Source organism: Pedobacter sp. BG31 (assembly GCF_042464845.1).
GTDB lineage: Bacteria > Bacteroidota > Bacteroidia > Sphingobacteriales > Sphingobacteriaceae > Pedobacter > Pedobacter suwonensis.
Genome location: NZ_JBHNZK010000005.1, coordinates 1 through 57,671, shown reverse-complemented (window position 1 = coordinate 57,671; position 57,671 = coordinate 1). Strand labels below are relative to the sequence as shown.

At 39.6% G+C, this 57,671-nt stretch carries 40 protein-coding genes (1 of these 40 running past the window's edge); 27 read left to right on the top strand and 13 right to left on the bottom strand.

Features of this window, described 5'->3' with window-relative positions; genetic code table 11:
- From ACFE6N_RS08275 to ACFE6N_RS08235, 9 genes are all read left to right on the top strand, one after another.
- Positions 1–2,198, top strand: partial view of a triple tyrosine motif-containing protein gene (locus tag ACFE6N_RS08275; RefSeq protein ID WP_378935488.1) — the 3' portion only. 721 nt of this gene lie to the left of the window's left edge; only the last 2,198 of its 2,919 coding nucleotides appear in the window; the start codon falls outside the window, past its left edge; its stop codon occupies positions 2,196–2,198.
- 260 nt (positions 2,199–2,458) lie between these two features.
- A complete protein-coding gene (locus tag ACFE6N_RS08270) occupies positions 2,459–5,602 on the top strand; it encodes a SusC/RagA family TonB-linked outer membrane protein (RefSeq protein ID WP_378935486.1) in 3,144 nt (1,047 codons plus the stop codon).
- Positions 5,603–5,613: 11 nt separating this feature from the next.
- Positions 5,614–7,140: a RagB/SusD family nutrient uptake outer membrane protein gene (locus ACFE6N_RS08265; RefSeq protein WP_378935484.1), complete on the top strand. Its 1,527-nt coding sequence runs from the start codon at positions 5,614–5,616 to the stop codon at positions 7,138–7,140.
- An 88-nt stretch (positions 7,141–7,228) separates the two neighbouring features.
- A complete protein-coding gene (locus ACFE6N_RS08260) occupies positions 7,229–8,626 on the top strand; it encodes a glycoside hydrolase family 30 beta sandwich domain-containing protein (RefSeq protein WP_378935482.1) in 1,398 nt (465 codons plus the stop codon).
- A 17-nt stretch (positions 8,627–8,643) separates the two neighbouring features.
- The gene (locus ACFE6N_RS08255) at positions 8,644–10,395 is read left to right on the top strand and encodes a cellulase family glycosylhydrolase (protein ID WP_378935480.1); all 1,752 of its coding nucleotides are present in this window, start codon (positions 8,644–8,646) and stop codon (positions 10,393–10,395) included.
- Positions 10,396–10,410: 15 nt separating this feature from the next.
- Positions 10,411–11,598 (top strand): hypothetical protein, encoded by a 1,188-nt coding sequence (locus tag ACFE6N_RS08250; protein WP_378935478.1) that lies wholly within the window; start codon positions 10,411–10,413, stop codon positions 11,596–11,598.
- A gap of 108 nt (positions 11,599–11,706) precedes the next feature.
- Complete coding sequence (locus tag ACFE6N_RS08245) at positions 11,707–14,031, top strand: carboxypeptidase-like regulatory domain-containing protein (protein ID WP_378935476.1); 2,325 nt, start codon at positions 11,707–11,709, stop codon at positions 14,029–14,031.
- Positions 14,032–14,035: 4 nt separating this feature from the next.
- Positions 14,036–14,842 (top strand): DUF4249 domain-containing protein, encoded by an 807-nt coding sequence (locus tag ACFE6N_RS08240; RefSeq protein WP_378935474.1) that lies wholly within the window; start codon positions 14,036–14,038, stop codon positions 14,840–14,842.
- A gap of 42 nt (positions 14,843–14,884) precedes the next feature.
- Positions 14,885–15,844, top strand: a complete 960-nt coding sequence (locus tag ACFE6N_RS08235; RefSeq protein ID WP_378935472.1) for a 2-hydroxyacid dehydrogenase — start codon at positions 14,885–14,887, stop codon at positions 15,842–15,844.
- 79 nt (positions 15,845–15,923) lie between these two features.
- Here ACFE6N_RS08235 and ACFE6N_RS08230 read toward each other — a convergent pair whose 3' ends face one another.
- The 6 genes from ACFE6N_RS08230 to mutL all read right to left on the bottom strand — a co-directional run bounded on the left by ACFE6N_RS08230 (position 15,924) and on the right by mutL (position 25,590).
- Complete coding sequence (locus tag ACFE6N_RS08230) at positions 15,924–18,650, bottom strand: carboxypeptidase regulatory-like domain-containing protein (protein WP_378935470.1); 2,727 nt, start codon at positions 18,648–18,650, stop codon at positions 15,924–15,926.
- Between the two features lie 371 nt (positions 18,651–19,021).
- Positions 19,022–19,654: an NAD(P)H-dependent oxidoreductase gene (locus ACFE6N_RS08225; RefSeq protein WP_378935468.1), complete on the bottom strand. Its 633-nt coding sequence runs from the start codon at positions 19,652–19,654 to the stop codon at positions 19,022–19,024.
- 997 nt (positions 19,655–20,651) lie between these two features.
- The gene (locus tag ACFE6N_RS08220) at positions 20,652–21,764 is read right to left on the bottom strand and encodes an endonuclease/exonuclease/phosphatase family protein (RefSeq protein WP_378935466.1); all 1,113 of its coding nucleotides are present in this window, start codon (positions 21,762–21,764) and stop codon (positions 20,652–20,654) included.
- The gene (locus tag ACFE6N_RS08215) at positions 21,764–22,618 is read right to left on the bottom strand and encodes a rhomboid family intramembrane serine protease (protein WP_378935464.1); all 855 of its coding nucleotides are present in this window, start codon (positions 22,616–22,618) and stop codon (positions 21,764–21,766) included. The genes ACFE6N_RS08220 and ACFE6N_RS08215 overlap by 1 nt, the downstream gene beginning before the upstream one ends.
- Positions 22,611–23,342 (bottom strand): rhomboid family intramembrane serine protease, encoded by a 732-nt coding sequence (locus ACFE6N_RS08210; protein WP_378935462.1) that lies wholly within the window; start codon positions 23,340–23,342, stop codon positions 22,611–22,613. Before ACFE6N_RS08210 ends, ACFE6N_RS08215 begins: the two co-directional genes overlap by 8 nt.
- Before the next feature lie 409 nt (positions 23,343–23,751).
- On the bottom strand, positions 23,752–25,590 hold the full coding sequence (gene mutL / locus ACFE6N_RS08205; RefSeq protein ID WP_378935460.1) for a DNA mismatch repair endonuclease MutL: 1,839 nt from the start codon (positions 25,588–25,590) through the stop codon (positions 23,752–23,754).
- A 591-nt stretch (positions 25,591–26,181) separates the two neighbouring features.
- Between mutL and ACFE6N_RS08200 the strand changes: the two genes are divergently transcribed.
- Both ACFE6N_RS08200 and ACFE6N_RS08195 read left to right on the top strand, forming a co-directional pair.
- Positions 26,182–27,816, top strand: coding sequence for an amidohydrolase (locus ACFE6N_RS08200; protein WP_378935458.1), 1,635 nt, complete (start codon positions 26,182–26,184; stop codon positions 27,814–27,816).
- 10 nt (positions 27,817–27,826) lie between these two features.
- Entirely contained in the window at positions 27,827–29,620 is a 1,794-nt protein-coding gene (locus tag ACFE6N_RS08195) for a serine hydrolase domain-containing protein (RefSeq protein ID WP_378935456.1), read from the top strand.
- A gap of 233 nt (positions 29,621–29,853) precedes the next feature.
- Here the strand turns inward: ACFE6N_RS08195 and ACFE6N_RS08190 are convergent, their stop codons facing one another.
- Positions 29,854–30,816 carry an isopenicillin N synthase family dioxygenase gene (locus tag ACFE6N_RS08190; protein ID WP_378935454.1) on the bottom strand — a complete coding sequence of 321 codons (963 nt, stop codon included), beginning with the start codon at positions 30,814–30,816 and terminating at the stop codon, positions 29,854–29,856.
- A 223-nt stretch (positions 30,817–31,039) separates the two neighbouring features.
- Here ACFE6N_RS08190 and msrA point away from each other — a divergent pair, with 223 nt between their 5' ends.
- The 3 genes from msrA to ACFE6N_RS08175 all read left to right on the top strand — a co-directional run bounded on the left by msrA (position 31,040) and on the right by ACFE6N_RS08175 (position 33,857).
- On the top strand, positions 31,040–31,639 hold the full coding sequence (gene msrA, locus ACFE6N_RS08185) for a peptide-methionine (S)-S-oxide reductase MsrA (RefSeq protein ID WP_145857076.1): 600 nt from the start codon (positions 31,040–31,042) through the stop codon (positions 31,637–31,639).
- Positions 31,640–31,760: 121 nt separating this feature from the next.
- Positions 31,761–32,117: a VOC family protein gene (locus ACFE6N_RS08180; RefSeq protein WP_378935452.1), complete on the top strand. Its 357-nt coding sequence runs from the start codon at positions 31,761–31,763 to the stop codon at positions 32,115–32,117.
- 222 nt (positions 32,118–32,339) lie between these two features.
- Positions 32,340–33,857, top strand: coding sequence for a malate:quinone oxidoreductase (locus ACFE6N_RS08175; protein WP_378935450.1), 1,518 nt, complete (start codon positions 32,340–32,342; stop codon positions 33,855–33,857).
- 686 nt (positions 33,858–34,543) lie between these two features.
- Here the strand turns inward: ACFE6N_RS08175 and ytxJ are convergent.
- The gene (gene ytxJ / locus ACFE6N_RS08170) at positions 34,544–35,002 is read right to left on the bottom strand and encodes a bacillithiol system redox-active protein YtxJ (protein ID WP_378935448.1); all 459 of its coding nucleotides are present in this window, start codon (positions 35,000–35,002) and stop codon (positions 34,544–34,546) included.
- A gap of 198 nt (positions 35,003–35,200) precedes the next feature.
- Positions 35,201–35,692: a 6,7-dimethyl-8-ribityllumazine synthase gene (gene ribH, locus ACFE6N_RS08165; RefSeq protein WP_378935446.1), complete on the bottom strand. Its 492-nt coding sequence runs from the start codon at positions 35,690–35,692 to the stop codon at positions 35,201–35,203.
- A 165-nt stretch (positions 35,693–35,857) separates the two neighbouring features.
- On the opposite strand from ribH, the gene ACFE6N_RS08160 reads away from it, so the two are divergent.
- Positions 35,858–42,250 (top strand): MG2 domain-containing protein, encoded by a 6,393-nt coding sequence (locus ACFE6N_RS08160; protein ID WP_378935444.1) that lies wholly within the window; start codon positions 35,858–35,860, stop codon positions 42,248–42,250.
- Between the two features lie 309 nt (positions 42,251–42,559).
- Here the strand turns inward: ACFE6N_RS08160 and ACFE6N_RS08155 are convergent, their stop codons facing one another.
- From ACFE6N_RS08155 to ACFE6N_RS08145, 3 genes are all read right to left on the bottom strand, one after another.
- Positions 42,560–43,234 carry a LytR/AlgR family response regulator transcription factor gene (locus ACFE6N_RS08155; protein WP_378935442.1) on the bottom strand — a complete coding sequence of 225 codons (675 nt, stop codon included), beginning with the start codon at positions 43,232–43,234 and terminating at the stop codon, positions 42,560–42,562.
- Positions 43,231–43,590, bottom strand: a complete 360-nt coding sequence (locus ACFE6N_RS08150) for a GIY-YIG nuclease family protein (protein ID WP_378935440.1) — start codon at positions 43,588–43,590, stop codon at positions 43,231–43,233. Before ACFE6N_RS08150 ends, ACFE6N_RS08155 begins: the two co-directional genes overlap by 4 nt.
- Positions 43,591–44,332: 742 nt before the next feature.
- A complete protein-coding gene (locus ACFE6N_RS08145) occupies positions 44,333–45,871 on the bottom strand; it encodes a sensor histidine kinase (RefSeq protein ID WP_378935438.1) in 1,539 nt (512 codons plus the stop codon).
- 279 nt (positions 45,872–46,150) lie between these two features.
- On the opposite strand from ACFE6N_RS08145, the gene ACFE6N_RS08140 reads away from it, so the two are divergent.
- The 8 genes from ACFE6N_RS08140 (at position 46,151) to ACFE6N_RS08105 (ending at position 52,964) form a co-directional block, all read left to right on the top strand.
- Positions 46,151–46,498 (top strand): Spx/MgsR family RNA polymerase-binding regulatory protein, encoded by a 348-nt coding sequence (locus ACFE6N_RS08140; RefSeq protein ID WP_378935436.1) that lies wholly within the window; start codon positions 46,151–46,153, stop codon positions 46,496–46,498.
- Positions 46,499–46,566: 68 nt separating this feature from the next.
- Entirely contained in the window at positions 46,567–47,307 is a 741-nt protein-coding gene (locus ACFE6N_RS08135; RefSeq protein ID WP_378935434.1) for a carboxypeptidase-like regulatory domain-containing protein, read from the top strand.
- Between the two features lie 93 nt (positions 47,308–47,400).
- Positions 47,401–49,386, top strand: coding sequence for a M1 family metallopeptidase (locus tag ACFE6N_RS08130; RefSeq protein WP_378935432.1), 1,986 nt, complete (start codon positions 47,401–47,403; stop codon positions 49,384–49,386).
- A gap of 267 nt (positions 49,387–49,653) precedes the next feature.
- Positions 49,654–50,061, top strand: coding sequence for a RidA family protein (locus ACFE6N_RS08125; protein WP_378935430.1), 408 nt, complete (start codon positions 49,654–49,656; stop codon positions 50,059–50,061).
- A 1,280-nt stretch (positions 50,062–51,341) separates the two neighbouring features.
- Positions 51,342–51,950: a class I SAM-dependent methyltransferase gene (locus ACFE6N_RS08120; protein ID WP_378935428.1), complete on the top strand. Its 609-nt coding sequence runs from the start codon at positions 51,342–51,344 to the stop codon at positions 51,948–51,950.
- A gap of 23 nt (positions 51,951–51,973) precedes the next feature.
- Positions 51,974–52,195: a VF530 family DNA-binding protein gene (locus ACFE6N_RS08115; protein ID WP_090984073.1), complete on the top strand. Its 222-nt coding sequence runs from the start codon at positions 51,974–51,976 to the stop codon at positions 52,193–52,195.
- Positions 52,196–52,314: 119 nt separating this feature from the next.
- On the top strand, positions 52,315–52,713 hold the full coding sequence (locus ACFE6N_RS08110; protein ID WP_378935426.1) for a hypothetical protein: 399 nt from the start codon (positions 52,315–52,317) through the stop codon (positions 52,711–52,713).
- A gap of 80 nt (positions 52,714–52,793) precedes the next feature.
- A complete protein-coding gene (locus ACFE6N_RS08105) occupies positions 52,794–52,964 on the top strand; it encodes a hypothetical protein (protein WP_378935424.1) in 171 nt (56 codons plus the stop codon).
- A gap of 118 nt (positions 52,965–53,082) precedes the next feature.
- On the opposite strand, the gene ACFE6N_RS08100 is transcribed toward ACFE6N_RS08105, so the two are convergent.
- Positions 53,083–53,631, bottom strand: a complete 549-nt coding sequence (locus ACFE6N_RS08100; RefSeq protein ID WP_378935422.1) for a rhodanese-like domain-containing protein — start codon at positions 53,629–53,631, stop codon at positions 53,083–53,085.
- A 296-nt stretch (positions 53,632–53,927) separates the two neighbouring features.
- Between ACFE6N_RS08100 and rpsL the strand changes: the two genes are divergently transcribed.
- From rpsL to rpsJ, 4 genes are all read left to right on the top strand, one after another.
- The gene (gene rpsL / locus ACFE6N_RS08095) at positions 53,928–54,341 is read left to right on the top strand and encodes a 30S ribosomal protein S12 (RefSeq protein WP_010599925.1); all 414 of its coding nucleotides are present in this window, start codon (positions 53,928–53,930) and stop codon (positions 54,339–54,341) included.
- Positions 54,342–54,358: 17 nt separating this feature from the next.
- Positions 54,359–54,826 carry a 30S ribosomal protein S7 gene (gene rpsG / locus ACFE6N_RS08090; protein WP_025145241.1) on the top strand — a complete coding sequence of 156 codons (468 nt, stop codon included), beginning with the start codon at positions 54,359–54,361 and terminating at the stop codon, positions 54,824–54,826.
- A 128-nt stretch (positions 54,827–54,954) separates the two neighbouring features.
- Positions 54,955–57,069: an elongation factor G gene (fusA, locus tag ACFE6N_RS08085; RefSeq protein ID WP_090984067.1), complete on the top strand. Its 2,115-nt coding sequence runs from the start codon at positions 54,955–54,957 to the stop codon at positions 57,067–57,069.
- A gap of 133 nt (positions 57,070–57,202) precedes the next feature.
- Positions 57,203–57,508 (top strand): 30S ribosomal protein S10, encoded by a 306-nt coding sequence (rpsJ, locus tag ACFE6N_RS08080; RefSeq protein WP_008244591.1) that lies wholly within the window; start codon positions 57,203–57,205, stop codon positions 57,506–57,508.
- Positions 57,509–57,671 lie beyond the last annotated feature (163 nt).

The following is a 57,671-nucleotide window of genomic DNA, read 5'->3' as shown; positions in this document are numbered from 1 at the left end:
ACCAGGTTTTTTTAAACGAACGGATTTATTTTGCAACGCAGCTCAGTTCAGATTTATATGGGGTAGCCACCACTTCTGGTGGGGTATATATCATGAATAAAAAGGGCAATCTGGTGCAGAAATATAACTATAAAGAAGGCTTACAGAACAACAACGTAAGGGGTATACTGCTGGATAAGGATAAAAACATGTGGCTGGCGTTGGATGATGGGATTGCTTACGTGGCCATTAATAGTGCCGTAAAAAGCATTTCTCCCGATCGGAATAAACAGATTACCAGTTACGCCTTTCGCAAATACGGACAATCAATTTATATTGGTACCTCTAACGGTTTGTACCAGGCCAAAATTAATACGGCAATGCCCGATTTAAGCTATTCGCCGGCTGATTTCGAAGAGGTGAAAAACAGTAAAGGGCAGGTATGGGGATTGGATGAAATTAATAACCAGCTGCTAATGGCACATGAAGACGGAACCCTGCTGGTGAAAGATAATACTGCCACCCCGCTGTATAGCTTAATTGGTACCTGGATGTACCAAACCATAGATAATGTTTATCCAAGCAAAGAGGTCATAGCAGGTACTTATGCCGGATTACAGGAACTCACCTATGATGGAAGCCGCTTTATAAATGGTGGTAAAATTGCAGGCATTAACGAAACACTGCGTTTTATAGTTGCCGATAATAATAATCCCGATCAGATCTGGGCTTCGCATCCTTACCATGGTGTATATAAAATAGAACTCCAGCCCGATCATAAAAGTATTTTGCATACCACCTTGTTCTCCGATCGGGATGGCTTACCAACCAAGCTTTACAATTATGTGTTTCATATTAAAAACAGGGTAGTTATTGCCACAACAAGCGGGATTTTCGAATACAATGCTGCAAGCAAAAAGTTTATACGGTTTAAATTGTTCGGCTCAGCCCTTAATGGTATTCCTATTCAATATCTGAAAGAAGATAATGATGGTAATATCTGGTTTGTAACCAATAAGAAGGTTGGCGTTATCGATTTCCATAGGCCAAACGGCAAAACTCCCTTCAGTGTTTTATACCTGCCCGAGCTGAATGGCAAAGTGGTTGGTGGTTTCGAATCGATATATGCACCCGATAGTCAAAATATATTTATCGGGGCCAACAAAGGCGCTTACCATATCAATTACAAAAAATACATTCAGAATATCACCCGGCCAAACGTAGTATTGAGCACCGTAAAATTAATGGGCAACAAAGATAGTGTGGTTTTTGGCGGCTATTTTGTAAACAAGGGGAATATTGTACCTAAACAGGAGCTGAGTGAAATACCCGAATATGTAAACAGCCTGAATTCGATCCATTTCGAATATGCCTCTACACTGTTTGAGCATGATAAAAACATCAAATTCAGTTATCAGCTTACAGGCTTTGATGGCGAATGGTCTGCCTGGAGTACGAAAAGTGAAAAAGATTATACCAATTTACCGGCCGGAAAATATACGTTTAATGTGAAGGCGACTACCGGCATCAGTAACGAATCTGAGGTGGTAAGTTATACTTTCGTGGTGCTGCCGGCCTGGTACAATACCATTTGGATGCGGATTATTTACCTGATTTTAATTGTAATGGCCATAAGGTTGATGATCAGGTGGCAAAAAACGAAACACATTAAAGAGCAGGAACGCATGAGCTACCTGCACCAGCTGGAGCTTGATCGAAATGAAAAAGAAATTGTGCGGCTGCAGAACGAAAAGCTCGAAGCCGATGTAAATTATAAAAACAAAGAGCTCTCTACCATGACCATGCACCTGGTGCAACGTGGTAAGGTGCTGGCTAAAATTAAGGAAGTGATATCTGCGGTAATTAAAAACCACGACCTTAATGAGAGTTCGCCAAGTTTCAGGCACCTGATCAGGCTGATTAAGGATGTAGAGAAAAAAGACCAGGAACTGGATCACATGAGTGTACACTTCAATCATGTAAATACCGAATTCTTTACCCGTCTTAAAGATCTTTATCCAGACCTGAGCCAGAATGACCTGAAATTCTGCGCCTATTTGTCTATGAACCTTTCTTCAAAAGAAATGGCCCAGCTGATGAACGTGACGATTAAAGCGATTGAAGTAGGCCGTTACCGCCTTCGGAAAAAACTACAGCTAAAGCCGGAAACCAATCTGTATGAGTTTTTGATTGAAATAGCGCGACAGAAAATGCCATAAACGCATGTTTTTGTTACAAAAGCTGCTTTTTTTGATTGAAATATTCAAGTAACTGTTGTACAGATTTTTATGACTTACCTGTAGGGCTTATGTAGGTCTGTTTTTTCTCTTATTTATCCACTTTTAAGGCTGTTGTATGGTTGGTGTAGTAGGGTTAAATTCTGCTGTTGCTATACACGTGTATAGATTTGATCCATGAACAGCAACCAGTAAGACTGTATCATGAACTAACCAAATTAATTCACTTAAAAGTAATTTCTATGAGAGGAAGATTTACATTCGTATTCTTCGTTTACTGTATCCTGGCATTACCGTTGGCCTTATTGGCTCAAGACATTCCGGTTACAGGAAAGGTAACAGAACAAAATGGTAGTCCGTTGCCAGGTGTAACGGTTCGGCTGGAAGGCACCACCAAGGCTGCATCTACTGACGCCAGTGGTGTTTTCAGCATCCAGGCACCTGTTGGTGGAAAATTAAACATCAGTTTAATTGGTATGACCACACAGACGATAACTGTTCCTGCTGATGGCCGTATTAATGTATCGCTGTCTGCTAATTCAAAAGATTTGACCGAGGTGGTCGTTGTGGGTTACGGTACACAGAAAAAAGCACTCGTAACCGGATCCATCTCCAGCGTAAAGGCAAAAGATCTGGAATCGATGCCCATTAACAGAGTAGAACAAGCCTTACAAGGAAGAACATCTGGTTTAACAATTGCCAGTGGCAATGGACAACCTGGATCTGCTTCGACAGTGAGGGTGAGGGGCTTTACCTCTTTTGCTTCTTCGGGTAATAACGATCCGCTCTGGGTTGTTGATGGGGTAATTGTAGATAATGGCGGTATTGGTTATCTAAATCAATCAGACATTGAATCTATTGAGGTTTTAAAAGATGCAGCTTCACAAGCCATTTATGGCGCCAGAGCGGCAAACGGTGTAATTATTGTTTCTACCAAGAAAGGTAGAGAGGGAAGATTATCTATTAATTACAATGGATTTTATGGTACACAGGCACCGGCTAAAAAGTTAAAACTATTAAATGCCACTCAATATGCTACCATCAGAAATGAAGCGTATGCTAACAGTTACAATGCAGCAACCGATGGCACTTTTACACTTCCCTATGCAAATCCATCTGTTTATGGAGAAGGTACCGATTGGCAATCTGTTGTTTTTAATAATGATGCCCGCAGACAGACCCATGAGTTTAGCGTTTCAGGTGGAACCAATAAATCTACCTTTTATACTTCGTTTGGTTACATCGATCAGCAGGGGATTGTATCTACGCCTATTTCCAATTTTAACCGTGCAAACATCCGTCTAAATTCTACATTTAAGCCTGCCAAGTGGATAACATTTGGCGAGAATTTAGGTTACAGCCATTCGGTAAATAAGTCTTTAGGTAATACCAATAGTGAATTTGGTGGTCCATTAAGTTCGGCCATTCATTTAGATCCAATAACCCCGGTTATTCAAACAGATCCAAACATTTTAAGCAAATCTCCTTACACCATTGCCAATATTATAAGAGACCCTGCAACAGGATTTCCTTATGGTATTTCGGGCCCGGTTGGTCAGGAGATGAGTAATCCTTTGGCATACAATCAAACCAGATTGGGTAACTATGGCTGGGATCATAACATTGTTGGTAATGCTTTCTTAGAAATTGAGCCTATTGAAAATTTAAAATTCAGGTCATCATTGGGAACTAAACTTGCTTTTTATGGTTCAGAATCTTATACCCCGCTATATTGGTTGAGTCCTGCTAATACGAATTCGAAGACTAACTTCTATCGCGAGATGAATATGACCCTAAATTACAATTGGGAGAATACCATAAGCTATTCTAAAAGTTTTGGTAAACACCACGCCTATGCTATTTTAGGTCAGGGTTATTATATGGACAACAATAACCGTGGTTTAAATGTAAGGTTTAACAACATCATTGCTCAGGATTTTTATCAGGCCAATTTAAACTATAAGCCGGCAACTGCCGATATCCAGGGTGATGGTAGTGATGCTACCTTGCATGTTGTTAACTCTTTATTTACCCGTGTAACTTATGATTACGATGAAAAATATCTATTTACGGGTATTATCCGTCGTGATGGTTCTTCACGCTTTGGTACAAACAACCGTTTTGGTTACTTTCCTTCGGCATCAATTGGCTGGGTACCTTCAAAAGAGGCTTTCTGGAAAGAAAACAAGGTTGTTAACTTCTTAAAGTTACGTGGTAGTTATGGTATTACCGGAAATGATGCCATTGGCGATTTCAGTTACATATCATTGGTAAATAGCGGGCGTAACTATACTTTTGGTACTACCGATGTAAGTACCATTGGATGGAGTCCGGCTGCTTTATCAAACCCTGATCTGAAATGGGAAGAAACCCACCAAACCGATATCGGTTTAGATGCGACCTTATTTAATGATTTTAGCCTGAGCGCTTCTTACTTCAAAAAGAAAACCATTGGCGTATTGCAAACACCTTCTATTCCGCTTTATTTAGGTGCAGCTGGTGGTGCCGCAGAAAATGTTGGTGATATGCAGAATACCGGTATAGAATTCGAATTGGGTTATCGGAAAAAAATAGGGGAACTTAATTTAGGTATTAATGCCAATATCTCGACCCTGAAAAATAAGGTAACCAAACTATTACCTGGAAGAGAATTTATTGAAGATAATGCTCAAAGTTTTCAAGGAATGGGCAACTTTACCCGTACCGGACTTGGACGTGCATTTAATGAGTTTTACGGGTATGAAGCGCTTGGCATTTTCCAGTCACAAGCAGAGATTGACGCTTACAGAGGACCGGGAGGTACCATATTGCAACCTTCTGCAAAACCAGGAGATGTTAAATTTGCCAACTTAGACGGAAATGAAACTATAAACGGTAGCGACCGTACTTATTTAGGCAGCCCGCTTCCAAAATATACCTATGGTATTACCATTAACCTGGCTTATAAAAACTTTGATTTTGTTGCCTTCGGAAACGGTGTAGGCGGAAACATGATCTTCCAGGGATTAAGACGTTTGGATGTAACTTACGGAAACTGGCAACAATCTATTCTAGACAGGTGGACACCAACCAACACTTCTACTGATGTTCCCCGTGTTGCAGACAAAGATCTTAATGGAAACTATACCAAATTCTCTAAAAATTATTTAGAAAAAGGTGATTACTTCCGTTTAAAAACCCTTCAGGTAGGTTATAATCTTCCAGGTAATGTGATTAAAAAAATTGGCGCACAAAAAGTTAGGGTGTATCTCATGAGTGAAAACCTATGGACCATTACAAAATATACCGGTTACGATCCCGAAATCGGTGGAACTGTATTGGGTGTAGATCGTGGCGTTTATCCACAGGCCCGTTCGTTTATGGTAGGTTTAAATGTTGGATTCTAAAAAAAATAAAAATGAAAAAGAATATTTTAGCTATTGCAGCCTTTTTAACCGCATCTCAGCTTATCGTTTCTTGTCAAAAACAGCTAGATGTAAATCCACGAGAGCGTATACTAGAGTCAAATTATTATCAAACTCAGCAACAGGCATTTACAGGTTTGGTAGCAGTTTATGATCAATTGGGCAATCAATCAAGCGGTTATCTCACCAAACTTAATTTATTCTGCTCCGCATCAGATGATCATTATGCTGGCGCCGATTCTCCGTCAGATTTAGGTGATATGCAGGCCATGAATAATTATACCGTAAACTCATTATCGGGAGCCCCAAGTTATTTATGGAGTAAAGGCTTTACCGGTGTTTACCGCGCAAATGTGCTATTGAAAAAGATAGAAGGCATCAGCATGGATGCATCAACCAAGGCAAGATATATTGCTGAGGCTAAAGCATTACGGGCTATATTTTATTTTGATTTGGTACGCATTTTCAAAAACATACCGCTAATCCTGTCGCCGATAGAGCCTTCTGCTATGTTCGATGTTACGCAGGTTGCTCCGGCTGATGTATATAAACAGATAGAACAAGATCTAAAAGAGTCAATATCGGCTCTTCCGGTAACGATCCCTACTGCAGATGCAGGACGCTTAAACCAAGGTGCAGCACATGCGGTTTTAGGTAAGGTTTATTTATGGCAGGAAAAATGGGCCCTGGCAGCTACAGAGTTTGCCGAGGTTAATGGTACAGCACCCGGCGCAAGTACTTATGGCTATAAATTATTACCAAAATTTGCTGATTTGTGGAACTGGAAAAATAAATTCAATTCAGAGTCTATATTAGAGCTCAGTTACAATACTACCTCTAACATGGGCTGGAGTAACGTTGGTAGCCGTGAAGGTAATGTGATGGGCATTCTGGTAGGGCCACGCAACTATGTACCTGTAATTGCAGCGCAAGCACCAGATTATGTTTCGGGTTGGAGTGTGATGCCAATAACCAAAGAATTGTTTGATTTAATCCATTACGATCCACGTAACAAACCTACGGTTGCCAATTTAGATAGTTTGGAAAAAGCTGGTATTGTAACCTATAAACATGCTAATGATAATACCGGATATTTTGTGGAGAAATATGCGGGTAGGGTTTCTACCAAGGCTGCTGTTGGCCAGTTGGAATTAAACTTTGGTCAGAATATGTATGAAATCCGTTTAGCTGATACCTACTTAATGGAAGCCGAAGCATTGTTGAGAAGCGGTGCGGCTGTTGGCACAGGTTCCAGAGCATATATTTTCTTTAATGCTGTAAGAGCCCGGGTAGGTTTAAATCCTGTTGAGGTAACCATGGATAATATCATGAAGGAAAGACGCCTTGAACTGGTAGCCGAAGGACAAAGATGGTTTGATTTGGTTAGATGGGGACTTGCGCCAACTAAACTGGCCTTTAAAGGATTTCAGGCAAATAAAAATGAGACCTTACCTATCCCTCAAGCGGAGCTAAACAATACTAAAATTGTACAAAGTAAAGAGTGGGGTGGCACTAAATAAACTCAAGTATATATATCCTTAAAGTTTAATTGTTACAGGGAGAAAGCGAAGTCTTTCTTCCTGTTTTTTATCAGATTAATTTCCTTATATGCTATTTACCAAGTCCGTTGGACTCTTAGTAGGTTGTGCTTTTACTTTTTCGGTTATGGCGCAAGGCCAGCCACAAGTGTGGTTAACCAAAGCCGATCGTACAGCCTTATTTACCCGTCAGGCTACAGGTTTAAAGTTGTCTACAGCTACAAACAAAAAACCAGTGATTTTAATCAACGATAAAAAAACTTTTCAGAGTATAGTTGGCTTTGGCTATGCTTTAACCGGGGGTAGTGCGCAGCATATTATAAAAATGTCGGCACAGGCAAGGGCAGCATTGCTTAAAGAACTTTTTGCTATCAATGGTAATAATATTGGTGTAAGTTATATCAGGCTGAGCATTGGTGCATCTGATTTAAATGAAAAAGTATTTTCATATAACGACCTTCCTGAAGGGCAAACCGACTTGGAGCAGGCTAAATTTGATTTAGGCCCTGATCAGGCAGATGTTATTCCGGTAATGAAGGAGATCCTGGCCATTAATCCTAAAATCAAAATAATGGGTTCGCCATGGTCTCCTCCCTTATGGATGAAAACAACATACGATGCCCGCGGAGGGATGCTTAAGCCGGAGTATTATGCCGCTTATGCTAAATATTTTGTGCGTTATGTACAGGAAATGAAAAAGGAGGGGATTTCTATTGATGCCATCACGGTGCAAAACGAACCTTTACATCCGGGCAATAACCCGAGTTTGTTTATGGCAGCACCAGATCAGGTGCTATTTGTAAAGCGGTTTCTAGGCCCCGCTTTTGCAAAAGCCAGCATTAAAACCAAAATTATTGTTTACGATCATAATGCCGATCGGCCCGATTATCCGATCAGTATTTTGGATGATCCGGAAGCTAAAAAATATATCGATGGATCTGCTTTCCATCTTTACGGGGGTAAAATAGAAGCGCTAACCGATGTGCAAAATGCCCATCCCGATAAAAACATTTATTTTTCTGAGCAAATGGTGGTAGAACAGCCTGATGCCACGACTATTGATATCGTAAATCCGGTAGCGCGTTTAATTATCGGTGCCACACGTAACTGGGCCAGAAATGTATTGGAGTGGAACCTCGCTGCCGATCCTGAAAATAAACCTTATACCGATAGGGGAGGTTGCTCGATGTGCCAGGGTGCAGTTACCATTAACGGCGACCATTATAGCCGTAACCTGGCCTACTTTTCCATTGCCCATGCCGCTAAGTTTGTAAGGCCGGGCTCCGTAAGGGTTGCATCTAACGAGCCTGAGGGTTTGGCTAATGTTGCATTTAAAACACCCGAAGGTAAACATGTACTTATTGTGGCCAATACGGGCAAAGCAACTGCAACATTTAACATTAGCCTAAAGGGCAAAAGCTATGCTGCGGCGCTTGATAAGGGTGCAGTAGCTACTTATATCTGGTAATTTTTAATCAATCAACTATGTTTTTTAAAAGATCTATATTATCTGTTTTTCTGTTCAGCAGCATTTCGTTTACCGGTTTTGGTCAGGGTTTTTTAAAAGCATCAGGCACAAAAATTATTGATGGGCAGGGCCAGAACGTATTGTTGCGCGGCATTGGCCTGGGTGGCTGGATGTTGCAGGAAGGCTACATGCTGAAAATTAATAAAGAGTCGCAGCAGTACCGCATCCGCGAAAGGATTACCGACCTGATGGGGCCAAAGCAAACGCAGGAATTTTATGATGCCTGGCTGGCTAACCATACACGTAAAATTGATGTTGATTCGATGAAACGCTGGGGTTTTAACTCTATCCGCTTGCCCATGCACTATAATCTTTATACGCTGCCGGTTGATCAGGAACCTGTAGCGGGTAAAAATACCTGGCTCGAAAAAGGTTTTGCATTAACCGATAGTTTGCTCAACTGGTGCAAAGCCAATAAAATGTACCTCATTTTAGATTTACATGCCGCACCTGGCGGACAGGGTAACGATTTAAACATTGCCGACCGTGATCCGTCAAAACCCTACCTGTGGGATAGTGAGGCCAACCAGGAGAAAACCATAGCCCTGTGGCGGAAACTGGCCGAACGTTATAAAAATGAGCCCCACATCGGCGCCTATGATATTATAAACGAACCCAATTATGGTTTCAGTAATCCTGAGGAAGATAAAAACGGGACCCAGGAGAAAGTGAATGCCCCTTTAAGAAAACTGATGGTTGCGATTACAAAAGCCATCCGTGAGGTAGATCAGCAGCATCTCATTATTATTGAAGGTAACGGTTGGGGCAATAATTACAACGGTATTTTTCCACTCTGGGACAAAAACATGGCCTTAAGCTTTCATAAATATTGGAACTATAACGATCAGGCTTCCATAGCGCACATCATTAAGGCCCGCGATGAGCAAAATGTACCCGTTTGGCTGGGCGAAACAGGCGAAAATTCAAACGTTTGGTTTACCGATGCCATCCGCCTATTAGAAAAAAATAATATCGGCTGGTCATGGTGGCCTTTAAAGAAAATGGGCGTTAATAATCCGATGGAAATTAAATCGAACACCAATTACGATGCGCTTGTTAAATACCTGAACCATGGCGGTAATAAACCTAAAGATAGCAACGTATATAGTGGCCTGATGGAAGTGGCTATTTATTCGAGGTTAGAAAATACCATTATTCACCGTGATGTAATTGATGCGATGATCCGCCAGCCTTTTAGCAATGAAACTAAGCCTTTTAAAGCCAATTTAGTTCAGGATAAAAGCATTATCTACGCAGTTGATTATGATTTGGGAAAAAACGGATTTGCCTATTTCGATCAAGATACGGCCGATTACCATACGGTTACCAATAAGCGGACGGCTGGAAACCGGGGCGGTATTTACCGCAATGATGGTATAGATATTGCCAAAGATTCTCTTCAGTACGAAAAATATTATGTAAACCATATCGAAAAAGGAGAGTGGTTGCAATACACGGTCAAGGTGGCACAAAAAGGTAACTATACGTTAAAAATCAATGCAGCGGCAGATCAGTCCAACGGGCGCATTACCATTTTAATTGATGGTAAAACCATCGCTACTGCTGTAGTGGTTCCCAATACCGGCAATATGAAAAAGTTTGCCACTTTCGAAATCAAAAATGTGCCTTTAAAGGCTGGGTGGCAAAAAATTAGGGTATTCGCCGCTAATGGTGGTTATAATTTTAGTTATATTCAGTTTATAAAATAAAGACAAAAAATTATTTTGAAAGGTATAAAACGGATCCTCATTATTTTGGGCGTGATGGCAGGAGTAGTCATGATCCTTTCAAGATGCATGAATACGGACGATGATTTGCCAAAAGACATTAGGGGTGAGGCTTACACCGGTGCTGCCACTTGTGTAAAGTGCCATCAGGAGATTAAGCAGTCTTTTGCGCATGATGCACATGGTTTAAGCTCTAAACCTGTGTACGACCAGAAACTGTTAAAGGTTTTTGCTCCCGATGCTAATGTATTCAACTTTGATGTACACCAAAAAGTGGTTATTGAAAAAAGAGCTGGTGGCATTTTTCAGGTCGCTTATGTAGATGGAAAAGAAGTTCGTGCCGAAAAATTTGATATGGTATTTGGTTCGGGTGAAAAAGCCTATACCTATGCTTATTGGAAGGGTAAAAAGCTTTACGAGCAACCACTTTCCTATTTCTCCGGGATCCGTAACTGGGCCATTAGTCCGGGTTTCTCCAAACAAACCTTTTATTACGACAGGCCTATCGGTAGTCGATGTTTAGAATGCCATGCTTCGTACGTAGATAAAAAAGTAATCCAAACTTCAGGTGTTTCTACTGATGAGGAGTTGGAGCGTGGTACACTGATTTACGGTATAGATTGTGAACGTTGCCACGGACCGGGCCGTAAACATGCCGTTTTTCACCTCGAAAATCCGGCAGAGAAAACTGCCAAATTCATCACCATTTATAAAACATTAAGCCGTAAACAAAAGATGGATGCCTGCGGGGTATGCCACTCCGGCAATTCCTTGGTTGCCCAAAAATCGGTTTTTGGTTTTACCCCTGGCGATAATATCGATGATTACTACGCACAGGATTTTGTGGGTTTTGGTGGTGGCGATCCGGATGTACATGGCAACCAGACCAGCATGTTAATGGGCAGCAATTGCTATCGGAAAAGCAAAGACATGACTTGTCAATCGTGCCATAATACCCATGAAAATAGTAAGGGTAATTTAAAAGTTTACTCACAACGTTGTATCAGCTGTCACCAAAGTACAAAGCACAGTGAGGTTACTTTGGCAAAAGGATTCATCAGCACAAATTGCATCGATTGCCATATGCCTAAAGAACCTTCTAAATTAATTACCTTTCAGCAGGCCGGTAAAGATCATTTGAGCCCTTACCTGTTGCGTTCACACCATATTGCTATTCATCCCTAGATTTATCCATAAAATCCCAAAATTTATTAAGAAATCCTCCATTATCGAATAATAGGAGTTTGATTTCGTACATTTGGTTTCTAACATAAAAATTCGATAGTAGCCAATATGTCCATAAAATACTGCTTAGCCTTATTTTGCCTCCTTTTTCTATCCACCTCTATTTTTGCTCAAAAGAAATTTACCCTTAGCGGCACGATCCGTGATGCAGGTACCGGCGAAACCTTAATTGGTGCTACGGTAAGGATTTCAGGGGCTTCTACCGCAGCTACTTTAACCAATAATTATGGATATTTCGCTTTAACGCAGCCCGAAGGAAGCTACACGGTGGCAGTAAGTTATACAGGTTATACCGCTGTGGTTAAAACCATCAATTTAACAAAAGATACCAAGTTAAATGAAGAATTACGAAGTGCAAACGATCTGGCTGATGTAACGGTTAGCGCCAATAACCGTAAAAACGAAAATGTTAAAAGTGCGCAGATGGGACTGGAAAGGATTGATATGAAAACGCTTAACTCCATTCCGGTATTACTCGGAGAAAAGGATATTTTAAAAACCATTCAGCTCTTGCCAGGTGTAAAATCTGGCGGTGAAGGAAACACGGGTTTCTATGTGCGCGGTGGTGCCGCCGATCAGAACCTTATTATTTTAGATGAGGCTGTGGTGTACAATTCTTCACATCTTTTAGGCTTTTTCTCCACTTTCAATGCCGATGCGATTAAGGATGTAAGTTTATACAAAGGTGGCATGCCGGCGCAGTATGGCGGCCGTTTATCGTCCGTTTTAGATGTTAAAATGGATGATGGAAACAATAAAGAATATAAATTTCAGGGCGGGATCGGTTTAATTGCTTCACGTTTAAAAGCGGAAGGCCCCATTGTGAAAGATAGGGGCTCATTTATGGTGAGTTTCCGTAGAACCTATATCGATCTGTTTTTAAGGGCTTCGCCAGATTCGTCTGTTAATGGCAGTACCCTAAATTTTTATGATATCAATGCAAAGGCAAATTATAAAATCAACGATAAAAATACCATCTATATTTCGGGCTATTTTGGCAAGGATAATATTGGTGTGAAGGATTTGTTTGAAAACAACTGGGGTAACGTAACTACCACTATCCGTTTAAACCACATTTTTAGCGATCGTTTATTCTCCAATACATCGTTCATTTACAACAATTATAATTATACTGTTCGTTTGCTCAACGATGCGACTAATTTTAAGGCCACTTCGCTGGTGCGCGATTTTAATTTTAAAGAAGATTTTCAGTATTTCAGTAACAAGCATATCCTCAGGTTTGGGCTAAATGCTACCCAGCACCGCATTTCGCCGATTGATATTGATAGTGATGCTTCCTCGCAGGTGAATTCGCTTTCGCAAGAGCGCAGGTATGGAATAGAATCTGCTGCTTATATTGCTGATGAATGGAGTGTAAATGAACACATCAACTTTTTATATGGTGTAAGGCTGGCTGCTTTCTCTTTAATGGGGCCTGGTAATTTTAATACCTACAATGCGGCAGGCGAAATTACCTCTACAGAAAATGTAGCTAAAGGCAAATTCTATAAAAACTATCTCAACCTGGAGCCGCGTTTTTCGGTGAGTTACCTGCTTAATGAACAAAACTCAATTAAAGCATCCTACAATCGTAATACGCAGAATGTTCACATTTTAACTAATGCTACATCCAGTTCGCCAACCGACCAGTATGTGCTGAGCAGCAATAACATCAAGCCCGAAATTGCCGATCAGGTAGCCTTAGGTTATTTTAAAAACCTAAAGGAGAACACCTATGAATTATCTGGCGAAATTTATTATAAATGGCTGCAAAACCAGATCGATTACAAGAATGCTGCCCAATTACTTGCCAATTCGAATGTAGAATCAGAGCTGATTTACGGTATAGGCCGTGCTTATGGAATGGAATTGTTTTTTAAAAAGAAATTTGGTAAGCTGAACGGCTGGGTGGGTTATACCCTATCGCGAACGGAACGTAAATTTACCGAACTGAATAACGGCAAATATTTTCCTGCAAGGCAAGACCGCACGCATGATATTTCATTGGTTGGCATTTACAACATGACCTCAAGGTGGACATTTTCATCGAGCTTTATTTATAGTACAGGTAATGCAGTTACTTTTCCTGCAGGAAAATATACCATCGGCGGACAACCTGCTTATTATTATACCCAGCGTAATGCAGGCCGTATGCCTTACAACATGCGTTTAGATGTAAGTGCAACGTTAGCAGGCAAGAAAAAGGGCAAATACCAATCGAGCTGGAATTTTGGTATTTACAATGTGCTTGGACGTAAAAATCCTTACTCCATAGAATTTATCACCGATCCTGAAAATCCGAACAAAACTGCTGCACAGCAAACTTCACTTTTTGGCCTTATTCCTTCTGTTACCTGGGATTTTAAATTTTAACACCATGAAAAAACTAACGATATATTTTGCCTTATTTACGCTGTGTCTCGCTTCATGTAAAAAAATTATTTCCATTGATACGGAAAATGCCGATCCACAGGTTGTTATTGAAGGAATTATAAATAACCAGTTGATTGATCAGGAAATTAAAATCAGCAAAACGATAGGTTATACCGAAGAAAATGTTTTTCCAAAAATTTCAGGCGCTACGGTTACCGTAACCGATAGCAAAGGCAACACGTTTGTATTCAAAGAAGGAACTAAGCCTGGTACTTATATTAACCGCATGAAAGGAGAGCCTGGTGTTACCTATAACTTAAATGCAATTGTTGAAGGACAAAAATATACCGCGAGTTCTAAAATGCCTAATTTGGTTAAGTTGGATTCAATCGGAATTATTAATAATGTTTTTTTCGGGCGTGAACGCAAAACAGCGGCCGCTTTCTTAAAAGATCCGGTTAACGAGGTCAATTTTTACCATTTTAACCTATATGTAAATGATGTGCTATCAAGACGATATTATGCTTATAACGACAGGTTAACCAACGGTAATGATTTACGGATCCAGCTCTTCTTTAAACCCAACAATGATCATGACAGTGATGAGCTGAACACCAATGATAAGATTAAGGTTGAAATGGAATGTATTGACAGTAATATTTTTAATTATTGGTATGCATTGAGTCAACAGTCAGACCGTGGACCTAACCAGGGTACCACACCGGCCAATCCCACATCAAACATTACCAACAATGCCCTGGGTTATTTTAGTGCAAATACTTATCAGGTACTTACCACTACGGTAAAATAAGCATTATTAAAACTCCTGCTCAGATTTTACTGTTAAATGAATATGAAAGTATTTATAAGCGGCAACATTGCTCCGGTTGGTTTAAAGCAACTGGAAGAAAATAATATAACAATTACCCAATGGAAAGAAAACAGGCAGATTACGGCAGAAGAGCTGATTGAAGCCTGTAAGGATCAGGATGCTTTGGTCAGCGTAGGCCCCAATAAATTGAATGCCGGATTTTTAAACGCCTGCAAGCACTTAAAGGTGATTGCGCTGCATTCAGTAGGTTTCGATCAGGTGGATCTGGATACCGCTAAAAAATTGAATATCCCCATTGGTAACACGCCTGGTGTTTTAAGCAGCGCAACTGCTGATACAGCTTTTTTACTGATGCTGGCCGTATCGCGAAAAGCATTTTTTTCGCATAAGAAAATCATTCAGGGCGAGTGGAAAAACTATGAGCCTTCGCCAGAACTAGGCATTGAAGTAAAAGGCAAAACGCTCGGTATTTTTGGCCTGGGTAAAATTGGTTTAGAAATGGCCAGGAAATGTGCTGCGGCCTACCAAATGGAGGTAATTTACCATAACCGCTCGCGTAACGAAGATGCCGAAAAGGAAATAGGAGCAAGATATGTATCCTTTGAAGAACTTTTGGCACAAAGTGATGTGCTTTCTATCCATACGGCGCTAACCCCCGAAACCAAGGATAAGTTTACAATTGATATTTTTAAACAGATGAAATCCAATTCGATTTTCATTAATACAGCCAGAGGGGGCATTCATAATGAAAAGGATTTGATCAGAGCCCTGGAAGAGAAAATAATATGGGGAGCTGGTTTAGATGTAACCAATCCGGAACCGATGGATAAAGATAACCCTTTGTTAGCGATGGAAAACGTTGCCGTTCTACCACACATTGGCTCAGCCACCGAAGAAACGAGAGCAGCCATGGCCAAAATTATTGTGCAGAATATCGTTGCCGGGTTGAAAGGGAAGAAGTTGCCTTTTGAAGTGAAGTAAGATGTGAGATTTAAGATGTAAGATGGATGAGGGGCGAAAAGCCAATTCCATCATCCATCTTACATTTTCCATAAACCAACTATTTTACGTTGTATTTAAACACTGATCTTCCTAAATTTCCATTGGCATCTATACCTTCGATAATTACTTTGTACTGTCCTTTACCATCAGCGTTATAATATTCAAAAGAAGCATTACCTGTTGCATCCGTAACTACTTTAGGGTTCCAGTAAATAGTGGTCCTTAAGTCGTTCCGGTTCATACTGGCAGGTACATCATATTTAGGTGAATAGAACTGTTTTTCTTTGTTATAACCTTGTGGCGAGAAGGTAAGTTCGTAGTATTTTGGAAGCATATCCATTAACTGCGCTTTCGATATCCTGGTGCCTTTAGGCGCTTTTTTCTGGTTAAATACAATTACACCGTTTACATTGTTGGCACGGTTAACCAGGCCTAAGTCGTCTCTCAAAAATACTTCAACCGACTCGAGCTGGTTAACGTCTATAGTATTAATCTGGTTTACATCCACATTCATACCGTTGATGAAAATACCCATTGGGATTTTTTTGCCCTGGTTGTAATCGCGGGTTACGTAAAAGTTATTATCTGCAAAAGTAACTCCTGCAAGCATGCCTTGTAGACAGTTAATCAGCAAACCACAGCCTTTAAACCGATCGCCACTCACTTCATGGTCGGCCATCTGGCTAAGCCCGCTCAATGCAGGATAATCCTTATGGCTTACTTTCGGAACCACTGCGCCTTTAATGGTCACATCTTTTAGCGTATGTAGGTAAGCGTATTGTTTTTTACTATTATCCAGGTAACTGGTCAAAGTACTATCAATATTTAAAACCTCTTCGGCGGCACTAAAATTTCTGGTTAGTGTAGGTACCGGCGCACCATTTAAGCTCAAGGTCATGTTTTTATAGTTTGGATTATACTTGGCAGTAATGGTTACTTTCGATGAATCGTTAAATACCAGGTTCGAGAATTTAAAGTTTCCTACCGGATCTGTAGTGCCTTCCTGGTTAAAACGTTTATCAGGAATGCTTAAAAGCAGGGCTCCTTTTCTAACCGGAATGCCATTGTTCTGACGTAAAATCCCTGAAATTTCAATACCCTGTTCTGGTAAGAAATCAATTTTTGGCAGTTTATTGGCAATGATGTCGGTATATTTAAAACTGCGATAGCCCTGGGTGAGAAGCAATACATCTAAATCTGCATTTTTCCTGGCGTCGGGTGCATTAAAGTAATAATTCGCTTTTTCAATATAACCTTTAACATCGCTGCTTAGTAATAAACCAGTTAATATCGTGCTGGTGGCGTCTTCGCTTGATGGAACTTTGGTTTCATCTACAACCGCTACAGAAAAACTACCTTCTACAGGAGCACCATCTTTTTTGGCCGCCACATTTATCTTCACCTTTTTCTTAATTCCATACGTAGTTGCTGCACTGGAAAGCGTTACTGCCATGGTATTTTTGTGTTGAACAAAAACCAGTCGTTCACTCAGCGGTTTGCCAAATTCGTTAAACAGTGTAAATTGTGCAATTCCATTTGGGAATTTAGATTTAAGCACCGTAGTATTATATTCTATATTTGATAATGCTGTTTGCGCGCCATAGCAGATAACGCCCTTACTCTGCGCAACCAGATAAAGCTTTTTTCCTTTGTTCTGTTCAAAAAAGGCATCATTAGCCAGGATTTTTATGGCAATATTATCCGGATTGCTATTGTCTATTTTCACAGCAACACCATTTGCAGCAACTGCAGGTAAATTATAAGTTTGAGTAGTGCCATCAGCATAGGTAACAGTAGCTTTGTAAGTTTTTCCAGCTTCTGCCAATAATTCAAAACTGCCCATCCCTAAATGCTGCGCTGCAAAGGTGGCAACCGTTTTGCCATCATTATCGGTTACGGTACCTTTGGAGTTAATACCTAAACCATCACTTTTAATGGCTTTAAATGCCACTTTATTGTTAAGGCCGGCAATTAAACTTCCGCCTTCCGGGAAAAATTGAAAATCTTTGCTTAAGATAGCGTTTTTAAGCGGGAAGCTACTGCTTGCCACATCCTTATCGGTGGTATTAATGCTGGTAATCAGTTCGCCTTTTTGTAATTGATATTCTGCCTTTTGTGCATTGCTCATCGCAATGGTTAAATAGCCATTGGCATCTGTTGTACCCCTGCCTTTGGCAATAACCGTATAGCTGGTAACCACCTGCCAGCTCACATTTTTATTGGCGTAGGGTTTATTGCTGGCATCTTTAAATTGTACACGGGCATCAATTTTTTCTAACTTATCTGTAGAAGTATTTTTGTAAGTAATGTGGGTTTTTACCTCCTTATCAATGGCTTCGCCTACATAGAAGGTTTTGTTGAAATAAGCCGGGTCATCGCTGTTAAGCATCCATAATGTATAAGCCCTGATATGGTAATTACCTTGTTTATAGTTAATCTGATCTAAAGGAAAACTGCCATAAGCAAAACCACCGGTTATGGGTAACTTTATAGTCTGGATCAGCGAATCTTTCTGGTTGATCACATCTACATAGATGATTTTACTGATGCCTGATAAAAAATTCTGGTTTTCGGTAACATAAGCTTTAAACCAAACTGTATCGGCAACTGCATAATAAGGTTTGTCAAAATGAAGGTAAATCTTTTCAGCAGGGTAATCACTTAATACCTTACTGGTTTTGGCGATGATGCTGTTGATACTAATGGTATCGGTTTGAGCCGAGGAAGAAAAACTGAGGGTGGATAAAAGTGACAGTATTATAAACGATAATCTAAAAATCTTCATGGATTGGATATTAAAGCTCGTAAATATATCCAATTATAAATAGCTGTCCTAAATTGTATGGTGGTTTAACATTTTTTTACAAAAGATTCAGGTTCATTGGCTCACTTGTCATTGGTTCGTTCCTTGCATTCCGTTTTCCTGATCCCATAGCTATCCGATTTGTTTCAGGTTCTGATATAAGAAGGCTTTTTCATCCGGCGAAGCAATCTTTCGAGTTAAATTTATGTGTAAAGATTGCTTCACGCCATTCCACTGGCGGCGCTTCAGTTCGCAATGACGGATTTTTGTCATATAATATCTGGTATGAAAAAAATGTAAAGCAAAAAAGGCCGCTAAAAGCGGCCCGTTTTAAATATAATGGTGTTTGCCTGTTATTTAAACTCAATCAAGAATTCTTCTTTTGGTGTACGTACTTTTTTAAGGTTAACTAACCAATCCCCAGCTTCGTCCCTGTATCCTAAAGGCAATAGCGTAACACTTTTTAAGCCTTTTTTATCTAAGCCTAAAAGTTCATCTAAAGCAGGTCCGTTAAAACCTTCCATTGGTGTAGCATCTACTTTTAACACAGCAGCTTCTGCAATGGCAATACCGAAAGCAATATAAGCCTGACGGGCTGCATGGTTAAAGTTTTCTTCTGCTGTTCTGTTTAGAAGCATGCCTTTAAGTTGTGTTTTGTAAGCATCTGTAGTATCCAATGGTAAACCACGTTCTGTATTCATTCTGTCGAAAACCTTATCGATACCTTCTTCCGTATAATTTTCGTTTGCGGCAAAAATCAATAAGTGAGAAGAATCAATTACTTGCGATTGGTTAAAAGCAATCGGTGCAATTTTTTCTTTCAACTCCTGGTTGGTTACCACAATGATTTTAAAAGGCTGTAAACCTGATGATGTAGGTGCTAAATGTGCTGCAGCAATAATTTTATCAACCTTTTCTTGTTCAACAGGCTGACCATTCATTTTCTTAACGGCATAACGCCAGTTCAGGGCATCTATTAAGCTCATATTTTTGAAGATTTTTTTTAAATTTTATAAAGCAAATATGGAAATAAGGAATAGACCTATTGTTGATGTATGGTAAGAAAATATAATTTTGCTATCGGTTGCTGTCTTACCGACCGAAATAGAGTTAGGAAATGAACGGGTTGTAGGGCTTGGCGGTTTTCAGCCCCGCTTTCGCTTATAGTCCTCGCTACGCTGCGGGCTATTCCGCTCAATCAGGTTTATGAACAAGGGTTCTGCACCCTTATCCTCGGTCTGTGTCCTCACAGACCGAAAAGGGAATGATCAGGGGGGATCTGTGGAAACACAGACCAGGGAAAGCTTATGGCACAAATTTCAAATCACTATTAACTGGAAAATGATCAGATAATTGGCCTGGGTAATTTTATAATTCAACACTTCAAGCTCTTTGGAGGTGGCAATATAATCGATCTTTATCCTCGGTCTGTGTCCTCACTGAATGAAAAGGAAATAATCAAGGATAGTCTGTGGAGACACAGACCAGGGGAAAGGCATAACGCCAGTTCAGGGCATCTATTAAGCTCATATTTTTGAAGATTTTTTTTAAATTTTATAAAGCAAATATGGAAATAAAGAATAGACCTATTGTTGATGTATGGTAAGAAAATATAATTTTGCTATCGGTTGCTGTCTTACCGACCGAAATAGAATTAGGAAATGAACGGGTTGTAGGGCTTGGCGGTTTTCAGCCCCGCTTTCGTTATAGTCCTCGCTACGCTGCTGGCTATTCCGCTCAATCAGGTTTATGAACAAGGGTTCTGCGACCTGCAACCGTAAAAATGGAATGCTGTTTGGCCTAGCCCCGGTTGTAGCGTTACCCTGCAGCAACGAGGCACGAGGAAGCGAAGCGTAAAAGCGGAAAACGGGAAGAAACTTATTATTCTGTACAGACCTTGCGCTTCTTATAAAGAAAAATATCCTCGGTCTGTATCCACGGGGAGTTGATCCTATGTCTGTGTTCACACATATCAGGGAAAGCTTATGGAACAAATTTCAAATCACTCCTAACCGGGAAATGATCAGATAACTTAGCCTGAATGATTTTGTAATTCAACACCTCAAGTTCTTTGGAAGTAGCAATATAATCAATCTGAAAATTGGGAAATTTGCCGTTATAGGTTTTACCGAAACCGTTGCCTTTTTTAATAAAACTATTATTTAAACCGTCGGTAATCTGAGTAACCACGTAAGATGCCGGCGTATCGTTAAAATCGCCTGCTATAAGGTAAGGTGTTTTACAGGCGGCCATCTCCTTTTTCATAATATCTACCTGACTGCTGCGTTTGAGAAAGGCATTTTTAAGCATTCTTAAAATACGTTTAGAGGGTTGCAGTTCGGTATTCATTTCTTTAACCTTATCCAAATATTCATAATCCTGCTTTTCAAAAGAAATAGACTGAAAATGTACGTTATAGATTCTAAGGGTCTTTCCCTTAATGTTTAAATCAGCATAAATACTCATGTTATTGGAGAAGCCTTCAACAAAAGGGATTTTACCAGAATTTTCAATCGGATATTTAGAAAATATAGCTAAGCCAACGGCTTCATAATCATTTTTATCGATGGGTACAAAGTAATAATATTTCGTGTTTAGCAACGCTTTCAGGCTATCAACCGTATCAAAGGCACCTTTGTAACGGGTGTAAAATTCCTGAAAGCAGATAATATCCGGATTCTGGTCTTTTACTACCCGAAGCATCTTTTCCTTTACCGATTCCGTATTGTCTTCGCCATACAGTTTAAAACTGTGTACGTTGTATGTCATCATTCTGATGCTATGATCAACCTTTTCAGCACTGCCTTCATCACCACCAATGGCAAAGGTTGCTTTTAAGGTTTTAGCACCCATTGCGATTACCAGAATGGTAGCGATTGCAAAAATCCATTTCTTGCTTAAAAACCACCAAACCAGGAAAATTATATTCGCAAATAAGACAAACGGGTAAGCAAGCCCGAAAAAAGCAATAATGGCATGTTTTCTCGGATCCATATTTCCGGCCAGCACCCCTAAAAGCAAAGCAATTGCCAATAGAATCGCAATAGGCAAGAGGAGCTTATCTATGAAACTGTATTTCTTCGCTTTCGTAGCCATTAATCTTTACTTGCCTTAAATAGTTTTTCCTTTTCTACAGTTGTTAATTTATCGTAGCCTGAAGTTGATATTTTATCTAAAATGGCATCTATTTCCTGTTGTGTTACTCCGCCTTTAAATTCAGGTTTTTTAACTGGTTTCTCATTCCGCACTACCTTTAATTTTGGCTTACGCTCAAATATTTTGCTCCAATCCCGTCCGTTCTGCAAACTTTTAATGAAGGTGAAACCTAAAAGTGCACCGCCAATATGCGCTAAACTTCCACCGGCATTTACAGAGCCGATAGCAATAAAATCCAGGATAAAATATACAATGGCGATCCATTTAATTTTAACCTCGCCAAAGAAAAGCAGCATAATGCTATAATTGGGTACCAGCGTGGCTGCCGCGAAAATAATGGCCATTACGGCGGCCGATGCTCCGATAATCGTTACGCCAGCTAATCCATCAGCATAAACAGGGAATATATTTAATGCGGCAAGAGCAAATAAACCGCCAAACAAGCCGCCTGCAAGGTATACAAAATGAAACTGCCTGCTTTTCAGGAAATTCATAAATATGTTGCCGAACCAAAATAAGCCGAGCATGTTAAACAAGACGTGGAGAATCCCGTCGTGAAAAAACATATACGTAAACAGGGTATAAAAACGTTCCGGTAATTTCGGAAGACTAGCCGGCAAGCCTACATATTCCCTGGTCCATAAATTGGTATCGACAGGAATACGGCCTAAAAAAACAACTACGCCAATAATGGCAGTAACTAAAAAAAGGATAACATTAATCCCTATGTAAAAGAACAATGGGTTGCCCGATTGAAAAACCTTGTATTTTAAATCTTTGAAAGTATTATTCATAGAGTGTATAAAATGTATCGTTTTTATCTTTCCATATTTTAATCAGTATAAAGCCAATTAAGGCACCTCCCAGGTGTGCATAATGGGCGATGGAATCGCCTTCAAACTGGGCAACACCCAAAGATAACTCTACTAAAATGTAAATGGGTATAATATATTTAGCTTTTACAGGAACCGGGATAAACATAATCAGTAGTTCAGCATTTGGATAAAGCATGCCAAAAGCAACCAACAGACCAAAAATAGCACCCGAAGCGCCGACCATGCCACCAAAGTAGATGCTTCTAAGTGTAACGGCTTGTGCCATTGAAAGCTGTGAAGTATTAAATTCGCCCTGAAACAATGCGGCAAGGTTTATTTTTCCATTATTGGTGGCGCTACCTATAATTTGGTGTACCTCATAAGCCTGTACAGCCCATTGTAAAAACAAAGCACCCAATCCCGTAATAAAATAAAAAATGATAAACTTTTTGCCGCCCCATCTCGATTCAAGGATGCTTCCAAAGGAGTACAACGCAAACATATTAAAGAAAATATGCGCTATGCCACCATGCATAAACATGTAGCTAATGGGTTGCCATATCTCAAATTTAGGCGAATCAAAATAATAAACAGCTAAAATATCATCCAGATGAAGGCTAGTTAACAAATAAGTGGCTACGAAAAATAAGACGTTAATAATCAGTAGGTTTTTTACTACTGGTGGAATATATATGTTGTTCATTTAATTTAAAATGGGTTAACTGGTTAATTTTTAAATCGGTTAACTGTTTTTCATGTAATAGCCTCCTTTAAAAGGAGACAGATTTATTGCCAGATTTTTATATTTTAAGGATCGCCAGGCTTTAAGCCTTCTGCTTCTGTCTGCTCCATATCTTCTGACCTATGACTTCCCAACTTCGGTCTTCTTTTTACCATATAAGACATTTAAAGGCATCAAAGCTTAAAGCTTTAGTCTATCGGCTCCATATCTTCTGACCTATGACTTCCCAACTTCTGTCTTTTTTCACCATATAAGACATTTAAGGGCATCAAAGCTTTAGTGCTTTCGATCTACTGCTTAGTCTGTCTGCTCCATATCTTCGGACCCTCGACTTCCCGACTCCAAACCCCCAACTCCAAACTCAAAATCACTATCCCTTCTCAAACTTCTTATCCAGTTCTGCCAGTGTAATGGTTTGGATAATCGGTTTGCCACTTACACTAAAGTTAGGCGTTTTACAGGCAAAAAGCTCATCAATCAGTGTATTCATTTCTTCCTGACCGAGACTTGTTCCGGCTTTTATGGCACTGTTTTTTGCCAGGCTTCTTGCCAGGCTATCGCGTTTGCTCAATTTTAATTCTTGTTGTGAGTTTTTAAAGCCCTCAATTAATTGCTCAAATAATTGCGTTTCGTTAATATTGCTGCTGCCCAGATCAACCGGAACACCTTCTACTACCAACGTATTTTTCCCGAATTCCCGTACATCAAAGCCCAGGCTTTTTATATCATCCAGTAAACTTTTGGCCAGTTCGAAATCATTCGCATTTAGTGTAATGGTTTGCGGAAATAAACTCTGCTGCGATGCGCCTTTGCGGTCATCCAGATGTACGAGAAAACGCTCGTAAAGGATCCGCTCGTGTGCCATTTGTTGGTCGATCACCATCAACCCCGACTTGATCTGCGAAACAATATAGCGGTTATGCAATTGCATATATTGTTTCTGCTTCGTTTCCAAAACAGTTTCATCCTCATAAATAGAAGTTTGCTCTACAACAGGCTGTTCGGTTATATCGTAAAGCGAACCCCAGTTTTTTGCGCTCGGTTTTGCATCATAATTTCTTGGCGAAGAGGCATAACCGGAGGTAGAACTGCTGTCATTCGCAAAAGGATTGAAATCAGGATTGAAATTAATACTCGGTGGTACAATATCTTCAACTGCCTTATGCGTAATCATATTGCTGAAACCAGTTTCCTGATCAAAATCCAGCGTCGGGGCAATATTATACCGGCCAATAGAACGCTTTACAGCCGATCTCATGATGGCGTAAATCGACTTTTCATCCAGATATTTAATCTCTGTTTTGGTAGGGTGTACGTTTACATCGATTTTCGACGGGTCAATCTCGATAAACAATACATATAACGGGTAACTATCATCAGGCAGTAACTCTTCAAAAGCAGAGCTTACTGCGTGGTTTAAGTAAGGATCTTTAATAAAGCGGTTATTTACAAAAAAGAACTGTTCACCCCTGGTTTTTTTTGCAAAAGCAGGCTTGCCGATGTATCCTTTTAAGTTAATAATCGTGGTTTCTTCCTCAACAGGGACCAAACGTTCGTTATAGTTGTTGCCAAAAAGATGGACGATGCGCTGTTTTAAGTTGCCCTTTGGAAGGTTGAAAATTTCAACCCCATCATGGTGCAGGCTAAAAAAAACACCTGGATGTGCCAACGCTACGCGTTGAAATTCATCTATGATGTGACGCATTTCTACCGGGTTGCTTTTCAGGAAGTTCCTTCTTGCTGGCGTATTAAAAAACAGGTTTTTAATGGAAATCTGCGTTCCGGGAGACGTAGCTACCGGTTCCTGATTGGTTACCTGAGCGCCTTCGATAGAAATGCAGGTGCCTATTTCATCTTCGTGCCTGCGGGTTTTCATTTCTACCTGTGCAATGGCTGCAATAGAAGCCATGGCCTCGCCACGGAAACCCATGGTGCGGATGGCGAATAAATCTTCTGCTTTTTTTACTTTCGATGTAGCGTGGCGTTCGAAACACATTCTGGCATCGGTAACGCTCATTCCACAGCCATTATCAATAATCTGAATCAATGCCTTGCCTGCATCTTTTATTACCAGTTGAATCTTATCTGCACCAGCATCTATCGAATTTTCGAGCAATTCTTTTACCGCAGAAGCAGGTCGTTGAACCACTTCTCCGGCAGCAATCTGATTGGCAACAGCATCAGGCAATAAGTGAATAATATCAGTCATGTATTAAGGCAAAGTGATTTGCTAAATTATGCAAAATAAGCTTAAAGAACCTGATTTGTTTAAAACTCAACATATAAATGACTGTGGGTAAATAGGATTGAATTGCTACCCGTCAGTCTGAACGCAGTGAAGAATCTTTGTACGTAACAATTTGTTATCTCTGCCTCGGTTTTGTTTTTTTTGAAAAGCAGGGTTCTGCACCAATCGGTTCCGGTAGTCCTGCTGTACACTGTATCCCGATAGAAAAAATCGGGATGCCGGCCCCATCAGGTTTATTTTACAGGGGCCTGCCGCTCTGAACTGGTGAGGAATTTCTGCTGGTTTACCGATGTTTAATCAATCAAGCTATATTTTCCGTGCTTTCGGTGTTTCCGTGGCAAAAAATTGTGGTATAGTTATAAGGTCATAGCGAGACGCTAAGACCAGGGTTGATCAACTCAAGCTATATTCCTCGCTTTTTGTGTTTCCGTGGCAAAAAATTGTGGTATAGTTATAAGGTCATAGCGAGACGCTAAGACCAGGATTAAGTCGCCGTTTCTGTAAAACCGAATTTACAAATCCAAATGCTTTCATTTTTCTATCTTTAGCGGAATGAAAGCCATCTTATACAGTCTTTTTCTGGCATTGTTGTTTACTTCCTGCGCCAAAAAGGAAGTGGTTGATGTAATTGTTTACAATGCAAGGGTTTATACCGTTAACAGTAAGTTTGATACGGTTGAAGCGTTTGCAGTAAAAAATGGAAAGATACTCGCACTGGGTAGAAGTGATGAGATAAAAGATCAATATGCAGCAAAAGAAGAAATCAATGCGAAAGGCAAAGCCATTTATCCCGGTTTTATAGATGCACATGCCCATTTTTATGGCTATGGACAAAGTTTGCAAACCGCTGATCTGCGGGAAACCAAATCCTGGGATGAAGTGCTTACCCGTTTAACTGATTTTGCCAGAACGCATCCCGATGGCTGGTTAATCGGCAATGGCTGGGACCAAAACGATTGGGACAATAAAGCTTTCCCTACAAATGAAAAGTTGACCGCTCTTTTTCCAGATCGACCAGTATTTTTAAACCGGATTGATGGACACGCCGCCATTGCAAACCAAAAAGCCCTGAATGAAGCTGGGATTAAAGGTGAGCAAAAATTGGTAGGCGGCGATATGCTTACCCAAAACGGAAAACTCACTGGCGTGTTGATTGATAATGCAGTAGCGTTAGTGGAGCGTAAAATCCCATCGCCAGATGCTAAACTGGCCGAAAAGATATTTATGGATGCACAACAGAACTGTTTCGCTGCTGGTTTAACCACCATTGATGATTGTGGATTAAGTTATCTGACGGTTGAGTTTATCGAAAAACTGCAGCAATCGAAAAAATTGAAAATGAGGCTATACGTCATGCTTTCAGATGAGCCTGATAATTATACCTATCTTTTTAACCGTGGCCCGATCAAAACCGATCGGTTAGATGTTCGTGCTTTTAAGGTATATGCTGATGGCGCTTTAGGTTCGCGTGGTGCCTGTCTGCTGCATCCTTACAGCGATATGCCAGATAAAACCGGTTTTTTGTTAAGCGATCAGAAACATTTTGAAGAAGTGGCCGCAAAAATAGCTGCCAATCATTTCCAGATGTGTACCCATGCCATTGGAGATTCGGCCAATCGCGTAATCCTCAATATTTACAATAAAATTTTAAAGGGTAAAAACGATCAGCGCTGGCGGATTGAACATGCGCAGGTAGTTAATGCTAAAGATTTTAACCTGTTTGGAAACGCCAGTGTTATTCCTTCCGTTCAACCTACGCATGCAACTTCCGATATGTATTGGGCTAAACAGCGTTTAGGTGGAGAAAGGTTAAAAAATGCATATGCCTACAAACAATTGCTAAAACAAAACGGTTGGATTCCATTAGGTACAGATTTTCCTGTAGAAAACATTAATCCATTATTAACGTTTTATGCAGCAACGGTGAGAGCAGATGCAAAAGGTTTTCCGAAGGGAGGTTTCCAGGTAGAAAATGCCCTGACACCTGAAGAGGCCCTACGCGGAATGACGATATGGGCAGCAAAAGCCAATTTTGAAGAACATGAAAAAGGTAGCCTTGAGAAAGGCAAATTAGCCGATTTTGTTATGCTCGATCACGATATTTTGAAATCAACGCCACAAAATATATTAAAAACCAAAATTTTAAAAACCTATCTGAACGGAGAAAAAGTATATGAAGCGAAATAGATTGTGTATTATGGCTGTAGCATTTTGTTGCAATATTTTATGTTTAATGGCCTGCGCACAGGATCATACAGCGAATGAAAAAAAATTGGCTATTGCGAATGCAATTGCTAACACAACGGTTTTGTTAAACAATCAAGATGGAATTATTCCTTTAAAATCATTAGCAAAAAAAAATATCGCTTCGGTTAGCCTTGGCTTTGCCTATAGCAACGTTTTTGATAGTCTGGCTAATAAATATGATAAGGTCACCTCGTTTTCTACTAATTCTTATAAAGATAGCCTGAATTTGAATGATCTGGAAGATGACCTTAAATATTTCAATACCATTTTAGTTGCGATTGATGATCAGCAGGTAACTAAGGCCCGATACATTAACTTCATTAACAGTATTAGTAAAAATAAGCAGGTAATTGTTTCATTTTTTGGTAATGGACCCGGTTTAAAATCATTCGATCTGTTAAAATCGCCGATTATATGGACCAGTCAAAACAATGCTGATGCAGCGGCTATTGTACCGCAGTATATTTTTGGAGGTATGGCTGCTTCAAATAAGTTAACCACTGCTTATTCTGCCCGTTATACGATGGGGTCTGGTTTTACGACAACAGCTACGCGATTAAAATATACCGTTCCGGAAGATGCTGGTTTAAATGCTAACAACTTAAAAGAAATTGATGCTATTGCTGCCGAAGCTATAGCACAAAAAGCTACTCCAGGGTTAGTGGTTTTGGTGGCGAAGGATGGTAAAGTAATTTTTAATAAGGCTTATGGTAATCATACCTATGATAGCAATGTGCCAGATAAGGTAACCGATATTTTTGATCTTGCATCCGTAACGAAAATAACGGCAACTACACCAGCGGTAATGCGCTTGTTTGAAGAAGGAAAACTGAAACTGGATACCAATATCGGGGCGTACATTCCTAAAGCACGCACTAAGCCTATGAATAATATTCAGGTACGCGAGGTAATGTTGCACCAGGCAGGTTTTATCCCTTACATTCCTTTTCATGATTACGTTAAAACCGGCGATTATAGCAGAGATTCATCCGCAGCCTATCCAACCAAAGTAGCCGATAATTATTATATCAAAAAAGGTTTTTTTAAAGATTTTATGTGGCCTAAGATGCTTAATTCGCCCATCAAAACACGGGGTAAATATGTGTACAGCGATATCAGCATGTATGTAATGAAAGATATTGTAGAGCATATTAGCGAGGAGCCTTTAAATCAATATACTTACGAAAACTTTTATAAGCCACTAGGGATGCAAACGGCAGGTTTTCTGCCGCGCAACCGTTTTAAACCAGAGCAGATCATTCCAACCGAAGATGATAAGTATTTTAGAAAAACTTTACTTGTAGGTTATGTGCACGATCAGGGCGCGGCCTTAGCAGGTGGAGTTTCAGGTCATGCCGGTTTATTTGCCAGTGCCAACGATCTGGCCATTATTTATCAGATGTTGTTAAACCGTGGCACCTATGGAGGAGAAACTTATTTCAAAAATACAACGGTAGATCTTTTTACCTCCAAACAATCAAATGTGAGCCGCAGGGGTTTGGGTTTCGATCGTTGGGACCCGGATAGCACTAAACATTATCCTTCTGATCTCGCCTCACGACAAACATATGGCCATACCGGATACACCGGAACCTGCGTTTGGGTAGATCCGTCACGGGGTTTGGTTTATGTGTTTTTATCTAACCGTGTCAATCCAACGGTTACCGATAAACTTTCCAATTTAAAAATCAGGGGTAGAATTCAGGATGTAATCAATAAAGCCATTGATGAATCGAAAAAATAAAACTTGCTTGCCAATACTCAGAGTTGTCAACTTTAACAACCAGTTTGCTGTGAAGTTGATAACTCTTTGAACTTAAATAATATGCTGGTCAGCCATCATCGTTTAAATGCTTGGATATCCTTATGTTCCTGCGTACGTTAATATAACCCAAAAAAGCATCGGTTTTAGCCGATGCTTTCGTTTTATTTATAAAATTCACCAGAGACTCAAAACTGAGTACTCACGACTCCAGACTATTTCTTCAATCCAATTTCCCTCAAACGTTCATCCAGGTATTCGCCTGCCGTCATATCGCTGTAGGCTTTAGGGTGTTCCGCATCAATGGTTGATGGTAAACTGGTTAAATCCATATCGCTGCGCGGGTGTAAAAAGAATGGAACAGAGTAACGGGAAGTTTTCATTAGCTCACGTGGCGGATTTACTACCCTGTGCGTTGTCGATTTTAGCTTATTATTGGTTAAGCGCTGCAACATATCACCTACATTTACCACAATATCAGTATGGTGTGCTTTAATTGGCAACCATTCGTTGCTTCTTGTTAACACCTCAAGACCATCGGCACTGGCACCAATTAACAAGGTGATCAGGTTGATGTCTTCATGTGCGCCTGCACGTACCGCATCATCCGGAATCGTTTCAGGGTTTTCGATCGGGAAGTAATGGATACCTCTCAAAATAGAATTTCCATTATGGACATGTTTATCGAAATAATTGATCGGCAACTCTAAATAAGTGGCAATGGCACGCAGTAAATGCGTTCCGTTTTCTTCCAGTTTTTTATAGATTTCTCCCGTTACCTTATTAAAGTCAGGTAATTCCTCTAAAATTTCATTATCAGGATATTCATTTTTAACCGGATCGCCGTCAGTTACTTCTTGCCCAATCTGCCAGAATTCTTTTAAATCAGGTGTCTTTGCACCCTTAGCCGTCTCTTTACCCGCGCTGGTATAGCCGCGCTGACCTGCCAATTCTGGTTTTTCATATTTCCTTTTGATTTCAACGGGCAACGAAAATGCCGCTTTGATGTTTTCGTAAAGTTTATCAATCGATTCCTGACTTAAACCATGGTTGGTAATGGTAACGAAACCAGAATCGTTAAAAGCCCTGCCCAATTCATCAGAAAACCTTTTACGATCTTCTTCAGAGCCGTTGATGTAGGAACCTAAATCTAAACAGGGAATATACGGTGTAGACATAATCTTATATTTATAATGTTATACGAATTTAAAAAAGAATTGTTAATAAGTGTGTTTAGTTAATAAAATAGCGCCTTAAACATTTGTTATTTAATGTATTAAGTTGTTAACATTAACAGCAGAATCAACAATTTGTTGCGATTGTCATACAAAATCCATTATTGATTTAATACAAACTACACCCTTTTATTTTGCGTATAATTAGATATAAATAAAAACACACATGAGAAAAATATTTTTGATCCTACTTGCCATACTGTCGTTAAACCAGGCAAATGCACAAGGAAAAAAGACGGAAAAGGCGACGTTTGGTATGGGCTGCTTTTGGTGTACCGAAGCGATATTTCAAAGATTAAAAGGTGTAATCTCTGTAAAATCAGGTTATGAAGGCGGTACGTTGAGCAACCCAACTTACGAAGAGGTTTGTACAGGGGCTACCGGGCATGCCGAGGTTTTGGAGATTACCTATAACCCAATGGTGATTTCTTACGATGAGCTATTAGAAGTTTTTTGGAAAAGCCACGATCCGACTACACTAAATCGCCAGGGCGCAGATAGCGGTACACAATACCGTTCGGTAATTTTTTATCATTCAGCAGAGCAAAAAGCATTGGCAGAAAAGTATAAGGCCGAATTAAACAAAACCAATGCTTATGGCAAGAAAGTAGTGACGGCAATAGAGGCCGCAAAGCCTTTTTATGTCGCTGAAAATTATCACCAGAATTATTTTAACAAAAACGGGAGTGAGCCGTATTGCAGGTTGGTCATCCTTCCAAAAATACAAAAACTGGAAAAAGTATTTAAAGCGAAGCTTAAAAACTAATTCGGAAATACAGTTCCACTCAATATTGAATTTATGTCTCTTTGAGCCTGTCGAAACGATTATCTATTTAGGTAGTTCCTTCGACAGGCTCATGATGAAATACCATTTAACCTTTTTCCTTATGGTAAAAAGAATTGTACTTAATATTGATACGCAGGAAATTTTAGCTGCGGCCAGTTTCTATCAAAACATTTTGGGACTTGATCTAATCATGGACCATGGCTGGATTGCAATTTACGGTGCGATAGGTGAAAAGATGGATGTACAGATCAGTTTCGCTTCTGAAGGCGGATCAGGTACACCAACACCAGATTTATCCGTTGAGGTAGACAATGTTGATGATGTATTTGAAAAGGTGAAAGCTGCCGGGCTTCCTGTAGAATACGGACCGGTTAACGAACCATGGGGTGTAAGGAGGTTTTACACCAGAGATCCATTTGGTAAGTTGGTTAATATTCTAAGCCATGTTACCATTTAATTATCAATGCGATTAGCAGTTTTAGTAGCCAGCTTTTTGTAAACTTCAACCTGCATTTTTTGTTTTTAATTGATCAAACTGTTTTTTGGATTAAAATTTGATTATTAATTGTTAAAAAAATAGAAATATTTCTAATTTTTGAGCAATTTTTTAAGATTTAATCTCTCCAAAATTCGTGGTATGTTTAAAATCATTCTAAATTTGTAACTCCTTTAAGCTAAGATGACAAAAAAGAAAAAGACAGTTGGCAAAACTGACGCTGATGTAATTTTGATAGGGGCTGGCATCATGAGTGCAACCCTTGGTGTTTTATTAAAACAATTAGAGCCGAATTTAAGCATAGAAATTTACGAACGTTTAGATATTGCGGCAGCAGAAAGTTCTGATGCCTGGAATAATGCTGGTACAGGACATTCGGCTTTTTGCGAATTAAACTACACGCCCGAAAAGAAAGATGGTTCTATCGAAATAAAAAAAGCGGTTCAAATTGCAGAGCATTTTGAGGTTTCCAAGCAATTTTGGTCATATCTGGTGAGCAAGGGACTGGTATCTGATCCCTGCAATTTTATCCGCAATATTCCACACATGAGTTTTGTTTGGGGTAAAAAGAATGTCGAATATCTTAAAAAGCGCTATGATGCCTTAACTCAATGCGATCTGTTTAGCGAGATGCAATATACAGAAGATGCTGAGCTTGTAAAAAGCTGGGCACCATTGATTATGGATGGTCGTAAAAAAGGTGAGAAAATTGCGGCTACCAAAATGGATTTGGGTACTGATGTCAACTTCGGTACGTTAACCCGCGATATGTTTAACCACTTAAAGGAAGAAAGCAACGTTAACCTGTATTTCAATCACGAAATCCGCGACTTAAAGAAGAATAAGGATGGGAACTGGATTGTAAAGGTTAAAGATCTGGAAAGCGGCGACAAACGCAAAAGAGTAGCCAAATTTGTATTTATCGGTGCCGGTGGCGGGTCATTGCCATTGTTGGAAAAATCTGATATCCCGGAAGGAAAAGGATTTGGCGGTTTCCCGGTTAGCGGACAATGGTTAAAATGCACCAACGAAGAAATTATCAAAAAACACCACGCTAAAGTTTACGGTAAGGCTGCGGTTGGCGCTCCGCCCATGTCGGTACCGCACCTGGATACGCGAATGATTAATGGCAAGCAGGCATTGTTGTTTGGGCCATATGCAGGTTTCTCGACTAAATTTCTCAAAAACGGATCGTTTTTAGACTTACCAAAATCAATAAAATTTAACAATATCCGACCAATGATTTCGGCCGGTTTACATAACCTCGATTTAACAAAATATTTAATCGAACAGGTTAGGCAGTCGCCAGAAGATAGATTGGAAGCATTAAAAGAATATCTACCAACGGCCGAGTTAAAAGATTGGGAATTGGAATATGCTGGTCAGCGCGTTCAGGTGATAAAAAAGGATGAGAAAAAAGGTGGAATTTTAGAGTTTGGTACAGAGGTGGTTAGTGCTGCCGATGGTTCTATCGCGGCCTTGTTGGGCGCGTCTCCCGGAGCATCAACAGCGGTTTCTATTATGCTCGACTTGTTAAATCGTTGTTTTGCCGAAGATTTGGCCACTGATGAATGGCAGGCAAAAATCAAAGAGATGATTCCTACTTATGGAAAACCACTTGCTCAGGATCCGGAATTGTGCAGAGAAACCAGAACAAGAACATCAAGGGTGTTGAAAATAGAAAACACGGTAGTAGCTTAAGCTATAATAAATCAAAATATTATTTAGGTCTCGGTATAAATCGGGGCCTTTTTTTTTAAAGTACCCTTGGTCTGTGAGCACACAGACCGAAACCATAAATCCTAACCACGGTAAATAGAATAATTCAACCACGGATAAAAAGGATGCACACAGATATCAAATCCGCGTTTACCATAGCTGTTCGTAGAGTTAAGCGTAGCGTCTCTACGAATTGGTGAATGATTTGAGTTTTTAACTCAATGTTAAAGCGCGAGTCGGAGACTCTTTGCTAGGCTGCAATCCGTAGTTCCCTTCGGAACACTATGTACAGGGGGCGAGAGCTGAAAACGTTCTGCTCCGCTAAAATCCATAATATCATTTAAGAAATTATTTACCGTTTAATCAATATTGATTATTGTTTCACTAAACGTTCCTAAGGAACGGCACAAATAATAAAACATCATTTGTGCTACCTGGGAATCGTCCCGCTGGGACGTCACATATTAATGACCATTATCGGAATTATCGTCCCGTGTGTCGTAGGTAACCTGGAAAAGTAGGGGCTTTTTCGTTCCGTAGGAACGTTTGGTGAAAGGATAATAAGTCTTCGATAACCCGTCAGACGCTGAACGTCGCTTTTTTAAAAAACAACCACAAAAAAAAGGTATCCAATTGCTTGAATACCCTTTGTCTGAATTTTTCTATCGTTATGCCGCGATCACTTCTGCAACTTCATCAGCAGAAATATCGCTATGCGATGCTTCTAATACACAATCACCATTTTTAATCAATAAAATCTGAGGTGATTGATGTGCTACCTGAAATACTTCTGCAATCTGGTTAGAAATATCACGATAGCTGATTAAATCTAAAAAATAAAGTTTTGTTTCCGACGGAATAACATCCCAGTCAAATTCGAAATTCTTTTTAGCCATTAAACTAATTGAACAACGTGTGCTGTGTTTAAAAATAAGACTAAAACCGCTTGCATTCTTGATCTCGTCAAGCTGCTCCATTGAAGTTAAGTTAACCCAAGTCATGATATTTATGATATGATTTACAGAATAACAATTGCAGCTTAATAAAGTTCTGCAAATGACCTGAATATGAAGATTAGAAATAGTTGGGTTAGTTTCTTCTGCGTCTTCCTTCAGGATAAGATCCATAGGCCGGGCAAAGTTTAGAAGAACAAGATTCTAAAATGGTAATGGTGCAGAACACCGCCAATAATAAGATGGCTACTTTTTTCATCTGTTTAATTTTGTTTCAATGGTAATGAAGCGCTCACGAACTGGTTCGGATGGCATCATCTGATCTGATAAATTTTAAACGCCTAAGTTACAAATAATTATTAAAAGACAAGTTTAAATTTGCGCAGAAAAATCAGCCATTTTAATAGCGGTCATTGCCGCTTCATCGCCTTTGTTACCATGTTTGCCGCCTGCACGGTCTTGAGCCTGCTCCAGGTTGTTGGTCGTTAAAACGCCAAAAATTACCGGTTTACTATATTTAATACCAACGTTGGTTATTCCTTGTGCTACAGCATCGCAAATAAAATCGAAATGCTTCGTGTCTCCCTGGATGACGCAACCCAGGCAGATTACAGCATCTATATCGCTTCTTTTGCTTAATAAAATTTCTGCGCCGCCCGTTAATTCAAAACTACCCGGTACGGGTAAAGAAATTATATTTTCTTCGGCAACGCCATTTGCCAGCAGGGTTTTCAATGCGCCGTTGTATAATGCACCCGTAATTTCGGCATTCCACTCGGCTACAATAATTCCGAATTTATAATTTTCACCACTAGGAACCGTAGTGTGAGAGAAATCAGATAGATTTTTTAATTGTGTTGACATCAAGCAAAGATAATGTTATGCATTGAATGTTAAAAACCTTAATGTTTGTGGCTTGTAACATTTGGTTCATCAACACTTAGATTCGTATAAAAATCAGATAAAATCTAAATTGCTTATGGAATTTGGGCCTTCATTCCATCAATATTGAAAACGCAATCCATACTTATGAAAATATTATTACGTATCTCCACATTATTTCTTTTTATCTCTTTGTTTTCCTTTAGTGTTTCTGCACAGCATAAATTTACGCTGATCGATTTTTACAGGGTAGATTCCATTGCGAACCAGGCGAAACCTAAAGATGCGCTTGCATTGATTGACAAGATATATAAGCAGGCCAGCCAAACGGACAATATGCCTTTGCTTATTAAATCAGTTATTTATCGGATGATGTTTCAAAGTTACCTGGAAGAAAACGCCTTTGATAAAATTTTGATGGATTTGCGTAAAGATATTGGCAATGCCAAACAGCCTGCTAAAAGCATTTTACAATCACTTTTAGCAGAAACCTATTGGAACTATCTTAAACAAAACCGTTGGCAGATTAATGAGCGTACGCGGGTACAGGGTGATATTGGAGAGGATATTAAAACCTGGGACATCAAAAAACTGAATGATGAAACCGTAAAATATTACCTTTTATCTTTAAAAGACAGCCAGATTTTACAACAGACGAAAGTAGATACTTTAGATGCCGTTTTGGCTGGCGATAAAACATACAGAAGCTTCAGGCCTACAATATACGATCTGCTGGCCCACCGTGCCATTGATGTTTTCAGCAACACTCAAATAGGCCTCACCCAACATGATGATGAACCAATTGACATGAGCAATGTTGATTGGTTGGGAAGCAGACAGGTATTCTTGGCTGCTGAAATACCTATCGATAGTACCTCTTTTAAAACGCAGGCTTTGCAGCTGTTTAAAAACCTGATCACATTTCATCAGAAAAGTAATAATTTTTCAGCACTGGCAGATGTGGATTTAAAACGGTTAAAATTTGTATACCAGCATTTTGTGGGCGACGGTCAGGAATTATATAATAATGCCTTAAGCCAGTTGGCTGAGCAAAGTATTAAAAGCGAGGTTTTTGCTGATATTTTGTTTGAGCAGGCCGTTTTACATAAAAATGCACAGTTACCTATTGATACCAATAAGCAGAACCTGATTACGGCGGTTGCTTTGGCCGAAAAGGCGGTAAATACCTTTCCAAAGAGCATTGGGGCTGAGAACGCCAGAAATTTAATTGAAGATATTAAAAGCAGTAGTTTATCGGTTCAGGTAAAAGAATTTATACAGCCCGATCGGCCAAGCCAATTATATTTATCATATAAAAACACTGATAGTGTACAACTGAGGCTATACCATTCGCCCGAATTTAAAAATGAATATGAACAGTTTGACAATAAGGCCGGTTTCTTAGCTTTTTTGAAAAATAATAAAGCTTTGAGGCATTGGATAATAGCTGTTCCCAGGAGCAACGATTATCAACCCCACAGTTTAGTAGATAAAATGGAGGGATTGCCTTTTGGCAGTTATACTTTAATTGCACAAACCATTAACCGCAACCAGAACAATACCGTTTATAGCAACATCAATTTCAAGGTTACGGCTATGGCAGTGATTAATAGGCGTAATATCGAAAAACACGAATTTTTTGTCAGTCAGCTGAACAATGGTACACCGTTAAAAAACGTAAAGATTCAGCAACGGAGATATGATTATAATACCCGGAAGTTTATTGATGGCGCCTTAATTACAACCAATGATAAAGGTTATGCCAGTACATATGAAACCGACAGAAATATGGCTTACGCGGTAGTTACGCTCGGAAAAGATGAATTGAAATTATACATCAACAACCATAACGGCTACCGGGATGATGAAGATGATGAACGGGTGATTCTTTTCACCGATAGGCCTATTTACCGCCCCGGGCAAACCGTTTATTATAAAGGATTGTGTTTAAAAATCCTGAACGGAGAAAATAAAATCCAAATAAATAAAGATGTTGATGTTTCTTTTAATGATGCCAATGGAAAAGAGATTACCACGACGAAACTGATGAGTAATGATTATGGCACATTCCAGGGCTCTTTTACCATCCCAATGGGCATATTAAACGGGAGTATGGAAATTGAAACCGATTATGGCCGCATTGCTGTACAGGTTGAAGAGTATAAGCGTCCTACTTTTGAAGTAGTATTTGATAAACCCAACAAACATTATAAATTGAACGATAGCATAAAAGTTGAGGGTAAAGCCAGTTCATTTTCGGGCTATTCGGTAAGCAACGCGAAGGTGGCTTATAAAGTTTTTAGAAACCTGATGTATGATTACAGACTTAGCTATGGGCAACCGAGTACAGTTTATGGTTCGAGGATAAATGTTGCAAGAAAACAGGTAGCTATTGGTAAAACAAATACGAAAGCGGACGGTAAATTTGAGATTGCCTTTTTTGCAAATGCTATGGATACCAGTAAAAATTATGTCTACGAAATCGTAGCTGATATAACCGATTTAAATGGGGAAACCCGTTTAAAGACGATCAACCTAACCGTAGGGAAGAAAGACATTATGCTTAACATCAGTACAGCACAAGTGGTGTATTTGAGCAACAAAGCAGATAGCCTCTCTTTTTCGGTTACCAATTTAAATCATCAGGCCATTAAAGCTGATGTGAAAGCAGAATGGAGCTTACTCCAGGCACCATCCAGGTTGATGAACAAAAGTCCGTTTTATGCCGAAAACTATGCCATGAGCAAGGAGAATTTTATTAAAAACTTCCCTGATGATGATTATAATAATGAACTTGAAGTAATCAAATGGCCGGTAAAATCAGTAGAATTTACACAATACCTCAGTGCTAAAAATGGAACCGGAAATTTGAGTTTCAGCCAGAAAGACCTGAAGCCAGGTTATTATAAAATAAGTTTAACGGCAGTAAACGGACAAAATGATACGGTTAAACTAGATAGATATCTTGTCGTTTATCATGATATGCCAGCTGTAATACAATCAAACATCGAATGGGTTACACCGGAGTTTACGGTGATCAAACCCAATGAAAGTGCCATATTCCGTTTGGCCGGTTTAACAGAAAACAGCAAGGCTTATTACGAAGTTTATTATCGCGATAGCATAGCCGAAAAAGTGTGGATTAATTTATCGCCAAAACAGACCATTGTTAAAATACAACCAAAAGTTAATGCTGAAGATGGTTTTGCCGTACAGTTTACGATGGTACATCAGGGGACCCTTTATAACTCCATGCAGCTGGTTCAAATTGTTGATCCAAAGAAAGAACTGAACGTCCGTTTTTTGGCCTTTCGAAATAAATTACAGCCAGGCGAAAAGGAAAGCTGGAAACTGCAGATCAGTAATAACATGGGAGAAAAACAAATGGCCGAAATGGTAGCCACACTTTACGATGCAAGTTTAGACGACCTTAGGCAAATGGACTGGAACACGAATTTGCAAACCGGCTTTAATTATGGTTTTTATAACTGGAATTTCAATGTAAATAATGTGGCTAACCCAGGCTACCTATGGTTTTTAAGGCAGGAAAAAAAATATAGCTTAATTACCCGGGGCTATGAAAATCTTAACCTGTTTGGGTATAACTATTATGGCGGATACAATTATGGCTACCGGAACTACATCAGTAATTTACAAAGGGCTAAACGAAAAGGCTTGTCTCCCGAAGCGGTAAAAAAGCTGACGGAATTAGAAAACGGTAAATTAATTTATGGGGTGGTGTTCGATAGCCAGGGTGAAATACTGCCGGGCGTGCAGGTTAGTATAGGGAAAAAAGTAACCACAACCAATGTTTTCGGTATTTATACGATCGATGCCAAAGCTGGGGAGACACTGAACTTCTCTTTTATCGGCTTTAAACGTTACGTTATAAAAATAGGCAATAAAAAACGGATTGATGTAAGTTTGAAGGAGGATGGACAGGCTTTGAATGAGGTAGTGGTTGTGGGTTATGCGGCGCAGAGAAAGGAGAGTATGACGGCAGCAGCCGTTCAGATTCGGGGAGTGTCAACCTTACAGGGAAAGGTAGCTGGACTAAGTGTTGAACCACCAACCGTTGAAAAATTAAAGGGAAAAGCAGTTGCAGTAGATGATACTGGTACATACGATTTCGCAAGCATTAACCATTACGACCCTAAAACAGGTTTAGAAATCGTAAATGGCAAGCCTGTTATCAAAAAAACAAATATTGCCGCCCGAACCAACTTCAACGAACTTGCATTTTTTTATCCTCAGTTGTTGACTGATGCCAAAGGTGAAATCAAGATTGAATTTACCATACCGCAAAGTTTAACCCGCTATAAAATGATGGGTTTTGCACACACCAAAGATTTAAAAACAGCCACCATTGCCAATGAGCTGGTTACACAAAAACAATTGGCCATAACTGTAAACGCACCGCGCTTTTTTAGGGAAGGTGATACCATTTTATTAAGTGCCAAACTGAATAACTTAGCCGGTAAAAAACTTGCGGGCAATGCCAGTTTAGCACTTACAGATGCTTTGACAGGAAAACAGATTCAAATTTTTGAAGCAAATGAACAATCTGATAAAACTTTTGAAGTAGATAACGAGGGCAATACCGTTTTAAAGTGGACCTTAATTATCCCATCGGGTATTAATGCCATTACCTATAAAGTTTTGGCCCAAAGTGGCAAGTTCAGTGATGGTGAAGAAAATACCATTCCGGTTTTGGCAAATGCCATGCTGGTTACTGAAAGTATGCCTATAAATGTACGTGGTAATACCACCAAAACATTTGATTTTGAGAAACTCGAAAAATCGGGCAGTTCGAAAACCATGCGTAACCAAGGCCTAACTTTTGAGTTTACTTCAAACCCGGTTTGGTATGCGGTGCAGGCCTTACCTTACCTGATGGAATATCCTTACGAATGTGCCGAGCAAACTTTTAGTCGCCTTTATGCCAATAGTTTCGCAACGGGCATCATCAATTCGTCGCCAAAAATTAAAACGGTTTTTGAGCAATGGAAAAACACCAATAATGGCGAAGCGTTGTTGTCCAGCCTGGAGAAAAACCAGGAATTGAAATCAATTTTATTGGAAGAAACGCCTTGGGTGCGCAATGCCGATAACGAAACGGAACGTAAGAAGCGTTTGGCAGTGCTTTTCGATTTAAATAGAATGACTTACGAGCTGAAAAACAATTTCGATAAGCTGGAAAAAATGCAGTTCAGCAATGGGGCTTTCCCATGGTTTAGTGGCATGCGAGAAGATAGATATATTACACAGCATATTGTTTTGGGCATGGGGCAGTTAAAAAAACTGAGAATGGTTGATGAAAAGGCTTATCCAAAATTTAATGCCATGCTCAACAGAGCCATTATTTATTTGGATGCAGCACTTGTTAAAGATTATAAAGAGGAACTGAAGGGAAAACAATTTGCCTACCTGCCGCTGCACTACCTGTTTGCCAGAAGTTATACCGGTCAGAAAAATAACGGTGCCGATTTTTTAAAGGCCAAAGATTTTTACCTCAAAAAACTGGCATCCAACTGGAAAACTTTCGATACCTATCAATTGGCGCAAGCAGCATTGGTGCTCAACAGAAACGGCCATAGTATAGAAGCAAAAAAAATCATTACGCTGTTAAGGCAAACCGCACAACAAAATGATGAAATGGGGATGTACTGGGCTACCAATAAAGCAGGTTGGTGGTGGTACCAAAGTCCGGTTGAAACGCAGGCTTTATTGATTGAAGCTTTCGATGAAGTTGCCAACGATACAAAGGCTGTAGCGGAAATGAAGATTTGGCTGCTCAAAAACAAACAAACCAACGATTGGAAAACGACTAAAGCCACTGCTGCAGCCTGTTATGCGCTGTTAATGAGAGGCGCCGATTTATTGACTGAAAATAATGAACCAGAAATTACCATTGGTGGCCGGAAATTAGCAGTGCTGCAACAAGCCAATGCCACAAAGGAGGCCGGAACCGGTTATCAGAAAATAAGCATTGCAGGCCCGGATGTTCAACCGGAAATGGGCCGTGTTACAGTTAAAAACAATAACCAGACCATTGCTTGGGGTGCATTATACTGGCAATATTTTGAGCAACTGGATAAAATCACATCTGCCAGCACAGGTGTTAAAATCAAAAAACAATTGTTCATTCAAAAAGCCAGTGCCAAAGGCGATATCCTGACGCCGTTAGCTACCACAAATGTTTTAATGCCCGGCGATTTATTAAAGGTGCGCATAGACATTTATTGTGATCGCGATATGGAATACATCCATCTGAAAGATATGCGTTCTTCGGGCTTTGAACCTGTTAATGTAATTTCCGGGTATAAATATCAGGACGGTCTGGGTTATTATGAAAGTACAAAAGATGCATCAACCAATTTCTTTATCAGTTACATGCCAAAAGGGACCTATGTTTTCGAATATCCGTTAAGGGTTACCCACGCCGGTAATTTTTCGAATGGGGTTACCAGTTTACAAAGCATGTATGCGCCAGAGTTTACTACCCATTCGGCTGGAATCCGGGTAAGTGTAAAACCTTAACATTTTGACCGTCACCCTGAATTTATTTCAGGGTCTAACTTATGAAGTACAAGTCCGACAGGTTTTGAAAATAGGAAGTTAAACCTAATATACTCATTAGATGTATTAATGGTTTAAACGGCAGATGTTTTGGAAAAGCAGGGTTGGGCGCACTTGGGTTGTAACAGTCCTGCTATCCGCTTCAAAGCCTTGGTTCGTGCCTCACCTGCGGGTTTTCCGCTGCTATCAGGTTTATTTAACGGGAGTTCTGCATTTTATATCGCCGGTCAATACTTATCAGTTTTGAGAACCTGCGAAGTTTAAATTGTATCAGGTGAGTTGTATTCCGCCATAAGTGGCCCCAATAGGAACAATTTTTTCTCCAATCCAAATTTGGCTGCGGTCGAATTTGGATATTTTATTTTTGGCTACAATAAAAGCCCGGTGGCAGCGGATAAAGTCTGTTTTTGGTAATAAATCAGCCAGGTCGTTAATGGTAATGCGTGAGCTGAGTAGCTTGCTTTTAAGCTGTATCTGGGGGTAATTACCCGAAGCTTCGATGTAAAGAATTTCATCAAGGGCCACTTTTACCTGTTCATAGCCATCTTTTATAAAGATGTGACTGGCTTTTATCGCTTGTTTTCCGCTTCGCAGGCTGAGCAGTTCGAGTGCTTTATTACAGGCTTTTAAAAATCGCGAAAGCGAAAAGGGTTTGAGCAGGTAATCAATCGCATCAAGTTCAAAACTTTGTACTGCATGTTCGGTATAGGCCGTAGTAAAAATAACCATGGGCGGTTTGCTCAGGCTCTTTAAAAAATCGATTCCGCTGATATCGGGCATTTTAATATCGAGAAAAATCAGGTCAACTTTGTTGTGTTGAAGATAGGTGATGGCCGCAAAGGCATCTGTAAAGGTTTCCTGCAAAGTAATAAACGGAACTTTTGAGGCATGCGATTTTATAATTTCTAATGCAATCGGTTCATCATCTATAGCAATGGCAGTCATTTTTGGTTTGTTTTTTGGGATGTTAGGCTGAGCGAAGTCAGTTTTTTTGTAAAATTCGTATGGCTAGTAGTGTTTTTACAAACGGCTAATTCTTTAAGTTTGTTCCAGTTATCATTTATAATGGCCTCTTTCTTTTTTCTTGTCCAGCCTTTAATTTGTTTTTCAAAACTTATTGCTTCGTTAATGTCTTCAAAGTGTTCGCAAAATACTAAGATTAAAGGTCTTTTTCTGGCGGTATAACAAGTTGGGTTTACAGCATTCTGGTGTTCATAAAATCTTCTATCGATATCGTTGGTAACCCCAGTGTAATAGGAGTTATCTGCACATTTTAAAATATAGACGGTGTATGTTTCCATTTAATTATTCCTCTTTGAAGCCACTATTTATAGTGTGTAATTCATCCTGATCGAAGTAGAAGGATTTTTAAATCTAATAAATATATAAAGATCATTAAAAATATCAAATTGTAATAAATTTGTCAATTGCGCTTCGACTCCGCTCAGCGTGACATATCTTTTGAGATTTGTCCAGACTAAGTAGAAATTGGTCGTCCTTAGCTTACTAAGTAGTAATGTCATCCTGAGGGGTAATTTATGGTATAAAAATCAATATGATTGACGTTTTTTCCTTCGCACAATTCTTGCCTCGGCTCACCGCCGCCGAAGGGCTCTTACTTTTTGGCATCAAAAAGTAACAAAAAATGCCGGCTGAAAATTTTTCTTTCAAAGCCAGTGCTATGGCTAGAACAGTGCAGTCCGAAAAATTTATTAGGCCGGTTTTAAGTAGAACGGTGATACGGTGCTATGGCCTAGCTATACGGAAATGCATGATGCCGCATTCTGCTCATTAACAGGTGATTACAAAATAATGTCAATGGTAGCGGAGTCGAAGGATATTTGGATTAATACTATAATCTATCTGTTTGCGCTTTGACTTCGCTCAGCATTTCGCCCCGGTTCATTAAGTAGTGGTGTCATCCTGAGCGGAGTCGAAGGATGTTTAGAGCACATACTGATTAAAGCTATCTGTTTGCGCTTCGACTCCGCTCAGCGCGACAATTCATTAAGTAGTAATGTCATCCTGAGCAGAGTGGAAGGACTAATCCAGCTGCAAAGTCAAATGCACAAAAAACTCATTGGCAGTCTCGCGGATAATCAGTTCATGTTTTCCATAATAAAGTAACGATAAACGTTGTTTAACATTTTCAAGCCCAATGCCGCTTTTTAGCTTTTCAGGATCATTATCAGCTTTAACATATATGCTGTTGCTTACATCAAAATATAAGGTACTTTCTTTAGTTTGCAGGGTAATTTTTATGTACGAAGGTTGTTGTAAACTAATTCCATGTTTAAATGCGTTTTCGATAAATGGGATCAATAACATTGGTGTAATCTGAAGGTTGTTCAACTGTTCTTCAATCCGCGCATCAATTTTGATATCTGCAGCACGTGAGATGCGGAGTTTTTGTAAATCGATATAATTATTCAGGTATTCTACCTCACGGGTAAGCGAAATTTTATCCCGGGTATTCTCATGCAGCATAAAGCGCATCATATCGCCCAACTTCTGGATTCCTTCGCCGGTTCTTTCTGCATTTTCCTGTAAGGCCGTTCCATATAGGGTATTTAACGCATTGAATAAAAAGTGTGGATTGATCTGCGATTTTAAAAAATTCAGGTTTGCATCCGATTTGCCCAACTCAGTTTTTAGCATCTGTATTTCGCTGAGTTTTTCAAATTTATGTTTGTAAATGTACCAGGCAGATGGCGTGGTAACACATATTAAACATATCGCATTTAAAATTAAGGTAATCGGTATAATTTCGCCATTGCGCATAAAAGGAATAAGGATAATAAGCAGGAGGATCGAGATGAGTATAGTTAAACCTGCATTCCCCCAGAAATAACGGCCAAAACCTTTAAAATTTTTTCGAAGATTCGGGATGATGTAATAGATAGCAAGAAAGGCAAAGAAAATATTTACAGGCGGTACCAGTAGCCAGATAATCAATAATTCGTAATCGATCCTGAACGAAAGTACAGCAGCAAACACCATGAGTAAAATCAACCAGATTTTAGTAACAGTGAAAATTTCCGGAATGATGTTGTTATTATAATGGTTTAAAAATGGAATTCTTTTGAGTAGTGTTAATCCACGTTCATTAAAATATGAGTAAGCATTGATGAGCAGGTAAAGGAAAAAGATATAACTGAATGCTTCGCCAAAAAATATACCGTAAGCCTGGTCTATATCGTCATATTCTATCAATCTGTATGCCTGGGTATATGTATTGGCAACCATCCAGGCTACAATAGAAAAAGCAGTAACCGCAACCGTTATAATCAGGTTCATGATGATATTTTGCTTCCTTGCCAGTTGAGGCATTGACACAAAATTGAACAGCAGAAAACTGAAGTAGAGCATGCTGACTTTAAATAGCTCAGGAATGAAATAATTTTGAAGAACATTATAACTTACACCATTATCTGGGTAATAGTATGAGCGGCCAGGTCCGTAATTGATTTTTGTACAAATACTGATCAGGGAGAGGATATATAAAGTTGTAGAAATCCAAAACTCTAGTTGGTTGATGTTTTTGGATTTGATAGCAGCTGGACGACCCGAAATAATTTCCATTGAATTTTAAATTTATGGTACAATTTTACAAAGAGAATTTATACCGATAAGTAAAATGTGATGGAAGGCACTAAAAATGTGACGAATGAATAGGATTTCGGAATAGAGTTGTCAACTTTCTAGCGGGCGAGTTAGAAAGTTGACAACTCTCGAATCTCCACTTCGCGCCGGATAGCAAAATCCAACACTCCGGATAAACAATTTTGTTATCTTTGAAACGGATAGCCGGATTCGTATCTCCATCATCCATATAACATTTTCCATCTTACATTATCCAATATGACCGTTTACGGAATTCCAAATTGCAATACAGTTAAAAAGGCACTCGATTGGTTAAAAATACATCAGGTTGAGTATGAATTTCATGATTTTAAGAAAAAAGGCATTACCGCTGAAAAACTGAACGAGTGGTGTAACATTTTCGGCTGGGAAACGGTATTGAACCGTAAGGGTTTAACCTGGAAAAAACTAACTAAAGAAGAACAGGCCAAAATTGATAACCAGGATTTAGCAGTTGCTTATTTAAAAGAAAACACCAGTGCAATAAAACGTCCGGTTATTGAGCAAAATAGCAAGGCTGTATTAATTGGATTTGATGAGGATAATTATTTAAAAACACTAGGCTAGTTCAGTTGTTCTAATGTTAAAGATTGTTAAATGCAGCTTTTAATGGTTCAACTAAGTTACTTTTGAGTATGTACAAACTGATCATTTTGCTATTACTGGCTTTGCCCATAGGTGTTTTTGCCCAAACCGTAACTACGGGTACAGTTTTCGATTTTTCGAAAAAAAACCTATCTCTTCCTGGTGTTAGCATCAGAAACCTGAACAGTAAAAAATCAACCAGTACCAATAAAGATGGAAAGTATACCATTAGTGCCAATATTGGCGACCTTTTAGAGTTTTCTGCTGTGGGGTATCATACTGATACGTTGTATTTAACCAATCTTTTAAACAGAACCATATACCTACCCGTTAAAACAAATAGTTTAAAAGATGTAGATATTAAAGCGGTGAGGATGAATGGTCAGATTACAGACACTAAAGATCCATTGGCCGAAAAATATACGCTATTGAATACGGGTGGAAACCTCAGCCGTAAACGGATGACCGATAAAGTTGGCGGTTTGAGCTTGAATCTGGGCTATGGTAAATATAAAAGACAACAGCGCAAGGAGGCAGATTTAGAAGAAAAGGAAATGTATCAGGATGAAATTGATGAAAATTTTACCCCGAGGGCCATTACTGAACTGACAAAGCTGGAAGGCGAGGAGCTTAAAAACTTTATGATCATTTATCGGCCTTCAATTGAGGCTGTTAAGGGCGAACGACCATTCCGTTATGCTTTTTACATCTCACGTGCCTTTGCAGCGTGGAACAAATTGACACCGCAGGAAAGAAAGTTGCAGGATCTGCCAAAGTTAAAAGCGAATTAATATAAAAACATACTATAGTAACATTATAACCACATATCAATCGATATGTGGTTATTTTTTATATTTACCGCATATTACAACCTTATTATGATCATGAAATTGACTAAACTGATTAATTTTGGTTTGGTTTGTTGTGTTTTTGCTTTTTCAGCATCTGCTCAACAGGCCACAACCCCTGCGCCAGCAACGAACTATAATCCTGCTGAAGCCTTTGGACCACTTTTTTATACACAAAATGGGAATGAGTTCCGTTCTGCCAACGGTGCCCCGGGGCCTAAGTACTGGCAAAATCGTGTGGATTATAACATTACTGCCAATCTGGATGAAAACAAAAATATGGTTAACGGAACAGTTACCATTACCTATAAAAATAACAGTCCGGATAAATTGCCCTATCTATGGTTACAATTAGATCAAAATACATTTAAAGAGACTTCTCGCGGTTATGCCATCACGCCGTCGCGTAGCCGTTATGGTGCACAGGGTGAAAAGTTTGATGGGGGATATAAAATCCAAAACATCAGTGTAGCTCAAAAAGCAGGTGCCGTAAAATTCACTTCTATAGTTGAAGATACCCGGATGCAGATCCGTTTAGATCAGCCTCTGGCTCCAAACGGAGATTTGATAACCATCAAAATGGATTATTCTTATATCGTGCCTAAAGAAGGATCGGATAGAACCGGACATTTAACGACCAAAAACGGTGAGATTTTTGCCATTGCCCAGTGGTTTCCACGCATGTGTGTGTATGATGATGTAATTGGCTGGAATACTTTACCTTATTGGGGCGGTGGGGAGTTTTATTGCGAATACGGTGATATTAACTTTGCCATTACTGCGCCGGCCAGCCATATCGTAATGGGCTCGGGCGAGTTGTTAAACCCTGCAGAAGTTTTTACACCGGAGCAATTAAAAAGATGGAATGCCGCTAAATTGAGCGATGCTACTGTGCACATCCGTAGCGAGGCGGAAGTAACTGATCCAAAATCGCGCCCGGACAAAGATAAATTAACCTGGAAGTTTAAAATTGTTAATGCGCGCGATGCGGCCTGGGCTTCGTCAAAAGCATTCGTATTGGATGCTGCAAGGTATAAACTGGCAAGCGGTAAAACGGGGTTGGCCGTTTCTGCACAACCGGTAGAAAGCAACGGTGTTGATTCTTATGGCCGTGGTGTAGAATATGTAAAATCGACCATTGAGCATTATTCATCAAAATGGTTCGAATATCCATATCCAATGGCGGTTAACGTAGCTACAAATATTGGTGGTATGGAATATCCAGGTATTGTTTTCTGTGGTTGGAAAGCAAAAAAAGCCAGTGCCTGGGGGGTAATCGATCATGAATTTGGTCACACCTGGTTTCCGATGATTGTAGGTTCTAATGAGCGTAAATATGGTTGGATGGACGAAGGGTTTAACACTTTTATTAATGGCATTTCTAAGAAAAACTTTAATAATGGCGAATATGCAGGTCCTCCTGCTGATTTTCACAAGATCGGTAAAAGTGTGATCGGTAATCCGATTTACGAAAATATTATGCAGATGCCTGATGGTATGGCTGAAAGAAACATCGGCGTTAACCTATACAGCAAACCGGGGTGGGGCCTCGATATTTTAAGAAACCAGATTTTAGGTGAAGACCGTTTTGATTATGCTTTCCGCCAGTACATCAAAAACTGGGCATTCAAACATCCAACACCATTTGATTTCTTCCGTTCGATGGAGAATGGGGCAGGAGAAGATTTAGCCTGGTTCTGGAGAAGCTGGTGGTTAAATAGCTGGAAAATGGATCAGGGTATTGCTGGTGTTGAAGCTGTTAAACAGGGCGATAAACTGGCAGGATACAACATCAGAATTGTAAACCTGGATAAGATGCCAATGCCGATCATCCTTCAGATCAAAACCAAAAGCGGAAAAACGGAGACCCTAAAAGTTCCGGTTGACGTTTGGATGAAAAATACCAGTTGGTTGGTTCGTTTCCCATCAACTGAAGAAATTGAATCGGTTACTTTGGATCCGGATAAAGTATTGCCAGATTCAAACCCGGATAATGACACGTGGAGTGCTGCGGGCAACTAAGCTGATGTCATTAATTTAAGCGCCATGGTTGTCAGTCTGAGCGTAGTCGAAGACTTCTTTAGATTGATAATCGCAAATAAATGCCCTTCGACTACGCTCAGGGTGACATCTTTTGAGATTTATCCTTTAATTAACGGCATTAGGTAACTAAACTTGCCTTAAATAATTTTGGACCTCCTGATTTTTAAAGATCAGGAGGTTTTTTATTGCAAAGCACCGACGATTTAATTTCGGATATCAATTAGTTTAGCGATAAAATTATACAATATGAGCACTTCTTTAATAGAAATAAGCAATCCTGAAGGAATTTACGATCCCCGCATGCACGGCTATTCGCATGTTGCTGCCGTTCCGGCCTGGAGTCAGCTTGTATTTGTTGCCGGTCAGGGAGGGAGCAAAACCGATGGTGTTTTAAGTAGCGATTTTAGAACCCAGGTAGCCATCGTATTCGAAAACATTGCCATTGCTTTAGCCAGCAAAGGGTTAAAAATGGGAAATATTGCCAAATTAACCACTTTAGTGGTCGATTACGATGAGGATAAACACCAGATCTTGATTGAAGAATCGAATAAGATCTGGCCTGATCAAAAATTCCCGGTAAATACGCTTATTCCTGTACAGAGATTGGCCCTGGATGGCATGCTGATCGAAATTGATGCTACGGCTATTGGTTAACTTCTAAACTAGTAAAGCGGATGTTGGCTATAATAGCCAAGCACCAGCAGCTGTTCGTTTTCAAAAATATGTTTAGGCTTAGGAAATGAATGGTCAGATGCTTTTGGCGGTCTTCAGTCCCGCTCCCGCTTCTGCACCCGATGAAAAATCGGTCGCATCCCGCTCTGATCGGGTTTATGTACAGTGGTTAGGTTCTTTTGGCTACATGCCGCGAGCAGGTCATTCATCATAACGTGACAGTAGCGGGCATGAAGTGCAACGAAATAAAGCGGGTGGCAGGGCTACGAGGGCCAGGAACTACCGCGCGTTCATTTCCAAATTAAAAACATTTATACTTAGGGTAAGGAAATGAATGGTCAGATGCTTTTGGCGGTCTTCAGTCCCGCTCCCGCTTCTGCACCCGATGAAAAACCGGTCGCATCCCGCTCTGATCGGGTTTATGTACAGTGGTTAAGTTCTTTTGGCTACATGCCGGGAGCAGGTCATTCATCACAAACGTGACAGTAGCGGGCATGAAGTGCAACGAAATAAAGCGGATGGCAGGGCTGCAAATGCCATGAATTACTGCACGTTCATTTCCAAATTAAAAACATTTATACTTAGGGTAAGGAAATGAATGGTCAGATGCTTTTGGCGGTCTTCAGTCCCGCTCGCGCTTCTGCACCCGATGAAAAATCGGTCGCATCCCGCTCCGACCGGGTTTATGTACAGTGGTTAGGTTCTTTTGGCTACATGCCGGGAGCAGGTCATTCATCACAAACGTGACAGTAGCGAACATGTAGTGCAACGAAATAAAGCGGATGGAAGGGCTGCAAATGCCATGAATTACTGCACGTCCGTTTCCAAATTAAAAACATTTATACTTAGGGTAAGGAAATGAATGGTCAGATGCTTTTGGCGGTCTTCAGTCCCGCTCCCGCTTCTGCACCCGATGAAAAATCGGTCGCATCCGGCTCCGATCGGGTTTATACACAGTGGTTAAGTTCTTTTGGCTACATGCCGGGAGCAGGTCATTCATCACAAACGTGACAGTAGCGAACATGTAGTGCAACGAAATAAAGCGGATGGCAGGGCTGCAAATGCCATGAATTACTGCACGTCCGTTTCCAAATTAAAAACATTTATACTTAGGGTAAGGAAATGAGCAGTCCCCTTCTTTTAACGGTTTTCTGGTTTCCAAAAAAGCAAAATATGATTAATTTGGCCTTGCTAAATCGTCATTAGATTTACCAGATATTTTAAATCTCTAAAATAACATTAATAACAATAGAAATTTAAGGGTGGAAAAAGGAGAGCGCAAAAACGTTTATAAGGTTTACAATAAAATAGGGAGTTGGTTTGCCGAAAATCGGGCTGCCGATTTGGTAGAAAAGGCTTACTTAAATGATATCCTCGAACACCTTCCGGCAGGTGCAAAGGTTTTAGACCTGGGTTGCGGTGACGGGAAACCGATATTAGAATATTTCATTAAGCATGGCATAAATGTTTTAGGCGTTGATGCCAGTACGCAAATGATTGAATTGGCTAAGGCCAACTTCCCAACTACAGGGTTTCTGTTAAAGGATATGCGGGAGCTGGATCTGGAGGAGGAATTTGATGCAATTATTGCCTGGCATAGCTTTTTTCATCTTCCGGCTGGTGACCAGCCTGACATGTTTACCATTTTTAAGCGTCACTTAAAACCCGAAGGTATTTTGTTATTCACATCAGGAACAGAGCGGGGAGAGGTATGGAGCATGAACGGGGGCGAAAATCTTTTTCATGCTTCTTTAGCTACTGCGGAATATCAAACACTACTTCTGGAGAATGAATTTAAGTTACTCAGGCATAAAATAAATGATCCTGATTGCGGCGGCGTAAATGTTTGGATGGCGCAGTACAAACCCTGATAATTTTGACTTAACTTTGCTTCATGGCCGAACAGCAAAAAAACAATCCCTTACACGGTATCACCTTAGAAAAGATAGTAACTGATCTTCACGCACATTATGGCTGGGAAAAACTGGGTTCATTGATCAGGATCGATTGTTTTAATAATAACCAGTCGATCAAATCGAGCCTGAAGTTTTTAAGAAGAATGCCCTGGGCAAGAAAAAAGGTAGAAGATTTATATCTTGATACCTTTAATAAATGATGCTATCATTCAGTTTCTTCTGTCATTCGCTCATGGAATCATTCTCTCATTCAAGTATTTCTCACGTCTTTGCAACCTTTCCATTAAAGCCATCGTCATCTTGATCTAAACCTTATCTAATGAAAAATATTTTCTGCTGTTTTTTACTAATAGTTGCGTTAAGCAGCTGTGCGCTCGGCGTTATCACAACAAATTATTCCATGTCGAAGGGTAAACTGGATATCCCTCAGAAAGAAACTTACACTGTAGTTTACCGGGCCGGTTTTGATGACCATTTAACAGCTGATGTAGCTTACACTAATGAACGTGGCAAACAGACAGAATTAAAAGAAGTAAATGGGGCATGGGATAAGACTGTGGTATTAAAGTCGGGTACTCATGTTCAGCTTAAAACACTGGCTATTGCCAAAAAAGAAGCTAAAGGTGAATATAAAATCCTGGTGGATGGGAAAGTTGTTTCTGAATATGTTTTGAGAGGAAAAAGGCTCAATTATACGGTTGAATTCGACTTACCCTAGTTCATAAAATCTTCATTTTGATTTTCGAGATTTAAATCAACAAAATAACAAGGTTTATTCATTATTAAATCCACTTGAAAATGAAAGCAATTAAAGTTTTAAGCATCGCTTTATTAGCCATGTTTGCCTTTGCAACCGTTAATGCAAAAACTGTAGCGCCTGTAAAACCAACGACAGAAAAATCACAGACTAAAAAAAGTCGTCCAAAACATCATCATCATAAACACACACACAAAGTAGCCAAAGTTTAATAAGGAAAGTCTTTCAGGTAAAACTGGAAGACTTTTTTATATCTTCTGGACAATTATGAATTGACTTAGGTTATGTGTTTCAGTCTCGGAATCAGTCTCTTTTAACAAGTATTGACCACTATCGGCTATTCGTTCCTTCAAAGGTCACTCTTTTATCATTTGTGCTTACCAATTCAGAAAGCTCGTATACATTTCTATAGCCATAACCATATAGATTAATATATGTAGGGATATTTAATGCCAATGAAATGGGTGCTATTTTTTTCTTTATCAAATCAGGCACAACTTCTTTGCTGGCGAAATTTACCTGATCATCTATAAAATTATTATTGCAGTAGATTAGTATTCTGGCATCTGCATGGGGAATAATCTTTAACAGGTTTTGCTGTGTGAAATCAGCAAAATTTAAATGTATCGCCCCTTTAATATGCTTTCTTTTAAAAAGGCTATCTGAACGGGTATCTAAAATAACCGTGCCTTTCTCTTCCGCCATTTTTAGAAGTGTTGGCAGATCAACCAGCTTATTTTTACGGTGTGCTTTAACCTTTGGTATAAGTTTTTCATAAGCCTCAAAATCTACGTTAGCCTTTCTTTTAAGAGGTGTGGTTTGTGCATTACATAGAATTGCAAGGTTGCAAAGCATGATCGCGATGATGCTTAGTTTCATTTTTTAGATTGGTTTTATAAAGATAATGAGTTTTACATAACGGCATATATAACAATTAAGTATTTGTCTTAGAGGGCTTGAAGCGCGAGCTGTTGACTAAAAAGTCTTAACTGCAGACTTGACAGCAAAACCTTAACCCTCAACTAAAAACCAACAATTGCCAACTGAAAACTTTTTGCGCTAACCCCTTGATTTTTAAAAAGAATTGTTCTACTTTTGCAGTCCGTTTTATGGGCTATCTGCAAAGATGCCGGGGGAGCGGTAAATTTTTTAAATAAAAAACATAAAAAAGCACAATGCCAACCATTCAACAATTAGTTAGAAAAGGTAGAGTAGCACTGGAGTTCAAGAGTAAGTCTCCAGCGTTGGACAGCTGTCCACAGCGAAGAGGTGTATGTACACGTGTGTACACCACTACCCCTAAAAAACCAAACTCAGCAATGCGTAAAGTAGCCCGTGTTCGTTTAACGAACGGTAAAGAGGTGAATGCTTACATCCCTGGAGAAGGTCACAACTTACAGGAGCACTCCATCGTATTGATCCGTGGTGGTCGTGTTAAAGATTTACCAGGTGTACGTTACCACATCATCCGTGGTGCGCTAGATACATCAGGCGTTGCTGGTCGTAACCAACGTCGTTCTAAATATGGTACTAAACGTCCTAAACCAGGTCAGGCAGCTGCTGCACCTGCAAAAGGAAAGAAAAAATAATCGGGAGGAAATAAGAAATGAGAAAGTCAAAACCAAAAAAGAGAATTATTCTTCCTGATCCAAAATTCAATGATGTTCAGGTAACCCGTTTTGTAAACAACATGATGTACGATGGAAAAAAATCTATCGCTTACTCAATTTTTTACGATGCTGTTGAAATTGCTGAGAAAAAAGCAGGTGAAAACGGCTTAGAGGTGTTCAAACGTGCATTAACTAATATTATGCCGGCTGTAGAGGTTAAATCTCGTCGTGTTGGTGGTGCTAACTTCCAGGTTCCAACTGAGGTTAGACCAGAGCGTAAAACAGCTTTAGGTATGAAATGGTTAATTTTATATGCTCGTCGTCGTGGTGAAAAAACGATGAAAGAGAAATTAGCTGGTGAAATCGTAGCTGCTGCTAAAGGCGAAGGTGCTGCTGTTAAAAAGAAAGAAGATACGCACAAAATGGCTGAGGCTAACAAAGCGTTCTCTCACTTCAGATTCTAATTTAGGATTAACAGGTCAGTAAGATTACACAGATTTAATTAGAAGATTATACTGATTAGATAATTTGCACCGATTTGTTTCACATAATCGGTGCAATCATTTAAGATCAGATAAATCAAAAACATAACATGGCAAGAGATTTAAAATTTACAAGAAATATTGGAATTGCAGCTCACATTGATGCTGGTAAAACTACCACTACCGAGCGTATCCTTTATTATGCTGGTGTTAGTCATAAAATTGGTGAAGTGCACGAAGGTGCTGCAACAATGGACTGGATGGCACAAGAGCAAGAGCGTGGTATTACCATTACCTCTGCTGCTACAACAGTAAACTGGAACTACCGTGGTAGCAAATACCACATCAACATTATCGATACACCGGGACACGTGGATTTTACCGTAGAGGTAAACCGTTCATTACGTGTATTAGATGGTTTGGTGTTCTTATTTTCTGCAGTTGATGGTGTTGAGCCACAATCAGAAACTAACTGGCGCTTAGCTAACAATTACAATGTTGCCCGTATCGGTTTCGTTAACAAAATGGACCGTTCTGGTGCTGACTTTTTAAAAGTTGTTAAGCAAGTGAAAGATATGTTAGGCAGCAATGCAGTTCCTTTGCAATTACCTATCGGTTCTGAAGATGCTTTCAAAGGTGTGGTTGATTTGATCAACAACCGTGGTATTGTTTGGAATGAGCACGATAAAGGTATGACCTTTACTGAAGTGCCAATCCCTGACGATATGTTAGATGAAGTTGCAGAGTGGAGAGAAAAATTGTTAGAATCAGTTGCTGATTATGATGAGACTTTGATGGAGAAATTCTTCGAAGATCCAAACTCAATCACTGAACGCGAAATTTTAGACGCTTTACGTGCAGCTGTATTGGATGCTAAAATTGTTCCTATGGTTTGTGGTTCATCTTTCAAAAACAAAGGTGTACAGACCATGTTGGATTATGTGATGGAATTATTGCCTTCACCTTTAGATTCTGAAGGTGTTGTAGGTACTAACCCAAATACAGATCAGGAAGTTTTATTAAAACCATCTGAGCAAGAGCCGTTTGCAGCATTAGCTTTTAAAATTGCAACCGATCCTTTTGTAGGCCGTTTATGCTTTATCCGTGTTTATTCAGGTAACTTAGAAGCGGGTTCATATGTATATAATACCCGTTCAAATAATAAAGAACGTATTTCGCGTATCTTCCAAATGCATGCTAACAAGCAAAATCCAATCCCTAACGTAGGTGCCGGTGATATTGCTGCTGTTGTTGGATTTAAAGATATTAAAACAGGTGATACGCTTTGCGATGAGAAACACCCGATCGTTCTGGAATCAATGGTATTCCCTGAGCCGGTTATCGGTTTAGCTATTGAGCCTAAAACTCAGGCTGACGTTGACAGATTAGGTATGGGTTTATCTAAATTAGCTGAAGAAGATCCTACGTTCAGAGTTCAGACAGATCAGGAAACTGGTCAGACTGTAATTTCTGGTATGGGTGAGTTACACTTAGATATCTTAATTGACCGTTTAAAACGTGAATTTAAAGTAGAGGTTAACCAGGGTGCGCCGCAAGTAGCTTATAAAGAGGCTATTTTCGGTACAACTGAACACCGTGAGGTTTACAAAAAACAATCAGGTGGTCGTGGTAAATTCGCCGATATTAAAGTGGTGATTTCTCCAATTGATGCCGATTTTGAAAAAGGTGGTTTGCAATTCGTAAACGAAATTGTAGGTGGTTCAATTCCTCGTGAATTTATCCCTTCAGTTGAGAAAGGATTTGCATCTGCAATGTCAAATGGTGTATTAGCTGGCTACCCGCTTCCTGATATGAAAGTACGTTTGATTGATGGTTCATTCCACGCAGTCGATTCAGATGCTTTATCATTCGAGCTTGCTGCCCGTATGGCATACCGTGAGGCTTTACCTAAATGTAAACCTGCTTTGATGGAACCAATCATGAAAATCGAAATCTTAACCCCTGAAGAAAACATGGGTGATGTGATCGGTGATATGAACCGTCGTCGTGGTCAGTTACAAGGTATGGATACCCGTAACGGATCTCAGGTAATTAAAGCATTGGTACCACTTTCAGAAATGTTCGGTTATGTAACACAGTTACGTACCATTACTTCAGGCCGTGCAACTTCTACAATGGAATTTGACCACTATGAGCCAGCGCCTAAAAACGTTCAGGACGAAGTGGTAGCTAAATCCAAAGGAAGAATTAAATCTGAAGACTAATAAGGTAAAAGGCTAAAGGCATAAGGTTTAAGGTTTTCGAACCCTAAGCCTTACACCTTCCACCCTCAACCTTGAAAGATAAATCCGGTTTCTGTTGTTAATAGCTCTAACAGGAAGCCATAATTAAAATAACATGAGCCAAAGAATCAGAATTAAATTAAAATCTTACGATTACAACTTGGTAGATAAATCTGCTGAGAAAATCGTAAAAACTGTTAAACCTACGGGTGCAGTGGTAAGTGGTCCGATTCCACTTCCTACAGAGAAAAAAATCTTTACTGTTTTGCGTTCTCCACACGTAAACAAAAAAGCTAGAGAGCAATTCCAGTTATGCGCTTACAAACGTTTATTGGATATTTATAGCTCTAACTCTAAAACAGTTGATGCTTTAATGAAACTTGAATTGCCTAGCGGTGTTGAAGTTGAAATCAAAGTTTAACTGATTTTAAAAGAACAAAAAAGGTCCCGATTCAAATTAGACTGCCCCCAAAAAGTTAGACACTTATTGGGGGCATTTTTATGACAAAAAACAGAAAGCACGGAACGGAATTTAAACTGCAGATTATTAAAGATTATCAAAAGGGAAACTCAGTTACTTCCTT

Bases quoted from the DNA above. Each gene is read 5' to 3' on its own strand.
- ACFE6N_RS08270 (WP_378935486.1), top strand. From the start codon at position 2,459: ATGAGAGGAAGATTTACATTCGTATTCTTCGTTTACTGTATCCTGGCA.
- ACFE6N_RS08265 (WP_378935484.1), top strand. From the start codon at position 5,614: ATGAAAAAGAATATTTTAGCTATTGCAGCCTTTTTAACCGCATCTCAG.
- ACFE6N_RS08260 (WP_378935482.1), top strand. From the start codon at position 7,229: ATGCTATTTACCAAGTCCGTTGGACTCTTAGTAGGTTGTGCTTTTACT.
- ACFE6N_RS08255 (WP_378935480.1), top strand. From the start codon at position 8,644: ATGTTTTTTAAAAGATCTATATTATCTGTTTTTCTGTTCAGCAGCATT.
- ACFE6N_RS08245 (WP_378935476.1), top strand. From the start codon at position 11,707: ATGTCCATAAAATACTGCTTAGCCTTATTTTGCCTCCTTTTTCTATCC.
- ACFE6N_RS08240 (WP_378935474.1), top strand. From the start codon at position 14,036: ATGAAAAAACTAACGATATATTTTGCCTTATTTACGCTGTGTCTCGCT.
- ACFE6N_RS08235 (WP_378935472.1), top strand. From the start codon at position 14,885: ATGAAAGTATTTATAAGCGGCAACATTGCTCCGGTTGGTTTAAAGCAA.
- ACFE6N_RS08230 (WP_378935470.1), bottom strand. From the start codon at position 18,650: ATGAAGATTTTTAGATTATCGTTTATAATACTGTCACTTTTATCCACC.
- ACFE6N_RS08225 (WP_378935468.1), bottom strand. From the start codon at position 19,654: ATGAGCTTAATAGATGCCCTGAACTGGCGTTATGCCGTTAAGAAAATG.
- ACFE6N_RS08220 (WP_378935466.1), bottom strand. From the start codon at position 21,764: ATGGCTACGAAAGCGAAGAAATACAGTTTCATAGATAAGCTCCTCTTG.
- ACFE6N_RS08215 (WP_378935464.1), bottom strand. From the start codon at position 22,618: ATGAATAATACTTTCAAAGATTTAAAATACAAGGTTTTTCAATCGGGC.
- ACFE6N_RS08210 (WP_378935462.1), bottom strand. From the start codon at position 23,342: ATGAACAACATATATATTCCACCAGTAGTAAAAAACCTACTGATTATT.
- mutL (WP_378935460.1), bottom strand. From the start codon at position 25,590: ATGACTGATATTATTCACTTATTGCCTGATGCTGTTGCCAATCAGATT.
- ACFE6N_RS08200 (WP_378935458.1), top strand. From the start codon at position 26,182: ATGAAAGCCATCTTATACAGTCTTTTTCTGGCATTGTTGTTTACTTCC.
- ACFE6N_RS08195 (WP_378935456.1), top strand. From the start codon at position 27,827: ATGGCTGTAGCATTTTGTTGCAATATTTTATGTTTAATGGCCTGCGCA.
- ACFE6N_RS08190 (WP_378935454.1), bottom strand. From the start codon at position 30,816: ATGTCTACACCGTATATTCCCTGTTTAGATTTAGGTTCCTACATCAAC.
- msrA (WP_145857076.1), top strand. From the start codon at position 31,040: ATGAGAAAAATATTTTTGATCCTACTTGCCATACTGTCGTTAAACCAG.
- ACFE6N_RS08180 (WP_378935452.1), top strand. From the start codon at position 31,761: ATGGTAAAAAGAATTGTACTTAATATTGATACGCAGGAAATTTTAGCT.
- ACFE6N_RS08175 (WP_378935450.1), top strand. From the start codon at position 32,340: ATGACAAAAAAGAAAAAGACAGTTGGCAAAACTGACGCTGATGTAATT.
- ytxJ (WP_378935448.1), bottom strand. From the start codon at position 35,002: ATGGATCTTATCCTGAAGGAAGACGCAGAAGAAACTAACCCAACTATT.
- ribH (WP_378935446.1), bottom strand. From the start codon at position 35,692: ATGTCAACACAATTAAAAAATCTATCTGATTTCTCTCACACTACGGTT.
- ACFE6N_RS08160 (WP_378935444.1), top strand. From the start codon at position 35,858: ATGAAAATATTATTACGTATCTCCACATTATTTCTTTTTATCTCTTTG.
- ACFE6N_RS08155 (WP_378935442.1), bottom strand. From the start codon at position 43,234: ATGACTGCCATTGCTATAGATGATGAACCGATTGCATTAGAAATTATA.
- ACFE6N_RS08150 (WP_378935440.1), bottom strand. From the start codon at position 43,590: ATGGAAACATACACCGTCTATATTTTAAAATGTGCAGATAACTCCTAT.
- ACFE6N_RS08145 (WP_378935438.1), bottom strand. From the start codon at position 45,871: ATGGAAATTATTTCGGGTCGTCCAGCTGCTATCAAATCCAAAAACATC.
- ACFE6N_RS08140 (WP_378935436.1), top strand. From the start codon at position 46,151: ATGACCGTTTACGGAATTCCAAATTGCAATACAGTTAAAAAGGCACTC.
- ACFE6N_RS08135 (WP_378935434.1), top strand. From the start codon at position 46,567: ATGTACAAACTGATCATTTTGCTATTACTGGCTTTGCCCATAGGTGTT.
- ACFE6N_RS08130 (WP_378935432.1), top strand. From the start codon at position 47,401: ATGAAATTGACTAAACTGATTAATTTTGGTTTGGTTTGTTGTGTTTTT.
- ACFE6N_RS08125 (WP_378935430.1), top strand. From the start codon at position 49,654: ATGAGCACTTCTTTAATAGAAATAAGCAATCCTGAAGGAATTTACGAT.
- ACFE6N_RS08115 (WP_090984073.1), top strand. From the start codon at position 51,974: ATGGCCGAACAGCAAAAAAACAATCCCTTACACGGTATCACCTTAGAA.
- ACFE6N_RS08110 (WP_378935426.1), top strand. From the start codon at position 52,315: ATGAAAAATATTTTCTGCTGTTTTTTACTAATAGTTGCGTTAAGCAGC.
- ACFE6N_RS08105 (WP_378935424.1), top strand. From the start codon at position 52,794: ATGAAAGCAATTAAAGTTTTAAGCATCGCTTTATTAGCCATGTTTGCC.
- ACFE6N_RS08100 (WP_378935422.1), bottom strand. From the start codon at position 53,631: ATGAAACTAAGCATCATCGCGATCATGCTTTGCAACCTTGCAATTCTA.
- rpsL (WP_010599925.1), top strand. From the start codon at position 53,928: ATGCCAACCATTCAACAATTAGTTAGAAAAGGTAGAGTAGCACTGGAG.
- rpsG (WP_025145241.1), top strand. From the start codon at position 54,359: ATGAGAAAGTCAAAACCAAAAAAGAGAATTATTCTTCCTGATCCAAAA.
- fusA (WP_090984067.1), top strand. From the start codon at position 54,955: ATGGCAAGAGATTTAAAATTTACAAGAAATATTGGAATTGCAGCTCAC.
- rpsJ (WP_008244591.1), top strand. From the start codon at position 57,203: ATGAGCCAAAGAATCAGAATTAAATTAAAATCTTACGATTACAACTTG.